Source organism: Tautonia sociabilis, assembly GCF_003977685.1.
GTDB lineage: Bacteria > Planctomycetota > Planctomycetia > Isosphaerales > Isosphaeraceae > Tautonia > Tautonia sociabilis.
Window position 1 is genome coordinate 1 of the sequence record NZ_RYZH01000015.1, and the last position, 55683, is coordinate 55683.

Genomic DNA, 55683 nt, shown 5'->3' on the forward strand with positions numbered 1-55683 from the left:
GCGGAGCCGCCGGTTGAGCAAGGACTACGAGGGGACGACGGCCAGCAGCGAGGCGTTCGTCAAGCTGGCGATGATCCACCTCATGGCCCGACGGCTGGTCAGGAAACTCACTTTCTAGACTCCCTGTCAATCTCTACGGCAGGAAGGGAGTGCCCCTCTTCACCGCGCCGTGAATCGGCGCCTCGGCGGCGTGGGTTAAGGATTTTTAATTACCTTTTAAGGTGACTATCAAGCATCGAACCGGAAAATGGACTGATGAGGCGTCACCATGGCAAGAGTACTCATCGTCGAGGACCAGAAGAAGCTGCTCCAGAGCCTCCGCAGGGGACTGGAGGAGGAGGGCTATGAGGTCATCACCGCGGCCACCGGCGAGGAGGGCTACTACCATGCCACCACCGGGAGCTTTGATGCTGTCGTGCTCGATCTAATGCTGCCCGGACGGAGTGGCCTGGAGGTGCTGCGCGACCTCCGCGCCCGCGGGTTCGCCAAGCCCGTCCTGATCCTCACGGCCCGCGACGCCGTCGAAGACAGGGTGCGGGGGCTCGATTCAGGGGCCGACGACTACCTCGTCAAGCCGTTCGCCTTCGCCGAGCTGCTGGCCCGCCTCCGGGCGCTGCTGCGCCGTGATTTGTCGGGGCGCGAGCTCTTCCTCCGCGCCGACGACCTGGAGGTGGACCTCCTGGCACGCCGGGTCGTCCGGGACGGCGTCGAAGTGGAGCTCACGAAGCGAGAGTTCGAGCTCCTGGAGTACCTGCTCCGGCACAAGAACGCGACCGTCACCCGCGACATGATCGCCCGCGACGTCTGGAAGGAGACGACCACCGCCCCCACCAACGTCATCGACGTCTACATCACGCAGCTCCGTAAGAAGGTCGATCGGCCGCCGGCCCGGCAGCTCATCCAGACCATTCGCGGCGTCGGCTACGCGCTGAGGGACAACTCATGAACCGCCTGAGCATCCGCTGGAAGCTGACGCTCTGGTACGGGGCGGTGCTCGCCGCGGTGCTCGCAGTCTTCGGAGGCGCGGTCTACCTGATGATGCGCCATGAGCTCCTGGCCCGCACCGATGCGGGACTCGTCGAGGAGCTGGCGGAGATCGCCGAGGACGCCCGGCGGATCCGGGCCCCGGGCGAGTTTCAGCGGCTGGCCCGCCGCTTCTCCAGGCACGAGGGCTACGAGTTCCAGGTGACCGACCTCGAAGGACAGGTCCTCTTCCGCAGCGACCGCCTCGGACCCGGGGCGATGCCCGTCCCGCCGGCCTTGGCCCGCTCGGAGCGGGCGACCGCCGCGGACGTCACCCTGGAGCACCTCGGCCACTGGCGTATGGTCGGCCGCAGGCTCCAGACGCCGGCCGGGCCGGTGGTGGTCCAGGCCGCCGCGTCGCTCGCCCCGACCGACCACGAGCTGGCCGAGCTGCTCACGGTCATCCTCCTGACCGGCCCGCTCGCGCTGCTCGGTGCCCTGGGGGGCGGCTACCTCCTGGCGCGGAAGGCGTTGGCGCCGGTCGACCGCATGGCCGCCGCCGCCGACGAGATCACCGCGACGCGGCTCGACCGGCGGCTCGACGCGCCCAATTCGGGCGACGAGCTCGGGCGACTGGCCGGGACGCTCAACCGGATGATCGAGCGGCTCGAGCGCTCCTTCGAGGAGATCCGGCGCTTCACCGCCGACGCGGCCCACGAGCTCCGCACGCCCCTGACGGTGATGCGTAACGAGGCCGAGGTCGCGCTCCGCGCCCCCCGCGACCCCGACCAGTACCGCCGCGTGCTGGAGAACATGCTCGAGGAGATCGAGCGGCTCACCCGGCTCGCCGAGCAGCTACTCTTCCTCTGCCGCGAGGACGCAGGGCTCGTGCCCCTAGCCCGCGAGCCGGTCCGGCTCGACGAGCTGGTCCGGGACGCCGCCGAGCACATGCGGGTCGTCGCCGAGGAGAAGGAGATCGACCTGCGCGTGGAGCCATCGGCCGCAGCCATCGTCGTGGGCGACGCCGATCAGTTGCGGAGGCTCCTCTTCAACATCCTGGATAACGCCGTGAAATACACCCCGCCCGGTGGGAGCGTGTCGGCGGGCGTCGGGCGGCTCGGCCCGCACGCGCGGGCCGTCGTCTCGGACACGGGCATCGGTATCCCGCAAGAGCACCTGCCCCACGTCTTCGGCCGCTTCTATCGCGTCGACCCGGCCCGGGGGCCGGAGGCGAGCGGCACGGGGCTGGGGCTCGCCATCTGCCGCGCCATCGCCGAGGCCCACGGGGGGAAGCTCCACATCGAGAGCGTGGTCGGGCGCGGCACAAAGGTGATGCTGGTCCTGCCCGTGCTCGAGCCGGGCGGGGAACCGCACGACCGGGGGCGTCCCTCCGTGTCCGGCGTTGTGGGGCATTAGGGGCATTAAAGCCAAGATTCCCGCAGGAGACACGCCATGATACTCGGTAGATCGCTCGCGCTCGCCGCCTTGACGGCGGGCTTGGCGCCGTGCGGATCGGCATGGGCACGCGAGGATGCCGGCGTCCCGGCCCCGACCAAGGAGTTCGAGGTCCGAGACGACCGGCCCTATCTGGGCGGCGAGCCGGTCAAGCTCTGGGGACTGCGTGCGGGCAATGCCCTGATGAGCCAGGCGGTCACCGAGCGGCATGTCAACGCCCTGGACACGATGACGGCCCACGGCATCAACCTCCTCGGGGTCTACCTCCAGGGCTCGAACGGCGGCTGGCCCGACGCCGAGGCGGGCAAGAACGGCTACACCCCTGAGGGGCACCTCAAGGAGGACTTCGCCCGGCGCCTGGAGTGGCTCGTGCGCGAGGCCGACGCGCGGGGCATGGTCGTCATGGTCGGGCTGTTCTCCCCCCGCAAGGACCAGGAATTCAAGGACGAGGCGGCCGTCCGGCGCGCCGTGGAGGAGACCGCCACATTCCTCATCGACCGGAGGCTCAAGAACGTCTTCGTCGACCTCATGCACGAGTACAACCACGAGCGGATCGACATGGACCTCTTCCGCGAGCCGAACGGCGCGGACAAGAAGGCGAGGCTCACCGCGTGGTTCTCGGCGGTCGCGCCCGACATCGAGGCCGGCGTCTGTCCCACCTACAAGTCCGGCACCGCCGACAGCTACCCCGGGATGCAGGTGCGGTTGATCCAGAAGGAGGCCGGGATCCCGAAGGAGGGCTTCGTGGTCAACGTCGAGATGCAGCGCCACGACCCCTACGAGGACGAGGGGATCTACCAGCCGGAAGAGTTCGACATCATGCGCGGCTACTTCGAGCAGTACCGGGCCGCCCCGAACGCCACGCTGCTGTTCCACTCGGCCTACTTCCAGGGGATCACCGGCAAGAGCGGCACCGGCCCGCACCCGGAGATGGGCGGCTACGGCAAGAACGGGGATGACCGCGGGATGCGCTTCTACTTCGAGTGGGTCCGGGACAACGTCGGCCGCTACCAGTACCCGGACCACGTCAAGGGCCGGGCCGGGGCGCTCGCGCGGTGACGGCGGCCGAGCCCGCTCGGCCACGTGTCATTAGGGCTTTTTAATGATCATTTAAGATGACATTGCGGCCATCGGTCTGGCACGATCGGGGCGGTTACCGAAGGCGCCTGATGGCCGGCCTTCGCATCGGCGACGCACCCGCGAGGAGACGGAGATGACCCGCGAGAACGGACGAGGTTTCTATTTCGGCCTGGAGGCGGAGTTCCTGCTGGTCGACGCGGAGACGTTCCTGCCGCTGTGGCACCGCGACCTCACCTTCCGGGAGGTGAACGATGTCCTGGAGTCGATCCCCCTGGACGGCCTGCCCGCCCTCGACGGCCTGGAACTGGAGCCGCCGCACCGCAAGCTCATGCCCTACGTCGTCGAGGGCTACCACGTCCCCGACCCCGACTACAACCCGATCGACCTCCTGCCCAAGGGGGTCGAGATCAGGACGCCCCTCTGCACCTCGATCGAGGAGTGCCTCGGCTTGCTCCGCGCGCTGTTCGAGCGGATGCAGTCGTCGCTCGTCCGGCACGGCTACCGGGCGGCGGTGATCTCGCACCACCCGACCGAGACCCACTTCGAGGGGCCGCAGAACAAGCGCCGCTACGACTTCTGGCAATGGGCCATGCAGGTGATGCTCACCTACGGCCCCGACGTCAACGTGAGCCTGCCGCCCGAGCTGACGGCGCGGCTCGATGACCGCGACCTCCACGCGAAGGTCAACTACTACGCCCCGGCCCTGACGGCGCTGACGCTCGCCTCCCCGCTCTACGGGGGGGGCCTGTGGGAGATCCGCGGCCGGGTCGGCAAGTCGATGCGGACGTACCGGCGCAGCACTTACGGCCGGGCGCTCGAGGAGCACCCGGAGGAGGGCGGGCGGCTGGAGCTCAAGCCCTTCGAGATGAGCTGGCGGCTGGACGATTTCCGCAACGACTTCCTGCTCTGGCTGGAGCTCCTGCTGGACGAGGGGCTGCGGGGACGGGCCAGCGACCAGACCCGGATCTACGACCTCGGCCAGGTCGCGCGTTTCGGGCTCGCGGCGGAGACCGTACGCGAGCGGGCCGCGGCGGTGCTCGACCGGGCCGAGGCAGTGCTACCTCGATGGGGGTTCGACCCCACTCCGCTGGCGTCCTTCCGCCGTCGCCTCGAGACGGGGCGCCTCCCGGCCGACGAGATCGCCGACCTGTTCGCCAGAGAAGGCTCCATCCCCGGCGTGCTCCGGCACCTGGCCGACCTGGTCCCGTTGGGGGCCGGGGAAGCATTCGGTGAGGCCATTGCGCGGGTTGACCAACTCGCCCATAGCCTCGATCATAGCCACGACCCCGCGGGCCACGCGTGAATGCCCGCAATTCCAACTCACCAGGGAGATACACCATGAAGCTGCCGAAGAAACTCGCCCTGTCCGGGATCCTCAGCACGTTCGCCCTCGTCACCGCCCTCGCCGCCGCCGCGCAGCAGGGAGATCGGCGGCTCGACGCGGACGCGATCGGCCGAGCCGCGGCCACCGAGGCGACCACGACCGACGACGGCGTTGTGCGGATCGGCTGGGCCCGCGACGATGTCAAGGTGACGGTCGACGGGATGCCGCTGAAGCCCTTCGCCGGGCTCGGCTCCTGGGCCGCCTTCGCGCCCACCGAGCACGGCGCGATGGTCATGGGCGATACCGTCGTCTTCCAGGACGAGGTCTCGCCCGCCATGGACGCCGCCTTCGCCAACGGCCTGGAGGTCTCGGCCCTGCACAACCATTTCTTCTTCGACGAGCCCAAGGTCTACTTCATGCACATCGGCGGCCACGGCAACCCCGAGGAGCTCGCACGCGGGGTCAAGGCCGTCTGGGACGCCATCAAGCAGGTCCGTTCCGAGCGGGGCACTCCCGCCGACACCTTCCCGGGAGAAACTCCCCGCCACGGGACGATCGACGCGGCCAAAGTCGAGCGGATCATCGGCCACGAAGGCCAGTCGCAGGACGGGATGGTCAAGATTACCATCGGCCGCGAGGCGTCGATGCATGGCATGAAGTTCGGCGGATCGATGGGCCTGACGACCTGGGCTGCCTTCTCCGGCAGCGACGAGCTGGCCGCGATCGACGGCGATTTCGCCATGACCGCACGCGAGGTGCAGCCCGTCCTCCGCGCGCTCCGCAAGGCCGGGATCCACGTCGTCGCGCTGCACAATCACATGATCGGGGAGGAGCCTGCATACTACTTCACCCACTTCTGGGGCAAGGGACCGGCCGAGGAACTGGCCCGGGGGTTCAAGGCGGCCCTCGACGCTCAGGCCGCCGCCTCGCGGGAAACCACGGGGCACTGAGGGACGGATGTGCCATGAAGTGGGTCACCCGCGAGAATGCCAAGGTCGATCGCGTCGCCTGCCCCTGGCTCATCCGCCGCTTCGTCGACCCGGAGGCCGAGTTCCTCTTCGTCCCGGCGGATGAGGTGATGACGATCGCCGAGCGGGAGAGGGCCGTCCCCTACGACGTGCCTGGGGCGGAGCTCGGGCACGTCGATGGACGCTGCTCGTTCGAGAGCATCCTGCTCAAGTACGGCCTCGCGGGTGACCCGGCCCTGGCCGAGCTTGCCCGGATCGTCCATGCGGCTGACATCGCCACTGACGTCGAGACGGCGCTCGAAGGCTGGGGGCTCAAGGCGATCGCCCACGGCTTCTCGCTGCTCGTCGGGAACGATGACCACCGAAAGATCGAGCTGGAGTCGCCGATGTACGACGCGCTATACCTCTGGTGCCGACACAAGCTCGCGGAGTTCGAGGATGAGAGATGATCCGGATCAGGAGGCCGAAGACGGGGAGGCGCTCGGCAGGATCGGGGCCCCTGAGCCGGTCGCGCATCTTGCGATACACCTTTACTCGCTCCGGGAGCTCTGCGCGTACTTTCTCCGCCTCGGGACCGTGGGATTCGGCGGGCCGATCGCGCTCGTCGGCTACATGCAACGCGATCTCGTCGAGCAACGGCGATGGATCTCCCGGGAGGACTTCGCCGAGGGGCTCGCCTTGGCCCAGCTCGCCCCGGGGCCGCTTGCAGCCCAGTTGGCCATCTATCTGGGCTGGATCCGCTTCCGAATCCTCGGGGCCACGCTCGTTAGCATCGCGTTCGTCGTGCCGTCGTTCCTGATGGTCCTTGCACTCTCGGCCCTGTACCTCCGCTTCGGTGGCCTGCCTTGGATGCAGGGGGCCTTCTACGGCATCGGGGCCGCCGTCATCGCCATCATCGCCCGGAGCGCCTATAAGCTCGTCCGTCAGACCATCGGCACCGACCGGCTGCTCTGGCCGGTCTTCGCCGTGAACGCCGTCACCACCGCCTGGACGGAGACGGAAATCGTCTGGATCTTCCTGCTCTGCGGCGTTGGGGTGATGCTGCTCCGAGGGTGGCCCCGAGCTGTCTCAACGCCGACGGCACTCGGCCTGGCCCCCCTGCCCGCCTGGCTGCTCACCGGGCTCCATGGCACAGCAACCGCCGGCTCGCTCGGGACGATCTTCCTCTACTTCGCCGCGGCGGGGGCGTTCGTCTTCGGCAGTGGACTGGCGATCGTGCCGTTCCTGCACGGAGGCGTCGTCGAGGAATTTCATTGGCTCAACGAGCAGCAGTTCCTCGACGCGGTGGCCGTCGCCATGATCACCCCGGGGCCCGTGGTCATCACGGTCGCCTTCATCGGGTACATGGTCGCCGGGCCGCTCGGGGCGACGGTGGCAGCCGTCGGGGTCTTCTTCCCCTGCTACCTGTTCACGGTGATCCCGGCCCCCTACTTCCGCCGGTTCGCCCAGAACCGACCGATCCGGGCATTCGTGGACGGGGTCACCGCGGCGGCGACCGGCGCCATCGCGGGCGCGGCCTTCGTGCTCGGCCGCAGGGCCATCGTCGACCTCCCGACGGCGCTCATCGCTCTGCTCACGCTCGCCGTGCTCCTCAAAGTCAGGAAGGTCCCGGAACCGCTCGTCATCGTGGCGGCCGGCGTGGTCGGGTTCATCGCCAAGCAATCGATCTATGGATCGCCGTAAACCCGTGCTCCAGGCTTGCGGACTCGGACGACGGAAGCCGGGCAGCGACCAATGGCTGATCCACGGCATCTGCATGGCGGTCCGCCCCGGGGACCGTATCGCCTTGGGGGGGCCATCCGGCTCCGGCAAGACCGTGCTCCTCAGGGCCCTCTGCTTGCTCGATCCGATCGATGAGGGGAGCATCGAGTGGAAGGGCGAGCCGATCCGCGGGGACGCCCTGCCGGCCTATCGTAAGGAGGTCTTGTACGTCCACCAGCGGCCCGCGCTGCTGGAGGGGAACGTGGAACAGAACCTCGGGTATCCGTTCTCCCTGAGGGCCCACCGCGGCCGAGAGTTCGACCGGGAGCGGATCGTGGCCCTGCTCGATGCTCTCGGCCGCGACGCGGCCTTCCTGCGGAAATCGAACCGTAACCTCTCGGGGGGTGAGGCGCAGATCGTCGCCCTGCTCCGCGCCATCCAGCTCGACCCGACCGTCCTCCTCCTCGACGAGGCGACGACCTCCCTCGATCCGGCCACCGTCGCGGCCGCGGAGCGACTGCTGGATCGCTGGTGGTCCGAGGCACCTGGCGAACGAGCAATCATCCTGATCAGTCACAACCCAGAACAAGCCGGCCGCTTCGCCGACCGCAGGCTCCATATGAGCGCAGGCGGCACGGTATCGGAACGGTGACGAGACGATGGACAAGCCTTACATCGAACTCTCGTATTGGCAGGTTGGCCTGGCCGCATTGCTCATCCTCGTCAATGGCGGCATCTCGCTCATGCTCCGCCTGGACATCGAGCGGCGGCTCCTCGTCGCCGGGTTCCGCACCGTGGCGCAGCTCCTGCTCGTCGGGCTCGTCCTCCAGTGGGTCTTCCGTGTCGGGCGCTGGTACATCATCCTGGGACTCTTGGCCGCGATGACCGTTGTGGCCGGGGTCTCCGCCGTCCGGCGGGTACACGTCCGCTATCCCGGGATCTGGCTCTCCAGCCTCATCTCGATCTGGGCGAGTTCCTGGCTTATGGGGGCCCTGGCCGTCTTCGTCATCGTGCCCGTCGAGCCGTGGTATTCCCCCCAATATGCGATCCCGCTCCTGGGCATGATCCTCGGCAATACCCTGAGCGGCATCTCGCTCGGGCTGGATCGGCTGGGCGGGGAGCTGGGCGGGAGCCGGCCGCAGGTCGAAGCCCTGCTCGCGCTGGGAGCGACCCGATGGGAGGCCGCTCGCGGGCCCCTGCAGCAGGCTGTGCGCACCGGGATGATCCCGATCATCAATTCGATGATGGTCGCCGGGGTGGTGAGCCTCCCCGGGATGATGACCGGCCAGCTCCTAGCCGGAGTCGACCCGATCGAGGCGGTGAAGTACCAGATCATCATTATGTTCCTGATCGCGTCCGGCACGGCGCTCGGCACCGTCGGCGTGGTGCTCCTGAGCTACAAGCGGCTGTTCAACGACGACCACCAATTCCTCTACCAGCTCGTCAGGGAGCATCCCTAGCCACACAAGGTCAGCGACCGAGGGCGAGTTCAGCAGTCCCTGCCCTGCCCTCTTCCTCCGCGCCCGCGTTCATTTCAAGACCGCGATCCCGTAGCGATCGATGAGCTTCGCATCCACCGCACGCGGGTCCTTCCGCTCCGGCACCCGGCCCGTCACGAGTCGCCGAAGACGACAAAGCTCTACGACCGTACCAACGATGCCGTCACGCTCGACGAGGTCGAGCGGATCGCGATCGAATCGTCGCGATAGTGAACGGTTATCCCAACGGAGGCACCGTGATCCTATCGGCCCCAGCTCTCCGTGATAAGGTCACGAGGGCTTCTCCCCTCCCTCCTGAATCGAAGGAGACCGCGAGCCGTAGAGCTTCTCCACCTCCGCCGCGCGCGGGCCCTGCTTGGCCCGGCGATCGTCCCGCCTCGGGGGCTCGCCCCAGGGCATCTGCCCGACGACGATCCGAGGCACGTTGATGAAGACGTCGCGCCCCGCGCGGCGGACGACGGCATCGAGCGGGATGTAGGTCTCCTTCGGGAAGATGAGCCCGCGCGGCACGACCAAGTGTGCCTCGACCTCATCGGTGGCCTCCACCACCCGCTCGACCTCGCCGATCTCCAGGTGGTCGGAGCCCCGGACCGTATCCCCCGCCTCAATACGGGGCGGACGCGACCCGTCGACGGCGGCCAGGAACTCCTCGACGGTCAGGACGGCGTTGGCGATCAGCGGATAGTTGACCAGGACCGACGCCTCGTAGGCCGGCAGGTTCTCCGCGCCAATCGCATCCCAGAGGAAGGTGACGTCATATCCCTCTTCCATGGCGTGCCGGCCCGTGGATTCGCAGCACAGGTTGGCCGTCATGCCGGCGATGACCAGGTGCGTGATCCCCCGGCGGCGAAGGTGGTCGGGCAGGTCGGTCTCGAAGACGTCGATCCCCTTGTGCGGCAGGAGCACGACGTCGCCCTCGCGCGGCCGCAGCTCGGGGTGAAAGTCGGCGCCCCAGCTGCCGGCCAGGAACATCTTCTTCTCGAACATCACCCGGTTGATCGGGCTGCGGCGCTGCAGCTCCTCGTCCCGGTAGTCCTCCTCGGTATAGGCCATCGGCCCGAAGAGGACCGGGATGCCCCGCTCCCGGGCCCCGGGTAGCGACCAGATTGCTGCGAAAATATCCTTTAAGGGTTCAGGGCGTCTCGTTGGAGACCTGGAGGCAGGATGTCCCGCCCCTCCTGGAACTTGTGGCAGGAGGGGTGGGCTACGAAAAGGTCGTTCAGCAATTTTTTTCGCACATATGGGCCAAGTAAGTCAGAGCATTTCCTGGTCAACTATGGGCCAAGGAGACGGTCGATTTCGTAGCCGGCTCATCGGAGCCATAACCTGTTTCCCCATAATCTGTTGCACCGTGGGGCCGTGCTCGGAAGCCGGGCTTACGGGATATTGTCGCAGCAATCTGGGCGGTACCCGGGCCCCCGCGATGGCGCGCTTCAAGTGGCCGATGACATCGTGCTTGCGCACGGTGCCCTTGGCCATCTCCCAGCCCGCGCCGCCCTCCGAGAGGAAGTCGTTGACGGGGTCGATGACCAGCAGTGCGGTGCGGTCCGGCGGGAAGGCCAGTCTGTAGTCCCCCCTGCGGAGGTAGGTGGCCCCGCCCTCGCCGTCGCGCCCCCTTCGATCGGTGCTCATCGTGCTCATGACTGCTCCTCCCACGCCCGGGGAAATGGCGCCGAAACGAGGCAGCTCCCCCCTACCCTGTCGCCTGCGAACTGCGTTCCAGGATCCGACATGCGGTAACGGCCTCGTAAAGGTCTCCGGCGCATTCGGTGGCCGGGGTGATCGCGATCCGACACCCATTCGGACGAAATGCAAGCTCAAGCGCCATGAGCGCCGTCAGAGACGCCGATCAGGCGGCCGGTCGGGTGAGACGCGTGGATTCGCCCGACCGACCGAACGGATTGTTAAGCCGCCACCTTGCGGCACTCATCGGCGCAGCGGCGACACGCCTCCGCACAACGCCGGCAGGGATCGCGATCCGGATACTTCTCGCACTCGGCGGCGCAGGCGTCGCAGAGCTCGGCACAGACCCGGCAGGCGTTGGCCGAGAACTGCGAGCCGCGGCTCATCAGCGTGACACAGGTCGCGCAGAGGGTCGCGCAGTCCAGGCAGAGCCGGGCACACTGCGCCATGCTGCCGTCCTGCATGCAGCAGTTGGAGGCGCAATCCTGGCACTCCTGGAAGCACCGGTTACAGGCGTCGATGCACGTCTGGTTTGGTCGGGCCATGGGATTCCTCCTTCTTGGTCGTTGTTTCTCGCTCGATCCGGTGCCCACCCATTCCTGCACCGATCCTACGGCCCGGACTGCGGTACGGAGTCAAGCGAAAAACCGACGAGCGTATCCCGCTCGCCCTGGATCGCGGCGGGCGTTCCCGCCCGGTCAAGGGAGTTAGAGGCGAGCACCTCAATCCTCGCGGCAAAGCGACCGGATGAGCGGGCAGGAGCTTGCCGAGCGGCGGCCGTCGCACCTCCCGAGCAGCTCGTCGAGCACCTGCTTGAGCACCTGGAGATCCTGGATCTTCCGCTCGATCTCGACGACCTTCGCCGCGAGCAGTCGCCGCACCGGCCCCGATTTGGCCCGCGGCGCGTTGCGCACACTGAGCAGCTCCTGGACCTCGCGGAGCGAGAAGCCCAGCTCCTGTGCCCGCTTGATGAAGCGGATCAGCTCGACCGTCTCCGGGGGATACTTGCGATAGCCCGACTCCCGCCGCGGTGGCTCCGGCAACAGCCCTTCGCGCTCGTAGAACCGCAGCGTCTCGACGTTCACGCCCGACCGCCGCGCCACCTCGCCCGACCGCAGCGGCTTCGCTACCTCGCCCATCGCTTTCTCGGAGCCTTGTGCCATGGATCCTCAATCTCTTCTTTCTTCTTTGAATACCATTTCCTCAGGACGCCGCGGCCCTCGGGGCGGCCCCTCGGCGCCGAAGAGCGGGATCGCCACCAGGGCGGCCAGGGCTTGCCCCGCGGCGAACAGCACGAGCGTCGCGGCGAACCCCAGCCGCAAGGCCTCGCCGAAGAGCAGGCTCCCCAGCCCGAACCCGGTGAAGAGCGTGACCACGTTCAGCCCCATCGCTTGCCCCCCGCGCCTCCCCCCCAGCATGGTCACAATCCCGGCCAGCAGCGGCTGCGTCATGTCATAGCCGAGCGACAGCAGCGCCACCGCCAGGGCGGCGGCCACCAGCGACCCCACCAGGATGGGCCGACGGCCGAGGCGGTCGGAGAGCAGGCCGTAGAAGAGCGTCGCGACGCCGTAGGGGATCATGTAGGCTGGGACCATCAGGCCGACCGCCCGGCCCGAGACGCCGAAGACCTCGGCCAGCCGCGGGATCAGTGGCGCGACCATGTACGCCTGGAAGAAGATGAGGAACGTGGCCGCGGCCAGCACCCGCAGCAGCCGCTCCCGCCGGTCGCTCGCCGTCCGATCCGCCATGATCCCATCGCTCGCCATGCTCATGCCCGGCCGACCGGCGTCGACCGCCCCCCTTGCGTCCCGGCCCGGTCCGCCGCCATGAAGCGGGCCAGGAGGAAGGGCTCCACCGGGACCGATGGCCGGTCCCCGGCGACCAGCTCGGCGAGCACGAGCCCCGTCAGCGGGGAGGTCACGATCCCGGTGCGGAAGTGCCCGCAGGCATTGAGATAGCCACCAAGTCCCGCCACCGGCCCCAAGATCGGCAGCTCATCCGGCGACCCGGGCCGCAGGCCCGACCAGGCACGCTTGACCTGCACGTCCGCCAGGAACGGCACGGCACGGACGGCTCCGGCCGAGAGGGTTTTGAGCGCCTCCGGCGTCACTCCCACGTTGAAGCCCACCTCCTCGGTCGTGCTGCCGATGATCACCTCGCCGTGCCCCTTCTGGGCCAGGTAGCAGTCGGTCGTCGACAGGCAGGCCGAGAGGACGTTCGGCAGCGTCTCCGTGCCGAGGATCTGACCGCGCACCGGGTGGACCGGGAGTTCGAGCCCGGCCATCCGACCGACCTGCGGCGCCCAGGCCCCCGCCGCGTTGACCGCCACGTCGCAGGCGATCGGGCCGTCCGTTGTCTCGACCGCAGTCACGCGCCCCGACGCAATCCGCAGCCCCGTCACCTCGGTGTGCGTCAGCACCGTGGCCCCGAGATTCCGAGCCGCGACACGGTAGGCATCGGCCAGCTTGTACGGGTTGACCTGGTTGTCGCCCTCGAACCGCAGCGCCCCGCGCACCTCCCGCGTCACCGCCGGCTCGGCCTTCGCCAGCTCCTCGGGCGTCAGCCACTCGGTCAGGTCGCGGCCGCAGGGGCAGCGCTCCCAGAGCGGCCGGGCGAACGTTTCGTCCCCCTCGTCGTACATCAGGAACAGCAGCGAGGTCTCCTCCCACTCGATATCCATGCCGGCGATCTCACGCAGCTCCCCCGAGAGGGCGGGGAACATCGCGTTGGATCGCAGGGCGAAGTCAAGGAAGACGCGGGGGAGTTGACCCGGGCCGTGCACGCCCTCGGGCAGCGTCCCCATCCCGGCCATCGCCTTGTAGAAGATCACCCCGCAGCCCAGGCCGACCGACTCGCCCAGGGGCCAGAGGCCGCCGGCCGACGCGGAGGTGGCCCGACCCCGCTTCGGATTGTCGACGAGCGTCACTCGCAGCCCTCGCTTGGCGGCGTAGTAAGGGTATTAGCCCGATTGCTGCGAATTTACACGCTAAGCCCTCGGCTCCCGGCCATACCGCAAGTCCTGTTGATGCAACCAGTTGTTGCCATCCCATCAAACGACCGTTTGGTGAAGCATGGTCCCGAGACCACCGGGGAGGGCCGATTTCCCGGCGATTTCAGTCCCAACAACCCGTCTCAACAATCAAAGTTCCGGATACTCATGCTAATGACGGGTTGATGAGACGCCTTAGGGTGTAACTTCGCAGCAATCGGGCTAATACCCGTAGTAAGCCACGGCGCCGCCGATGACGCCGCCGCCGACCACCACGACATCCGGCGATCGCGTCATGAGGCACCTCCACCGACGGCGTCCAGGGGATCAACCGCGGCCGCCTGGGCGGCTCCCCATCCGGGCCAGGGCACCGAGTGTCACAGGCTTCGCCGGTGGGCGGGGGTTGATCCGCCCGATCTCCTCGGGCAGGCGCCCCGTCACCTGACTGAGGAACATCCCCATCGCAGGGGCGCAGTTGCGGCCCTGACACGGGCCCATCCCCAGGCGGGTCCCGAGCTTCACGGCCTGCAGGTCCTTCGCCCCGGCATCCACCGCCGCTCGGACCTCCGCGAGCGTCATCTCCTCGCAGCGACAGACGGGCGTCTCCGGGGCGATCAGTTCGATCAGCCCGGGTCGGATCCGGGAGGTCTGGGAGAGGGCCGCATGCAACTCGGCCAGCACGCGGAGCCGTTCGAGCGGCCCGGCGCGACGCGTCGCGGCCTCGGCATCCGAGAGCGCCCCGGCCCATTCGGCGGCGGTGATCCCGGCGATCCGCCCCTGCTCTAAGGCGGCCTGGACGCCCATGACCCCCGCCCCGTCGCCGATGGCAAAGAGGCCGGGCACCGTCGTCTCCATCCGCTCATCCCGCACCGGGACCCAGCCGCCTCGCTCCGGGACGTACTCGTGCCGGCAGCCGGCCAGGACCGTCAGGTGCGTGTCCGGGATGAACCCGAAGCCGAGGACGACCAGGTCGACGTCCACGCTCCGGGCCCGGTCCTTGACGGGCCGCCAATCCTCGGGGTCGATCGGCCCGTAGGACGCCCGCTCCACCCCATCGCGGCCCTGCACGTCGAAGACGGTGTGATTGAAGAGAATTGGGACTCGGGCTCGGGTCAAACCCTCCAAGTCACCCTGCGCATCCTGGAGGAAATCCCATTCGCCCCACTCGCTCGGGAAGGCCCCGGTCTGCCACGACGGGCTCCCGGCCTCCAGCGCGGCGACGATCTCCACGCCCGCCTCGTGGAGCCGATGCGCCACGCTCAAGAGGAGCGGGCCGGTGCCGGCGACCAGCGCCTGCCGACCGGGACGGGTGCGCATCGCCTTGAGCAACGTCTGGACGCCCCCGGCCGTCATCACCCCCGGCAAGGTCCAGCCGGGCAGCGGCACCGGCCGATCGTACGCCCCGGGGGCCAGGATGAGCCGCTCCGGGCGGAGCAGGCCCGAAGCATCACCCGTGGCCCAGAGGACCTCGGGACCTTCCCAGATGCCCAGGACCGATGTCCCCCGGAGCACCTCGACCCGGTCGGCGACCTCGGCGAACTCCGCGCGGAGCCGCTCGCGCCGGGCGAAATCCCTCCCCAGCCCCTCCGGGTCCTGGACCTGGAATACCTCGGGCGGCCGCCGGTAAATCCGGCCACCGAGGTGGGGTGACTCATCGAGCAGTGTGCACGGTAGCCCCGCCCGCGCGGCCTCGATGGCCGCCGCCAGCCCGGCCGGGCCCGCGCCGACAATGACCAGTGGCCGCGATGCGGTCATCGTCCCACCTCCCATGTCCCCTCGCCTTGCTGGGACTCGACCCGCATCCCGTCTCGCACCGGAGTCTGGCACGTCCGGACGTTCGGCCGCCCGTCGATCGTCATGACGCAGTCGAAGCAGACGCCGATGTTACAGTAGAGTCCCCGCGGCTCCCCGCGGCGGGCCGTCGTCCGCAGCGTCCGCTGCCCGGCAGCCAGCAGCGCCGCGGCGACGCTCTCGCCCGCGAAGGCCCGCACCGGGCGGCCATCGACCAGGATCTCGACCTGCGGGCCGCGTGCAAGCGCCCCATCGAACCGATCGTCGTCCATGGCTGAAACACCTCCCGATGGTCGTGGTCCTCACCCCGTCGCGGTGGCGCGGACGTGACCCGCTCACGCCTCGACGGCGGTGAATCCGGTCTCCTCCAACGCCCCCTTGAGCTGCTCCTCCTTCACCTTCGCCGGCTCGTACCGCACCGTGACGTGCTTCTGCGGCACCTTCGGCTTGACCTCCCGCACGCCCGGCAACGCCCCCAGCGCCCCGCTGATCTTCTGCGCGCAGCCCTCGCAGACCATGGTCGGCACCAGGAACTCGACCTCGGCCAGCGGCCCGGCCTCGGCCTCCGACATGCGCTCGAACGGCAAGGCCCGGACCCGCAGCGTGTTGAGCAGGATGGCGAAGATGCTCAGGATCATCACCCCGATGGCCAACAGCGGCGTGATCAGCCCCAGGGCCGCCAGGGTCATCCCGCCGATGTTGAACAGCACGGCGATCACAACATTCGCCGTCAGGGTCCGGTAGCTCGCCTTGCCCAGGTCCAGCGCGTTGAGCACGTCCTCTAGGTGCTCGCCGATCAGAATCACGCCCGCCGACTCGATCGCCACGTCCGTGCCGGCCCCGATGGCGATGCCGACGTCGGCCTGGGCCAGCGCCGGAGCATCGTTGATCCCATCGCCGACCATGGCGACCTTGCGGCCCTCCCGCTGCAGCGCGTCGATCGCGGCCACCTTATCGGGCGGCAGCAGCTCGGCGCGGACCTCGTCGATCTCCAGCCGCCGTGCGATCGCCTCAGCTACCGGACGGGAATCGCCGGTGAGCATGACCGTCCGGAGCCCGCGTCGGCGGAGCTTGGCGACGAGGCCCTCGGCACTGCGCCTCGGCTGATCCTGGAGCCCGATCAGGCCGACGACCTCCGGGCCACGGGAGAGGACCACCACCGTCTTCCCCTCGGCCGCCAGGGCGTCGATCTGCGCCCGTACCTCCTCAGCGAGGCGGATGCCCCGCTCCTCCAGGAAGGCCGGCCGGCCGGCCAGGATCTCGACCTCCTCGACGGCGGTTGCGGTGCCCGAACCATTGAGATCCGGCGCGACGGCCCGGCCATCGAGGGTCGCCGAGACGCCCTTGCCCGGCACGGCGCGGAAGTCGCGGACCTCCCGCACCGGCGCCCCATCCCGCTGGGCATAGAAGTGGATCGCCTGCGCCAGCGGGTGCTCCGAGTGGGCCTCGACCGAACCGGCCAGGCCCAGCAGCTCCCCGGTCTCGATCCCGAACGGCACGATGTCGGTGACCGTCGGCCGCCCGTGGGTCAGCGTCCCGGTCTTGTCGAAGACGATCGTGTCCACCTCCGATAGGCCGTGGAAGACCTCACTGGCCTTGACCAAAAGCCCGATCGAGACTCCCTTGCCCCCCGCGATGGCCGACAGCATCGGTGTGGAGATCCCCAGTGCGCAGGGGTAGCCCATGATGACGACCGTCAGCAGCACCAGCGTCGCCGCGATCCAGTTGCCGGTGACGAGGATCCAGCCGAGGAATGCCAGGGCGGCGGCGGTGAAGACCACCGGACCGTAGTAATTCATCAGCCGGTCGGCCAAAAGCTCGATCGGCGGCTTGCGTTCGACGATCTGCGTCATCAGCCGGACGATCTGGCTGAGGAAGCTGTCGGCGCCGACCTTCGTCACCCGGACTTGCAGCGCGCCGTCGAGGTTGAGCGTCCCGCCGATGACCTCGTCGCCGGGCGTCTTCGTCGCCGGGACCGACTCGCCGGTGAAGCTCGACTCGTCCACGCTGGCGGTCCCCCCGGCCACCTCGCCGTCGAGCGGGATCCGCTCGCCGGGGCGCACCAGGGCGACCTCGCCGACGGCGACGTCCTTGGTCAGGACCTCGACCGGCTGCCCGCCGCGCAGCACCCGGGCCCGCGGCGGCTGGAGCGAGAGCAGCTTGCGCACCGCCTCGGCGGCCTTCTTGCGGGTATCGAGCTTGAAGTAGCCGAAGAACAGGTGCAGCGCCATCAGCCACGCGGCCACCGGCAGGAAGTTCGGCCAGCGGGGGTCGAACAACGAAACGGTCCCGACGACGAACGAGCCCCAGGCGGCCGTCGAGAGAAGGACGTTGGCGTTGATGACGCGCTGACGCAGCGCCAGCAGCGTCTTCTTGAGGATCGGCCAGCCGACCCAGAGCAGGACGAAGGCAGCAACCGCCAGGCTGAAATAGGCCCGGATCTGCTCGGGCAGCGCGAATAGGTTCAGCGGGTCGACGATCAGATCGACCAGCGCCAGCGCCATGCCGATGAGGCCGCGCCGCTTGATGAACGAGTGGAGCGCCTCATCGGTGGCATACTGCTGAACCTCGGTCGACGCGACGTTATAGCCGAGTTTCTCGACGGCCTCGGCCAATTCCGGGCGGCTGATCTGCGCCGTATCGGCCTCGACCAGGACCACCCCGTGGACGAGGTTGACCATCACGCCCTTAACGCCCGGGTGGCGCTTCAGCGCCTTCTCAACGCTCATCGTGCAGAACGAGCACATGAGCCCCGAGACCTTCATCTGGACCGTTTCGGTTGCCATCACGTCCCCCCATTCAAAGCAGGGCGAAGAACGCCCTGGTGTAATACGCGCTCACGAAGAGCAGGGCCGAGCCGCTGAGCCCCTGGATCGCCCGGCGCCACAGCCCGATGCGGGTCAGGCGGACCAGAGCCCCGGCGAAGAGGCCGACGAGCAGGAACGGGAAGCCGCGGCCGAGGCCGAAGATGAAGGCGAGCAGGGCTCCGTATCCCGGCTGTCCCTGGCTCGCCGCCACCGCCAGGAGCAGCAGGAGCGGGGCGGCCGAGGTGCCCAGGCTGAAGATGAACCCGTAACCGAACGCCCCGGGCAGCCCGGGCTTGCGCAACGCCGCGAGCTGGTCCACATCCAACCGCGGGCCGCGGAAGGCCACCAGCGCCGCGACGAACGAGACGACCGCCATCGTCAGCGCCCAGTACCGGCCGAACGACTCGGTGAGGATCGCCCCGAGCCGACCGGCCACGGCCCCGAGCAGCGTCAGGTTCGCCACGATCCCCGCGAAGAAGGCCAGGGCGATCAGGAACCCCGCCCGGCGCGACCGGCTCTCCGTGGCGCCGACGACGCCCGCCATCCCGAGCCCGACCGGCAGCGTGCACGGGCAGACCGCGCTGGCCAGGATCCCCGCGACGAACGCCACGCCCAGGGCCAGGACCGAGCCCTCGGGCAGGCTCGAGCCGGACGTACGGAGGAACTCTTCGAGCGTCACTTCCTGCCCTCCGTGCTCGGGGTCCCCGCGTCGAAGCCCTGGGCGCGGATCTCCTCGGCCAGGCGCTCGGGGGTCACCTCCCCATCGACGTACCGCACCAGCGCCTCTTGCTCCTTGAGGCTCACCCGGGCGTCCTCGACGCCGGGCAGCGAGCGGAGCAGCCCCTCCACGGTCTCCACGCACGACTCGCACGCCATCCCCTGGACCGGGATCGTGGCCGTCTTCACTCGGGACTCGGGCGGCGCGGCTTCGGCAGCGTCGGCCTTCTTCGCCTCTTCAGGGAGGGATGCTTTGTAGCCGAGTTCGTTGATCTCAGAGGTCAGGCGCTCGGGGGTCGTCTTCTCTCCCGCATAGCGCACGACGACCTCGCGACGCTCGAGGCTGACCTCGGCCGACCCGACCCCATCGACGGCCTTGAGCGACTTCTTGATGCTCGCCGCACACGCCGCGCAGGACATGCCCTCGACGGGGATGGCGACCGTCTGCATCGCGACATCCGGAGCCGCCGTCGGCTCCGCGCTCTTGGACGAGGCGGATTGCGCCCCTCCCAGCGGCCCCTTCGCAGCGTAGGCACCCACGGCGAGGGCGATGAGCCCGACGACGCCCAGTGCGAGCAGGGTAATCCGGCTCCCTCCCGAGGACTCGCTCCGCTCTTCTTCCATCATCGGTCTGCTCCCGTATATGGTTCCGGAAAAGGGCTCCCTCACGGTCGGCGGCTCTTCGCCTTCGCTTCGCGGGGAGATGGGAATTCTCCGTCGAGGTTCTCCAGGATCGGGCACTCGCTGATCGGTCCTCGGCTCGAGCACGAGGCCGTCAGCTCGGTCAGCGCTCGCTCGATGGCCTCCAGGTCCGCGATCTTCCGCCGCACATCCCGGATCTTCTGCTCAACCCGCTGGCGCACCCCGGAACAGGTCGTCCCCGGACGGACGCGCAAGGCCAGCAGCTCCCGGATCTCGTCGAGCGAGAACCCCACCTCCTGGGCACGCTTGATAAACCGGATCCGGTCGACACTCTCCTCCGGATACTGCCGATAGCCCGACTGACGCCGGGGCGGGTCGGGCAAGAGCCCCTTGCGCTCGTAGAAACGCAACGTCTCGACGTTCACCCCGGCTTGCTGGGCCAGTTCTCCAGTCTTGAGGCTTCCCATGGTCGTCCTCTCTCCCCGCCAATCCTACAGCCCGTACCCTAGTACGGAGTCAAGGCGAAATCTTCGCGCAAGTCCAGTCATTGGCTCACGGCAAGGCGGTCTTCGGGAACACTGAGACCAGGTGCCATTCTGCCGGATTCCCGGCCGAAGTCGTCGGCCGTTCGAATGGCCGCCTACGAGCATCCGGAAAAGCGGTTCAAACTTCGACTTCCGCACGCGCCTCCTCGAGTCGCGCTGGGCGTTCCGATCGCTATCCGGATTCCGCGAGGCACTCGATGCCGAATGCCGCGCGGAGCACCTCACCGCGGGTGAGATCGCCATCGAAGACGGTTGCGTGGGGTCCGTCGTGTTGGCCGACGTGCTGGGAAAGACCATCCGCCAATACCTGCTCGTCTCGGGCGACCCTGCACTTTGCGCGATTTTCTCACGCGCCGGATCGCGGTTTTTCCGGGGATTTCGAGGGATCGGCGAGTTTCTGTGCCCCCATGTGGGCTCCTGCAACGAGCATTAATGGGCTGTACCCCTGGATTTCCCGGCGTTTTCGGCGGTCGGTCGTAAGAAAATCGCGCAAAGTGCAAGCGACCGGTACCGGGCACGGTTGCGGGAGGCGCCGCTGGCCGTCTTCGGGCTGGAATGTGCGGAGGACGGCTCGCCGCGCTCCGGGGGCCGTTCGAGGGCTTCCGCTAGCCAAATCCAAGTTCCTTTTGGGAGAGGCCGGCCATAGCTGCTCAGCCTTCGACCTCGGCAAGCTCGAGGTAGGAGGCCACACGAACGAACACTCGGGGTGTCACCTCCCGCTCATGGAAGGGCGCGCGAGCTGAACGTTCGCGGCGGCTCCAGGCTGCTGGACAAAGCTCGTGATGCCGGCGCGCCAACGGAGGTAGTCAAAGCTCCAGCGATAGTTCTGCGTGAAGCGTTTCCCGGCGCTGAGATCGGCCCCGAACACGCCCCCCTCGAAAACCCTGTCCCCTCGAACAGCCGACTCTTCGTCGCCGGAAACGAAGTGGAGCCAAGCAAACGCGGGGGCGATCAGTAGATTGAGGTCGGGCGCCGGGCTGTCCTGCAGCGTACGGCACTCTTCGCTCCGGACCCCCTCCCGACAGAGAATGAAGGGAAAGGTGTGCCCTGCTGCGAGGTGGCCCGTATCCCACAGCCAGTTCAGCGCGGAACGGACGGCGTCCGGCACGCGCGGATCCCCGGTCCGGCCGTGCAGGTTGATCAGGGCCTCGAGCGTGAGCCCGATCATGAACGGCTTCGCCGACGCCGCCGTCCCGTCGATCCATGCCCGGATGTGCCCGAGTGCGTAAGAGACGGCGGTTTCGAGGGGAAGCTCGAGGCCGGGGGCGCCGAGCTCCTGCGCGGCGAGGTAGGCATTGATGATGTACGCCGTCTCACGGCTCAGGGCACTGTCGGGGCCCCCGGAGCTTGCCGCGAACGCCGACCCCTGAGCGAGCAGGAGCACGGCGTCTCGTGACCGCTCGTCGCCGGTCCGTCGATAGTGCTCTAGGAGGCCGTGGGGGAAGACGCGCCAGCCGGGGACCTGCCCCTGGTTCTCGAGCACGTAGCTTCGATACATCTCGATCACGTAACGCGCACATTCCTCCCATCGCCTGTCGCCCGAGTAATCGGCGATCTGATAGAACGCCCTCGCCCCGTCGTAATACCAGACCCCGCCTTCCCAAGTCTGCTGCGTTTGGATCGTCTCGCGACTGCAGTGCCGGGAGCCAAATACGAGCATGTTGTGCTGCCACTGGAGTACAGCGGGGGAGACATCGCCCGCCGCTCTTGCGCTGCCAGTCTCGGTGCCCGACGACGAGTTCGACCCACAACCGACAAGCGGTGCGAGCAGCAGGAGAAACGTTGCTGCCAGCTGCGTAACGGGTGCGAACGGGATGCAGGCTCTTTTGCTCATCAGAGCGCTCGACTGGTATCTTGTCTCTCTCCCCTGCATTCGCCGAGGATTTCCAAGGGAGCGGCCACTGGCACGCGCGGTGAGTTCTACTCGGGGATGACGCCCGGGCGCCATGATTCGCCTCACCCCGCCGGTCCGGCACCCTGCCCGTTCGCGGGGAAAGTCTCCTTAGACTCAAATTCCCAAGCTCGCTCGGGCCGGCTGCCCGAGGCCCTCGGCGCGCAACGCCTCGGCGTCGATGGCCGGCCGGGAGCAGCACCGAGCGAGCTTCCCGCCGACGACGACGGCGGGGACGGAGCGGATGCCATAGCGCTCGGCCCGCTGCGCGATGTCCGGTTGCTTCATGTCGAGCACCTCGACATCGCACGAGTCGCACGCAAGGCTCTTCACAAGGGAAACGGCCTCCTCGCAGGCCGGGCATCCCGCTGTGAAGATCTCCACCTTCCTTTTCGTTGTTGCTGTCATACGCGTTGCCTCCTGGCGTTTGTTATTTGGGCGGCGGAGCAGGCCGGGCAGGGCCCGGCCGCGCTTGATGTTGATCTTCTCCACCTCGGCCACGCGTCCCAGGCCGAGGCGACGACGAGCATCGCAGCCCCGCCGTAGAACAGGCCGCCCGATTGGAGGGCGAACCGGCCCACCACGAGGAGCAAGGCCCCGGCGACGCCGATGAGGAGCGGCGCGAGGCCCTGCCCGCGCCGGAGCCGCAGGGCCAGGACCGCGAGCGGGACGGCGAGGGCCGCGAGCGTGAGGGGCAAGAGGTACGGGGTCGTCGGCAGGAATCCGACCCCGAGCGATGAGAGCAAGGCGGCGTAGGCGGGCCAGCACGCCGGGCACGTGACGCCGGGCAAGAAGGCGACCGCCAGGGCGGGCAGCACCGAAAGCGTGCTCTTCCACGACGATGCCGTGGCTGGCCCTTGCAGCTTGGCCGCGAGCAGCTCGACGCTCGGCACGCCGGCGAGCCGCCCGTCTCCGGAGCGATAGAGGCGGCACGAGTTGCCGGCCTCGGTCGGTTCCGTGCCCGCCACGTCGCGGCCGTCGACCAGGATCGTGGGCGATCCGAACCGCGCCCATTCCGGCGGCGTGCCCGGCGCGTTTCGGTCGAGTTCCCGCCAGCGCGGCGTCCGCCCGATGGCCTCGAAGGCGCTGCGGAGATTCGACCGGGCCTGCGGGACGTTCGGGCATGCCGGGTCGAGAATGAGGGCGACATCCGGATCTTTCATAGCATGTCTCCTTCCAGATACTCGAGGACGGGGCAGATCGCGACCGGTCCGCGCCCCGAGCAGCTCGCCGTGAGCTTCCGGAGGGCCCGCTCGATGGCCTTCAGGTCGGCGATCTTGCGCCGTACCTCCGCGGACTTGCGTTCCGCCCTCTCCCGGACCTGCGCGCAGGTCACGCCCGGCCGGACGCGCAGGGCCAGGAGCTCGTGAATCTCGTTCAGCGAGAACCCCAGTTCCTGAGCCCTCTTGATGAACCGGATGAGGCGGACGCTCTCCGCGGGATACTCCCGGTACCCCGAGGCCCGCCGAGGCGGCTCCGGGAGGAGCCCCTTCCGCTCGTAGAAGTGGAGCGTCTCCACGTTCACCCCGGCTCGTCTGGCGAGCTCTCCTGTCCTGAGATATCCCATTGCTTTTCCCCTCTCCGAAGCATTCTAAGGCCCGTACCTTGGTACGGAGTCAAGGGCCGATCGGGAGGGGAGCCGCCGCCGCAGGGATCTGCCGGGGTGGTCGCCTCACCGTTCGCCGGATCACCGGCATGAGAGGCGGTGACGGGCCCGCATCATGACCCACAACAAAAGTCGACCGATTTCGTCCCGACGCTCGGCGTAATTTGCGGCTTCATCAGGGGTCCCGTCGTGCGCCTTCGGATCGGCGAACGGCATCGACAGCCGCAGGGACGCGCCACGCACCGCCGGGCAGGCGACGTCGGCCTCGTCGCAGACCATCAGGGCGGCGAACCCCGCCTGCGGATTGCCCGGATGGTTGTAGTGCTTCGAGAACACGACGGAAGCCAGCTCCGACGCGTCGGCCGGATCCCGCGGGGTGCCCCAGCAGAAACGGTACACCGCGTTGCCGCCGCGCCACCCGGCTGTCGGGGCCTCCGCTCCCGTCGGTTCGACCTCCACGCCGATCGCCCTCAGGGCCGCGACCGTGCGCGGATCGACGGCGATCGGGTGGGTTCCGCCGCTATGAAAGCGGACCTCCGGCAGCCCCCAGTAGGCGGCGGCGACGTTCCCCATCGCCGCAGCAAGCACACTCCGGCGGCTGTTGCCGGTGCAGACCGCGACAACCGGCAGAGACCGGCCCGGCCGGAAGTTCGCCGCGATCCACGCCGTCAGAGCGTCTCCGGCCTCTCGGTGGACCGGGTCGCTCGAACGAATCGAGGCAGCAAGACGCGCCACGTGCTCCGCGATTGTCGGCAGCAGACGCCGCCGACAACTCGCATCCAGCGTTGCCGGGTCGTGCTCGCGATCCTTCATCGATCTCCTTATGCGCCAGCCGTCGGGATCGACGGGCGATTCGTCCGGTTCCAAGTGTAGAGGGGGTCCGAGGCATGGCTCGCTCCTCAGCGAGCAGATTCGTAATCCTTCGCCTGAACAATTTGCTGTCTGAAGACTTCGGGGTCGCTCGTGGGCAGTTTGCAGACGCGTCTCGTGCAGACGTACGCGGTCGCCCTGTCCTTGAGCGGCCGCTTCTCCGCGACCAGGGGCACCAGCGCCGCGTGCGACGGTAACTGCTCTCGAGCGGGGACCACCGATAAGATCTTGTTCGGCAGATAAGTCCGGCGAAACACCGACATCAGCGTCGACAGCCCGAGCGAGTCCTCTCGGGGCGCGACGATCACGATCTCCTTCACGTCGTCGAGGTGGTAGTCGAGGGCGAGGAGCGACTCTGCATGAGCGACAGGCTGCTTCCGCACCGAGCCGGACATCGCTCGCAGTGCCTTCATCGCCCGGGTATGATACTCGACCTTCGTGGTGAATTCGTGCAGCCGCAGGAGATTCATCAACGCCACCGCATTTCCAGACGGAATCGCTCCGTCTCTCGTGGGCTTCTCTCGTGCAAGCAGCTGCTCGTGGCGATCGCTCGTCATGTAGAATCCCCCATTCTGATCGTCCTCGTAGTCGCGGCGGAGCGATTCCTCCAGATCGATCGCCAACCCGAGCCATCTGGGCTCCCGCGAAGACTCGTAGAGGTCGAGCAACGCGGCGATGAAGAACGCGTAGTCGTCGAGGAAGGCGTCCCCGTAGGCCTTCCCGTCCTTGTAGCTCCTCAAGAGCCGCCCGCCCTGACGGAGTTCCTCCAGGACGAAGGTCGCCGCCCGTGCGGCCGCCTCGACGTAGCGCGGTTCGTCGAGCAGGAGGCCCGCCTGGGCAAAGGCGCTGATCATGAGCCCGTTCCATGCGGTGAGGATCTTCTCGTCGCGGAGCGGAGATGGGCGTTTCGAGCGGGCCTCGTACAGCTTCGCCCGGGCGCTCTCGAGCAGCTGTCGAGCGTCTTGCTCGGAGAGGTGCAGCTGCTTCGCGACGTCGGCGAGGGGCGTGGCCACGTGGAGGATGTTCCTGCCCTCGAAATTTCCTCGGGGCGTGACGCCGAAGTGTCGCTTCACCAGCTCCGCCTCGCGGGAAGGGAGCAAAGAATCGATCTCCTCGGGCCTCCAGGTGAAGAAATAGCCCTCCTCGCGATGCCCGGAGCGCGTGAGGCTATCGGCGTCGGTCGCCGAGTAGAAGCCGCCGGAGGGCGCCGTCATCTCCCGCTCGACGTAGCGGAGTATTTCGCGCGCCACCCGCTTCATCTCCTCGCTCCCCGAGACCTGCCACGCTTCGAGGTACGCCACGACCAGGAGCGCATTGTCGTAGAGCATCTTCTCGAAGTGCGGCACCAGCCATCGCGCGTCGGTCGAATAGCGGTGAAATCCCCCATCCACATGGTCATACATGCCGCCTCGCGCCATCTTCTCGAGCGTGTACAGGGCACGCCGCTGCGGCTCGCCGTCACCACTCCTTCGGCTGAATCGGAACAGGAGCCGGACGGGGAAGCTGCTCGGGAATTTCGGCGCCCGGCGCAGGCCACCGTGCACCGGATCGAAGGCCGTCATGTAGTACTGCACGGCATTCCGGATGACTTGGGCGTCAGGAAGAGTGAGGTCGGGCGTTGGATTCAGCGACCGCTCAACCAAGGCCTGAAGGCGCGCGCCCGCCTTTGCGACGCCCTCCGGGTCCTCCTTGAAGGCCCCGTGCATCCGCTTTAGCAGCGTCAGAAACCCGTAGCGCGATCCGCGGTCACCATCCCTGGGCGGGAAATAGGTCCCTCCGAAGTACGGCTTCTTATCCGGCGTGAGCCACACCGTCATCGGCCAGCCGCCGCTGCCCCGCATCGCGTGGACAGCCGCCATGTAGATCGCGTCGATGTCGGGCCGCTCCTCGCGATCGACCTTGATCGCGACATAGTGGGAGTTGAGAAAGCTCGCGATCTCTTCGTCCTCGAACGACTCTTCCTCCATCACGTGACACCAGTGGCAAGTCGAGTAGCCCACGCTCAGGAGGACGGGCCGCTCGAGTTTGCGTGCAACTTCGAAGGCCTCGTCGCCCCACGGATACCAGTTGACCGGGTTGTGCGCGTGCTGGAGCAAATACGGGCTCGCCTCGAGGAAGAGCCGGTTCGTATAGCGTGCCCGGCCGTCCGATCGAACGTGCCTCGTGCGCGGGACGTAATTCGTCCCGAGGGTCTCTCTGCGCCTCGAGAACCGTTCGATGAGTTCCTCCGGGAAGGCTTCGGCGCCCGGGAGCGCTATCGCTGCTTCGGTGCCTGAAACCGCCGCCGCCTTCCTGCCCTCGATGTCGGCCCAAGCACAGTCGGCCCGGAAAATCAGTGAGACAGCTAACACAACTTGCATCAATTTTCTCATCGATTTATCCCTTATTTTCCTTGTTTTCCACGAGTTCCGATGTTGTACACTGATAGCACTTTCGACACTGCATTAGGAGGAATTACCTATGACGACGCGAACGAGAGACTGTGCGTTCAGGAGAACTTTGCTGGGGATCGTCGCACTCGGATCTGCCGCTGTTGCCAGCGAGGCGCAGGCCGTTCCGGGCGCGCCCGAGGAGTGGGAGAAGTGTGCGGGAGTCGCTCTCAAGGGCAAGAACGACTGCGGTTCGCTCGACGGCTCGCACGCCTGTGCCGGCATGGCCAAGAAGGACAAGGACCCGCAGGAGTGGGTCTACGTCCCCGAGGGTGTGTGCGAGAAGATCGGCGGCAGGGTGGCCAAGATTGTCCCCGCCAAGGATGACTCGGAGGAAGATGCGGCCTGACGCGCAGCTCGGCGCGGCGACCGGGGACTCGATCTCGGGTGCCGGGATCGGTCTCCGGGCGGCGCACGCGTACGAGATCATCGATTCGCGGCCGGACGTGCCGTGGTTCGAGGTGCTCATCGACAACCATATGGCCGACGGAGGTTTCCCTCTCAGGTCGCTCGAACGGGTCAGGGAAGACTACCCGATCACGCTGCATTGCGTCGGGCTTTCGATCGGGTCTACTGATCCGCTCGACTTCGCTTACCTCGAGAAGCTCCGGACCTTCATTCAACGGTTCGAGCCAGCCTGGGTTTCCGAGCACCTTTGCTGGACCTCGGCCCACGGGCACTACTTCCACGACCTGCTCCCCCTGCCCTACACCGAGGAGACGATCGCCCACGTGGCGCGGCGAATCGAGGCGGTGCAGGAGTTCCTCGGCGGGCAGATCCTGGTCGAGAACGTCTCGAGCTACCTGACCTTCGCCGATTCGGAGATGTCCGAGGCGGAGTTCCTCTCCGCCGTCTCAGTCCGTGCCGATTGCCTCATCTTGCTGGATATCAACAACGTGTTCGTCAGCTCGGAGAATCTGGGCTACGATCCGCTCGGGTACGTCTCGTCGCTCCCTTCAGGGAGGATCCGCGAGGCCCACCTGGGGGGACATGAGGTGCGCGACGGCCTCTTGCTCGACGCGCACGGCTCGGCCGTCGCCGATCCCGTCTGGGACCTGTTCGAGCAAGTGACCTCGCTGATCGGGCCGATACCTACCCTCGTCGAGTGGGACAACGACCTGCCGCCGTTCTCCGTCCTCCGAGATCAGGCACGGCGAGCCTCCGATATCCTCTCGCGTCCCGATGCCGAGCCTTAGGGAGACCCAAGACCTGTTCGCCCGCGCGCTGCTGCGGGGCGAGCCGACGCCCGAGCTGGCGGCCCTCGTACGCGGGCCCGCGGACCGGTCCGCGCACGATTCGATCGCGGTCTATGTGCGGAATTACCGCGGCAGCCTGCACCGCGCCCTGGAGGAGACCTATCCCGTCACCCGCTCGCTCGTCGGCGAGAACTACTTCACCCTGCTCGCCTCGCACTACATCGCCGGGCATCCGTCGACGTCGCGGAACCTCAATGCCTACGGCGCCCGGTTCGGCGAGTTCCTGCAGGAGATCCTCCCGACACGGCCCGAAGCCGCGCACCTTGAGTACGTCGCCGACGTAGCGAAGCTCGAATGGTGCTGGTATTGGAGCTACCACGCGGCCGACAACGGCCCCTTCGACTTCGACGCCCTTGCTCAGGTCATGGCCTCGGAGGAGATCGACATCCGGCTCCTGCCGAGCCGCTCGCTGTCGCTGATCTCGTCGCCCTACCCGGTGCATGAGATCTGGAGCCTCGTCCGCAGCGGCTCGCTGGAGGCGGGATACATACTGCGCAGGGGGGATTACCGAATCGTGGTCTCGCGCACCGATGGTTTCATACCCCGCATCCGCGCCGTTTCCCGCGAGTTCTGGGACATCCTCCGTCGGGTCGTCGATGGGGACTCGCTCAAGCAGATTTGCCTCGACCACTCCGGCGAAGATGACCCGGAGGCCCTCGTGGGTTTCGTGGCCGAGGCGGTGCGCAGTCGGTGGATCGCCGGGTTCGAAACCCATGCCTGCGGCCAAGGCGGAGACGACCGTGAATCCGCGTGATCGTTCGGCGCATCGTACCCAAACTGGCCCCGGCACCGGGTCGTTGTGGCCGGGACGGAGACCTTGCCGGGGAATCGCGAATCGTGCACCCACAGACCATCATCCATCTCGCAGACTTGCTGCAGATCGCGACCGTCGCTGCGTCGCTCTTCGGCTTCGCGCCCCAGATCGTCACGCTGCACCGCACGAAGGACAGCCACAATCACTCGCTGTTGACTTGGCTCTTGTGGAGCGCGAGCAGCCTCATGGCCCTCTTCTACGCCCTGGCCCACTACCTGATCGAGGGCTGCTGCCTCCCGCTGGCGATCACGACCAGCGTCAACTCTGCCCTCTCTGCGCTGACGCTCGCGCTTGTGTTGAAGTATCGGGCCAGTCTCCCTCACTATCACGGGCCTCATCAGTCCGATCCGCGGGGATCAGCCGCTCGCCTTGAGGGCTCCGTACACCAGCGCAACCGCCAGGCCGAAAACCAGGTGCCCCATCATCATGCCGGCCACCGTCAGGGGCGTCATGCGGATGCCGGGCGGCCGGGGGTGCATCCGGAGCATCAGGGGCAGCACCGCGATCGCGATCACGCCGTGGGCGGCGCCGAAGGCCAGCCCCCACGGCCACGTCGCATCCCCGAGGCCCCGGCCCCATAGCAGCGCGTAGGCCGCGGCGAAGAGGACGCCTATCGCGAAGTGGAGGACGGTCCCGAGCGGATAAGCCACCGCCCTCTTCTGGGTGAACATCGTCCCGAGCATGCCCAGCATATCCATCCGCGGCATGCCCATCTTCGGCCCCACGTAGATCAGCACGGTCATGATCGAGGTCGCGACGAGCCCGGCGACGACGGCCCCGCTCAGGTCCATGATCCCGCCTCCCGCGCAATCTCCTCGTAGCCATCCGCCTGGCCGCCCGGGCGGCGTAACGCGGCCCGGGCCTCCGGGATCGCGAGCGGCACCGCGGCGAAGGTCAGCCCGGCGGCGAGCAGGCACCACGAGCAGAAGGCCCGGTGCTCGGCCCATTGCTCCCACGTCAGCTTGGCCGCCTGGACGGCGTCGACCCCCACCTTGGCGGCCATCGCCAGCGGGATCCAGGGCTGCTCCGTCGTGCGGTCCGCCCCGCCCATCGCCGCCAGCGCGACCGTGGTCCCGTAGCTGACGAGGCCGAGCGCCGCGTCGGGCATCGGCAGCCCCATGCGCTGGTAGGCCTCCGGGGCCGCGTCCACCCGATCCGCATCGAGCCAGGGGAGCGGCGGCTCCGGCAGGTGCTCGATCAGGCCCATCTGATAGAGCGAGATGAGCCCCATCGACCCCGCCGCCCCGAGCGCCAGGCCGGCGATCGTCCGTCGGTTCGAGAGGAACCGCCCGGACCCGGTCCTCAGCTGTCGACTCAGCACCCTCGCGTTCGTCTCCATCATCGTTGTCCTCCATCCGATTGTCGAAATCGCCCCTTCAATGGGTCCCCCGATCGTAGTCAGTCCCCGAGTCCGAGGCTCTTCGTGACACGTTCCTTCATGCGACCGACCATCAGGCGCGCCTTGTCCAGCGGCCGGGCCTTGGCCGTCTCCACGACCGCCCGCACGTACTCCACGTGCGAGAAGAGCAGCGGGCTGTTGCCCCGCACGGCGCCCGAGAGGGGGTCGAAGCCCTCCGCGAGCAGCCCGTGCTGCCCCGTGACCCCCTCGGCCCGGTCGAGGACCGCATCCGCATCATTCGCACGGCCGGCCTTGGCGTAGGCCGTCGCGAGCCAGAAGGTGCAGGGCAGGAAGCTCCCCTCGTGGTCACCGAGCGGCTGGGCCGCGGGTCCCAAGGTCTCTCGCGGCTCGAATCGGTAGACGAAGCCGTCGATCACGAGCCGCTCGACGATCCGCTCGGTCGTCGCCAGGACCCGCGGGTGGTCGGCCGGCAGGAACCCCATCACCGGGATCAAGAGGGCCGAGGCGTCGAGGCCCTCGCCGTCGTAGTGCTGGCGGAAGGCGCCGAGCGGCTCGCTCCAGCCCCGGTCCATGACCTCGGCGTGGATCGCCTCCATGACGGGCCGCCAGGCCGCGGCCTCGTCCTCGCGGCCGATCCGCTCGGCGATCCGGCTCGCCCGCTCCAGGGCCACCCAGGCCATCACCTTGCTGCTCACGTAATGGCGCTGCCGATCGAGTTCCCAGATGCCGTGATCCGGTCGGGTCCAGGTGCGGGCGACGTGCTGGGCGACGCGGCTCGCGAGTCGCCAGTATTCCTCGCGCCACCGGCCTCCCTGCTCCAGGTAGACGAGCGCGCAATCGTTGAAGTAGCCGAGCGAGTCGAGCTGGACCTGGTTGTAGGCGTGATTGCCGAACCGGACGGGCCGCGAGCCGCGGTAGCCTTCGAGATCCGCCCGGCTGCGCTCGGTCAGGTCCGCCTCGCCCCGGATCCCATACAGCACCTGAAGCGGCGCATCGGTCGAGGAGCCCAGCCCGGAGAGCCAGTCCATGTAGCGCCTGGCCATCTCCGTGTCGCCGAGCAGCGCCAGCACGGCCAGCGAGAGCGAGGCGTCGCGGACCCACGCGTAGCGGTAGTCCCAATTCTGGTCGCCCCCGATCCGCGCCGGGAGCGACGTCGTCGGCGCCGCGACCAGCGACCCCTGCGGGGCATAGCCGAGCAGGTGGACCGTCAGGGCCGTGCGGCGCACCCGTTCCCGGCGAGGCCCGATGTAAGTGAGCCCGTCGAGCCACCCGGTCCAGTAGCGGATCGCCTCCTCCATCGCGTCTCGGGCCCGATCGACCGACCATCGATCGGGGGTTTCGCCGAGGACGAGCACGGCCCAGAACTCCTCCCCCTCGCGCAGGTGGAAGCTTCCGCAGGCACCGCCTTCGGTCGGTTCGACCGACCCGCTGGCCCACAGCCCCAGGTTGTGTTCAGCGAGGTGCAGCACCAGGCCGCCGGATGCTGGCTCGCACGCGATCGGCCGATCGAAGTCGACTCGAGGCCAGATACCGAGGACCGCAGGCGAATCGCCCCGGGTGGCGCTCAGTCGCCGAATGACCGCTCGCCTCCCCTCATCACTCGACCGATCCCCGGGCCAGGCCATGACGTCGGTGAGCTCCAGCTCGTGGTCTCCGCTCGACCAGCTCGTCAGGAGTGCGCCGCTCTCGCCGAGATAACGCTGTCGGCCGGACACCGGCCCCGGGGGGCCGACCCGCCAATAGCCGCCCCGCTCGGCGTCGAGCAACGCCCCGAAGAGGCTCGGGCCGTCGTAATCCGGCAGGCAGAGCCAGTCGATCGTGCCGTCGGCGGCGACCAGGGCCGCGGTGCGCCGGTCGCCGATCACGCCGTGCTGCTCGACAGGCGGATACGGCAGGAATCGTTCCAAGTTCGAAATCACCGCCATTGCCCGACCTCCAGCGTCATCGAAGATCCCAAACGATCGTCGCGAGACGCGGGTGTCCACGATCCGGCGCCCTTCGCTCCAAGCCTAGTCTCGATTCGATCCGGTGCCATGAGCGCCCTCAGCCGGGTGCTGATGGTCGGCCGGGCGACGGCCGATGCGCGGGCAACGCCGCTCTCTTCCGGGGTACGCGATCGGCTCATAGCCACTCATCATCCTCCCGTTCATCTGCCCGGCAGCAGGCTCGACAAGGCGTCGCTCAGCCGTTCGGCGAAGGTGGCCGTCAGGGACCGGGGGCTGGGCTGCCGGACGACATGCAAGGTGCCCCATTTCTCGAGCACCTCGTAGCCACTCGACCCGTCCTGCCTGCGATAAAAGCGGATCGTCGTGGCACCCGACCCCACCCGCAATTTCTGCAACGTGATCTCCGGCAGCCATTCGGGCAGGTGGGGGTCGATCAGCAGGACGTCGAGCGGGGCGTACGGATAGAGCCCCAGCAGCGCTTGTAGCAGGCAGAATACCGCCGACGCCGACCAGGCCTGGGGCGCATTGGCGCCGGGGTAGTGGGCGGGAAACGGGTGATCGGCGTCCCGTTGGTGGCCGCTGAACACCTCGGGCAATCGGAATGCATCGAAAATCGCAGCTGCCTCGAAAAGCGCATGGCAGAGGCGTTGCAGGTGACCGTGCAGCCCGTAGCGTTGAAAGGCGATCGCGAACGTTCCCTGCTCGACTGGCCAAACGGATCCGCGATGATAACTGAACGGATCATAGGCGGGGTGCCGTGACGACAGCGTCCGGACCCCCCAGCCGCTGAAAAGATCGTCCTCCAGCAGCCGATCGGCGATGCGGCGCGCCGCCTGTTGATCCACGACTGCGGTGGCCAGGCAATGGCCGGCATTCGACCCGATCGAACTGATCTGCCGCTTGTGCGCGTCGAGCCCCAGCGCCAAGAAACCTTCCTCCTCCATCCAGAAGGCGTCGTGGAAGCGTTTCTTGAGCTCCTCGGCCTCCGCATAGAGCCGCCTCGCCTGGGCTTTCTCGTCCAGCCACCAGAGCACCTCGGACTGGTGCAGCTTGGCTAGGTAGACGAAGCCCTGCTCCTCGCAGGTGGCGATGGGCGGCTGGGCCGCAGAGCCGTCCTCGTGGACGATCGCGTCGCCCGAATCCTTCCAGGCCTGATGCTTCAGCCCCTGCTCCGAACGGGTGAGGTACTCGTAGAAGCCGTAGCCGTCCAGGTCGCCGTACTCGTCCAGCCAACGCAGCCCCTTCAGGGCCGGCCCGATCAGGGGCCGGATCAACTCTTTGTCACCGGTCCAGTGCCATAGCTCGGAGACCACGACCGGGTAAAACCCCGAGGTGGTGATCGAACCGTAATAGCGTGCGAGCGGGTTGAAACCCAGTGATGCCAGCGGCCCGGTGTCCGCCTGGTGCAGCATCTTCCCGGGCTGCTCGTCGCGCCAGTCGTTGACCTCAGACCCCTGCCAACGGGAAAGCTCCGCCAACGTGCCACGCATCAACTCCGGGCCGATCAACGCGGCCTGCCACGCCGCGGTCAGCGTATCCCGGCCGAACAATCCCAGGTACCCGGGGAGCCCCGCTGCGACCGTCCAGGCTCGCTCACCCTGGTCGAGGTCGTGTAGGCGTAGGGCCGCCAAGTCGCGCCTGGCCTGTTCGAGGGTGCCGATGACGACGTGCGACAGCGTCCGGCTCGTCGGGGCGGCGAAGGCGGTCGATTCGCGGAGGAACCGCTGCCGGCACCGGTCGTAATCGTTGTGTGTGCCCGCGAGCGCCCGGCAGGGGTAGAGTACCGGCAGCACCCGACCCTCGATGATCGGAACTACATTAATGCATGAATGCCAAATTCCATGCGGGGCCAGTTCGATCGGAAAGCGGATCTGACCCCGCTCGTAGGCCGGGGCGGAGTCAGCCCGCTCGATGTGGATCCTGACTCCGCGGTGGATCCGGGCCACACCGGCGTTGCCTTGGTGGTCGTAGGAGTGCTCCTCGCGGTAATCCAGATTGAGCTCCCAGACCCCCTCACCAACCCGGCGCCACGTGCGGCTGATCCGCCCGTCCTGCTGGCGTCGGCCCGCTGTCTCGTCCTTGTCGGCGAAGTCGGCATCCAAATCCAACTGTAACGTAAACGCTACCGATCGTTGGCCGAAATTGGTCAGGTCCACATCTTCGTGCAGGCCATCGCCAAGAACCCGGGAGATGCGGAGCTCGACGGTCCCTCGGGCGGTCGGATCGCCGGGGCCGAGCGTGTTGCACTGGTCGCCGCCGCATGGATCGGGCGGCCGGGTGATGTAGTAGCCAAGCCAGGAGTGCTGCTCGACGTTCGACAGCGCCTGGGGCTGCGGCGGCTGGCCGTCGACGAGATAGCGGTAGCGGGACAGCAACCTCGTCTGGTGGACGAACAGCCCGCGCTCCGGCCCGCCGTCGACGAAGCCGTCCCGCCCGGTGGCCAGGACCGACCGGTTCTGGCTGATGTAGACCACGTCGTCACGGGGCCGCAGCCGGATCAGGCAGGTTTCGTATGTCTCGTCCATCGTGGTTGCTTCAAGTTTGCTGATCCGAGGCCCATCTTCGGCCGCGGAACTATTTCTTTTGCAGAGGGGTCCAAAGGCGCGGCGCTCCTCCTTTCCCCCTGGAGCGAACCAATAGCTGCAGAACCTCTCACCCCCCAAAGGAAACGATCTGATAGCTGCCCCAGGCCAGGGTCGCCGCAACGGGAAGCGTGACGACCCAGGCCAGGACGATCTTGACGACCTGCGCGCGGCGGGCGCCGCCCGTGACGGCGCCGAGGCCGAACAGCGATCCGCAGGAGACGTGGGTCGTTGAGACCGGCAGGCCGAAGCGGCTGGCCCCGATCACGAGCAGGCCCGTCATCAGGTTCGCCGTAAATCCCTGCCCCGCGTTCATCGGCGTGATGCGCCGGCCCATCGTCTCCGCCACCCGCCGACCGCTCGTCAGGCCGCCAGCGGCAATAACCACGCCGCAGGCCATGATGCTCGGGGCCGTGCCGATGCTCGGGGCCGCAAGCATCAACGCCGCGATCTTCGGGGTGTCGTTGAGCCCCCTGGCGAAGCTCACGAGCCCGGCCGAGAGGTAGTGCAGGGCGTCCAGGAGGGCGCGGCAGTTGACCCCCAGCACCTGCCCCTCGTACCGCTCATGGCATGTGACCGTCGTGCCGAGCGTGAGCGTCAGGTGTCGGCTCCGCTCCAAGGCTGCCGCGGGGCTCTGCAGCGGCACGATCTCGACCGGCTCGAGGCCGACGCAGAAGCAGCTCTGCTTCCCGACCCCGAGTCCAACCCGGATGGCGCGGAACACCGGATAGACGGCGGCCGTCGCAACGAGCGCCAGGACCGGACTGAGCAAGAGCGGGGCGAAGAACGCGGCTCCCAGGGTCCCCCAGTGCACCGACGCGGCCGCGGCCGCACCGGCCCCGACAAGGGCGCCCACCAACGCGTGCGTCGTCGAGATCGGCATCCCGATCCGGGTGGCCAGGACAACAGCGAGGCCCGCCCCCATCCCGACCGCGGCCAGGAAGTGCGGGGACGCGGCGAGTTCGTCCGGGACGAGGCCCTTGCCGCTGAACCGCGCCAGCAGCGTCTGGGCGATCAGCACGGCCACGAACGACCCGATCAGCGTCGTCCCCGTCGCCCAGTACAAGGCGCGCCGGTAGTCCGTCGTCCCGCTCCCGAAGAGCGTCGCGACGCCCTTGACGTTGTCGTTCCCGCCGTTGGCGAACGCGAGCAGCAGGCCGGAGATGAGGAGGATCGTTGTGACCATAAGATTTACCGATATTCGTCAACGTGTGGCACGAGCGGTGGACGTCCAGGCCGCCGGCGAGAACTGCGGATCCAGCGGTGTGTGCGCGATGTGGTTGGTGTAGTTCGAGAGGGTCTTCATCCCGACGCCGAGGACCACCTCGAGCACCTGGTGCGGGGCATAACCGTTCGCCAGGAACTGCTCGATCGTGGCCTCCGACGGCCAGCCGCCCGAGCCGACGATGTCGGCGGTCAGCGTCCGGAGCGCGTCCAGGCGGCCGTCCGCGATCGGCCGGCCGGCGCGGATCGCATCCACGACGTCCGGCGGGACCTGCTCCATCTTGGCCCCCAGCGAATGGGCGGCGACGCAGTACTCGCACCCGTTCACGGCGCTGGTCGTCAGCACCACGACCTGACGTTCGACGGGAGACAGGGACGTCTCGTCGAACAGACGCTGCAGGCCCTCGTAGGCCTTCAAGAGCGCCGGTGCGTGGGCCATCAGACCGATCAGGTTCGGGACGAACCCGTACCGCTCTCGGATCCGCTGCATCTCCCGCCGGGCCTCGACCGGGGCGTTCTCTTCTTGCAAGATCTCCAGTTGCATCAGTTCCTCCCTCAATTCGGGTGTTCGGATGGGGCGGTCCCGGGGCCTCGCCGGTCGGGCGGGGAATCGGCACCGACGATGCTCCCCTGGCAGCTCGAACCGCAGCCCGCCGTGCAGCCGTAGCAGTGCTGCGCCGTGACGATCGGCCGGTACGCCAACACGTCCGGGTCGAAGCCGGCGATGTGGCGGGGCTGGCCCCCGGCGAGCTCCAGGTCGAGCATCTGGTTGAAGTCGCAGTCGAAGAGGCGTCCATCCCATCCGACCGAGAGCATCGTGCGGCACATCAGGCCGCGCACGGCCGCGGGATTGAACGCGTCGATCAGGACCTGCATGTACTGCTCGTAACGGCCCGTCCGGAGCAGGTCCTCGAGGAAGCGGCTGATCGGCAGGTTCGTGATCGTGTAGAGCCGGGAGAACACGATCCCGTAGCGCTCGCCCAATTCGCGCCGGTAGGCCGCCTCGAGCGTGGCCTGATCGGGAGGCAGCGTCGGGCCGACCGGGTTGTACACGAGCGTCAGCTCGAGTCCGCTGCCCGCGTGCCCGTATCCCAAAGCGTTCAGCTCCCGCAGGGCCGCGATCGAACGCCCGAAGACCCCGTCCCCGCGTTGCTTGTCCGTGTTCTCCTCGAGATAGCAAGGGAGCGAGGCGACGATCTCGACCCGGTGCTCGGCCAGGAACTTCGGCAGGTCGCGGAAGCCGGACGCGAGTAGGATGGTCAGGTTGCAGCGATCGATGACGTGCGTCCCCAGGACGCGGGCCTCGGCGACGAGCCAGCGGAAATGCGGGTTCATCTCCGGCGCCCCGCCGGTGATGTCCACGACGGGGATCCGCCCCCGCGCCACGGCGTCGAGGCAGGCCTGGATCGTCTCGCGGGTCATCACCTCGCGACGGTCGGGGCCGGCGTCGACATGACAGTGCGCACAGGCCTGGTTGCACTTCTTGCCGACGTTGATCTGCAGCACCCGGATGCCATCGGCCCGCAGTGGCCACAGCCCTGCATCCGCCAGGCTCCGGGCGAACGGGCGGAAGCGGCCGTTCGCTCGCAGGATCGCTCGCTGCTCCTTCGGGTCCGCAAGCGGATGCCTCTGACGCAAGAGGCTCAACGATGACACCATTCCATCCTCACTCCAATGGGCCCGGGCAGGATCGGCGGACCTTGCGGCGGCTCGGCCGACCTGCCCCGGCAGTTCATCTCACCCACGGCGATCTTCCCCGCCGGGACCGAGATCAGGGCATGATCCGAACCTCACTCGGCCGGACCCAAGTGACGTTCCGATCCTGCTTGAGCGCGACGCCGCGTAGCTGCACACGCCGCCCGGCGAAGCGGTCCTCGTAGAGCTCCGGATAGCGCTCATGCGCGCCCTCGACCACGTAGATCTCGTCGCCCGCGACCACGGCCAGGCCGAGCACGTCCGGATCCTCCAGGGGCTTCACGCCGAATTCGCATCCCGCGCAGGAGGTCCGGCCCCGGACGGAGACGACGCGTGACTCTGAAGGTCCCCCGGTCGAGGACCGGCGGTCGCCGGCCGGTCCGCTCCCCTCGGGCGGCCGATCGGCATACTTCTCCGGGTCCGCCAGGAACATCGCGCGCTGCTCTGGCCCCGGGAAGAGGTAGCGCAGCCCCCGGTAGTGCACCGCGTACTCCGGCTTGCCCGGGACCTCCTGGCGCATCTCGATCCGGCAGACGGCACAGTTGCCGCCGAAGGCCAGGTCCGCATCCGCATAGGTCGCCGGATCGGAGCGGAACTTCTGCCGCTCTCGATCGCTCGGGAAGAAGAAGAGACGCCCCCGATGGAACTGGCCGAAGTTCAGTTCGCCCGGGACCCGGCGGCCCATGTCGGCGTAGCACACGATGCAGTCGCCGTGCAGCGCGGGGGTATACTTCGCCGGGTCGGCCTCGAACATCCGCTTCTGCTCCTCGCCGGGGAAGCGGTAGACGTGGCCGTCGTAGATCACCTCGTGCTCGGGGCTCCCGGGCACCCATCGCTTCATGTTGACCAGGCAGACCGGACAGTAGCCCCGCAGGGCGAGCGGATACGACCGCTCCTGGCTGGGCTGTGCCGGTCGGCTCGGCTGGCGCGTGCCGCTCTGCGCCCACGCCGGGGACGACGCGACCAGGGAGGCTGCGGCGAGCAGCGCCGCGGAGAACCGCGAAGTGGATGCCCTCATCGTCTTTTTCGCTCCTCGAATCCTGCGATCCCGATTGGCGCGGCGAGCGCCGGCCGCTCGCGCGAATCGGCTGCATCGTCGGCGAAGCGAGGAATGCTGTCGGTGAAGTGCACCACAGTTCGCCGCTGCCCACAGCGGCCGCCACGGGAGCGAGGGCCGAGAGCCTCCCCATCAGCAGCACGCCCCGTCCGGGCCGCAGGCGGATTCGGGGGGGTCCGTCGTCTCCCGATAGTCCAGCCCCTTGGTCTCCCGCGGATGACGCCGCGTTGAGCGGCGGCAGTCGAAGGCGCGCGCCTCCTCGAGGGGGACTTCGACGCGCGGCTCGACCGCTTCGAACAGCCCCGCGTACGGCTCCCGCTGGAGCAGGTGGAACGTCTTGTCGCAGACGGCGACCCGCTCGCCCCGGATGAACACGTGGCCGTCATCGTCCTCGACCTTCCTGAACGGCCCGCGGTAGATCACCGCCTGCTTGCGTTCGAGGCACGGCCCCTGCTTGCCCTTGTAGGCCAGCACAGTGATTGAGCGGAACTCGATCCCCTCGACGACCTGCCACGGCTCCCGCTGGCGGGAGGCGGTCCGGATGCCGTGGAACCCCGCCTGCTCCAGCGCCTCGAGGAACAGGTCCTCGCGGTGGGCGCCGGAGATGCATCCGGACCAGAGCTCCGGGTCTCCCTGCAGGTGCTCCGGCACGTCCTCGTCGGCGACGATGTCGCTGATGGCGACCCGGCCGCCGCGCCGCAGCACGCGGAAGATCTCCGAGAAGAGCCGGACCCGGTCGTCCTTGCGCACGAGGTTCAGGACGCAGTTGGAGATGACGCAGTCGACGCTCCCGTCCGGGACGAGCGGCCGCTCGCGGCGGAGCCGCTCCTCGAGCGACCGCAGCGCGAGCCAGCCCTCGCGGTCGCGCACCGGGCCGCGGGCGAGCTCCTCCTCGAGGGCCTCGAGATCCAGGCGGAGGTCCTGGATCAGCCCGCAGCGGAACGAGACGTTCGCGTAGCCGAGCCGCTCCGCGACCGCCTCTCGATGCCGGCGGGCCAGCGCCAGCATCTCCCGGTTACAATCGACGCCGATGACGGAGCCCTCGGGGCCGACAAGTTGGGCCGCGATGTAGCAGGCCTTCCCGCCGCCCGAGCCGAGATCCAGCACGGTGTCACCCCGGCGCAGATACGGCGTGGGGTCGCCGCACCCGTAGTCGCGCTCCAGGATCTCCCGGGGGATGACATCGAGGAGGCGCGGATCGTACCGCACCGGGCAGCAGAGGGCGGGCTCGACCGCGCGGGCCGCGCCCGTGTATCGCTCGCGAACCGCCAGGTCCGTATCGATACGGGGATTCACTTTATCCATCATTCACTCCTGTTCTCCAGCACACCCTCTGCCTCGCCCCACGCCGTCGCGCGGGGGAGAGACACCACGGGGAACGCGCGGCGCCCACCTCCCGGCCTGGGAGACGTGAGAGTTTCGCGCGACTCCTGCGGCAGGTCTGTGAGGGGCCACACAAAAGAACGATCAAACATGCTCTATAAGCTATTCCCTGGAATGGAAACTCCATGAAGGAGAATCGACTTATGAGGTCTATCAGACTAGCTTTGCCCCTGATTGCGATGCTGCTCCTCCACGGCTGCAGCACCGACAACGACAACGGGCGCGTCACCCGCCCGGGCAGCGAAGGGTCGGCGCGTCGCTCGTCGACGTCCTCGGATCCCGCCGCCAGGTCGACGCCGGAGGACGGCTCGGCCCGCAAGAAGCCCTCGCAGGGCTCCGGGGGGCGGCCCTCCACCACCCGCGGGCCCCGGGAGGGCAGTTGACCCTCTTCAATACGCATCGCCCGAGATCACCTCGCCCCCGGAGCGTGTGACGAGACGCCGCAGGACGACGACATCGGTGGTCTCCTTCAGGAACGCCACGTGACCGTCGCCGAAGAGCACGTTGGCGCCGCCGGGGTGGTAGGAGAAGATCTCGTCGTTCGCGCCGGCCTGGTTGCCCGCGGTCGCCGCGGGGAACGTGTACGGTGCATCCTCGTGCATCGGGCGAGCCTCGTTGTTGATCCGGCCGGAGACGCCGAAGGCCCCGTCGGGCTCACCCCAGCGCCAGAACCGCCGCTGCCCGGGGGGGACCGGGCGGCTCACGTCGGTCCGGGCGGGGTTCATGTAGCCCTCCGTGTAGGGGCTGGCGAAGCGGGCGTCCCGGCCGGCGTCCTCGGCGACGGCGATGGTGCTGCTCAGGCCGTCGGTGACCGCGGCGATGCGGGTCATCCCGCGGTTCATCAGGCCGATGCCGTGGGCGAGCTTGTTCCGCAGCGGCGTGACCTCGTTCGAGCCGGGCTGTCCGGCCCGGCCCAGCGGGTCGATGTCGGTGTAGTACACCGCGCCGTAGTCCTGGACGCCATACCCGGTCCCGGAGGACCGGGACATCGGGTCGCCGGGGTCCGGCGTGTCCCGGCCGCCCGAGTTGATGCTGACGGAGGACGGGCAGAGGTAGGCATCGACGACGGCGCTGAAGGCCGTGAAGTTCGCCCCCGAGAGATGGTTGTAGTCCAGGTTGAAGTTGATCGCGTTGAAGACATTGGATTGCTCCATCTGCTGCAGGATCCGCGGCATGACGCCCAGCCCGTCGCCGAACTCGACGCCGGCGGGCGTGCTGCCCAGGTAACTCCCCTGGCCGGCCGGCGGGAAGGCCCCGTGGGCCCCCTCGTAATTGTGCAGGGCCAGGCCGATCTGCTTGAGATTGTTGGTGCACTGCATCCGGCGGGCGGCCTCGCGGGCCGCCTGGACCGCGGGCAGGAGCAGGGCGACCAGGACCCCGATCACCGCGATGACCACCAGCAGCTCGATGAGCGTGAAGCCCATGCGACGGGCGCTCGGTACCATAGCAACGGCCGCAGTCCTCATGACGGGAATCCCTTCGGACACTCGGGAGTCGCCGGGTCGGCCGACCGGACGAGCGATCCCGGCCACCCGATGGCCGGGGCGGGGGCTCCGTTCCCGACGGCTTATCGCCCAGCACAAGGGCTTCGAATTCTGCCACGCCCACCCGAGGCCGTCTGTGAGGCGAACCACAGAACCCGGGCCGCCGGGCCGGTAGGATCTCCGCCCGGTGGTCGACTCAATCTCACTCGCAACCGGAGGGAAATCCGATGCGCGGGCGTGCCCTCGGCCTTCCAGTCATGCTCATGATCTCGATCCTCCTTTCTCCGGGCTGCTCGACCGAGCCGGGCTCAAGCGAGCCGGGTGCGGCTCCGGCACCGACGAGCGAAGGCCCGTCGGACCTCGCCCCGCCCGAAACGCCGACGACCGAGCCGGCCCCGGTGGGCTCCGCCCCCGAAGGCCCCTCCGAGGGGAGTTGAGCCGAGGGTGGTCACGTCGCCGCCGCTCTATGTGAGCCATCACACGGAGCGTCAACCGCACGGCAGACGATCTCCGAAGGGACATCGACCATCTCCGGGGGGTCGTCGTTCGATCCCGCCGACCCATCATTCAAGGACGAAGGAGGACGTGGCCATGAGGCCCATCCGGTTCCTCGCGCTTGCGATCGTGCTCATCGCCCTGGCCCAGGGATGCTCCCGAATGCAGCAGCGACGGGCCTACGTCGGGCCGGCCCGGGAAGGCCCCTATACGGTCGAACCCTCGACGCCATCGGCCGGACCCTCCGAGGGATCCGGATTCGCGCGACCGTACGCGCCGTCCGAGGGGAGCTGAGGCACCCGACCCGAGCGGTTGCGCCACCCAGACGGGATCGTGCGACGCCGCGGGCGCTGGGACCAGCATGACTCCGCCAGTAGCGCCGCGAAGAACGGCAGGTACTCCCACCAGACCGCCCCGTAGTCGAACCGGTGGAGCGCCGCCTCGACCGCGGCCTCGCCCCCGCCGAGCGCGTGGTACTCCAGCGCGAATCGCAGGTAGTACGCCATTGCGAGGCCCGGGAGGAGGAACCAGCTCCGGCGCCTCTCGAAGACCAGGAACGGGATGCACCAGGTCAGGTACCACGGGTGGGGCGTGCTGCTGAGCAGCCAGCCCCAGACGAGGACGAGGGCCACGGACCGCAGGAGCTCCTCCGGTCCCGGTCGGCGTGCCACCCGCACGCACCAGCGTGCGACCAGCGCCATGAGGACGAGCCCCATCACCGCCTGGGCGAGCAGGAACGCTGGCTCGTGCCGGTCGGGACCCGTCCATCCCGGAGGACCGAACCCTGCGGCACGGTGCAGCGATGATCGCCAGGCGGCGGGGACCACCACGAACCAGTGGTCGGGCCGATCCCCGAGCGGCGGCCGCAGATTCTCGTGGACGAGCATGAACAGGAAGTCATTCTTCTGCCAGCGCGACAGGAACGTGCCGAGCCCGGACCAGGGATGGTGCGCCGACTCGCCCCCGTCCGCCACTGGCCCGGCGAGGAACGGCAGATAGCCCGCCGCGATCACTGCGGCGAACACGAGCAGCGGGACCACCGCACGCCGGCGGATCCGGGCGGCGAGGAATGTCGAGACCAGCGGCAGGAGGATGATCGGATAGCTCTTGGCCAGCACGGCCAGGCCGAGGGCCGCCATCCCGAGGCGTGGCCTCGCCCGCTCATCCCCCCGGGACCGGCGGCCGCCGATCCCCACGAGACATGTGATCGCCAGTGCGGTGAAGAAGACGGCGATCGCGTCGAGGTGGCCCGTGTTGGCGACCTCCTTCAGCACCAGCGGGCACCAGCCGTAGGCGAGGCTCCACTCCTCCGGCAAATTCAGGCGGCGCAGCAGGAGCACGAGCAGCAGGAGCGTGCCCAAGTCGAAGCCGATCAGGATCGCCTTGAGGACGAGCACGTGCGCCCACAGGGGCGCCCCGGCGGGCGTGACCAGCGCCGAGGCGGCGAAGACCACCTGCGCCATCGGCGGATAGACGGTCGGCACCTCGCGGTGGTGGACCCGCTCGAAGATGGTCCGCACCGCCTCGGAACTCCGGGAGAGCCGCCAGAGCACGCCCGCCGGGGCGCCCTCCCCCGCCGAAGGACCCAGGCGATCGACCTCGGCCGGCGCGAGCCGGAACGGGCTCACGCCTGCCAGCAGGACCCGGCCATCCCAGAGGTAGCGGTAATAGTCGATCTCCTGGATCGGGACCGACGGCAGCAGGACCAGGCGGTACGCCGCGGCGAAGCCGACGACGAGGAGCAGCCGACCACCCTGGCCGCCGCAGGTGCGCTCGCGCCTGCGCAAGACCGTCGCCAGCGCCAGGGCATAGGCCGCCCAGGCCAAGGTAAGCAGGCCGAGGACGAGCAGGATCGGTCGCTCCCGATGCCCCTCGCCGTAGCGGAACGAGAAGCTCAACCAGGCGACCGCCCCGTAGACCAGCAGCAGCGCGACCCCGACCCGCCGCAGCCGGCGCCGGCCCGGTCCGGCCTCCGCCCCATGATTCCCCTGCCTTCGCGTCATCGTGCAGCAGCGTCCTGCAAGTCGGCCGCGGGACGCGAGGCGGGAACCCGCGGTTCCAGGGCGTACCGGGCGATCGTCAGCAAGATCTTGGAGCCCGCCAGGACCGTGCCGCGGACGGTACCGCTGATCTTGCTGGTCCCGACACGTCGGCGATATGAGACGGGGACCTCGGTCACCCGCAGCCCGATCCGGGCCGCCTTGATCTGCATCTCGATCGTCCAGCCGTAGTCGCGGTCGCGCATCCCGAGCCGCTCGAGTGCATCCCAGCGGATCGCCCGGAACGGGCCCAGATCGGTGTAGCGGGCCCCGAACAGCAACCGCATCAGGGCACAGGCCAGGCGGTTCCCCCAGACGCTCTGCGGCGGCATCGCCCCCCGCTCGCGCCGGCCCGACAGCCGCGAGCCCAGCACGAGGTCGTGCGAGCCCCCGAGGATCGGCCCCACCAGGGCGGGGAGTTGCTCGGGGTGATCGCTGTAGTCGGCGTCGAGGAATACGACCACCTCGGGCGGGCCCCCGGGCCAGCGGCCCAGCTCGGCGAGCCCGCGCAGGCAGGCCGAACCGTAGCCGCGGCGGGGCTCGACCACGGCGCAGGCGCCACCGGCGCGTGCGACCTCGGCCGTCCGGTCGTCCGACCCGTTGTCCACGACCAAGATCTGCGTGATGAGGTCGCGTGGCAGGTCGCGCAGCACGAGCGGGAGCGACCGTTCCTCGTTGAGCGCGGGGATCAGCACCGCGACCCGGGCGACCGGTGGCGACGGATGGTCTCGTGGTCCGATCACGCCCGCGACCTCCTCCCGTCAAGGGATACCTCTCGTGCCCGGCCCTCGTGCTCGCCGCCTGCGGCGCCGGGCCTCGCCTCCGGGCCCTTCGCGCCCGCGGCGAGTTCCTCCCGCAGCACCTCGACCGTGCGCGGCGCCTCGACGCCGAGCCGCACGGACCTTCCCTGCGCCGCGACGATGGTGACGACGACGGACCCGCCGATGAGCACCCGTTCCCCGACCTTCCGGCTCAAGACCAGCATGGGGCCCCTCCATGGAAGGACGCGAGTCTCGGGGCCGGTTGGGGCCGAGCACTCCTCGACCCGCCCGGACACAGCAGGCCCCTCAACTCAGGATTGTGGGTGTCAGCCTACCCGCGATCCGGCCCCGATTCTGTGAAGGGCCTCACGCAGGATGATCGTCGTCGCGGGGAAGATGCGATTGTGAAGTGACTCACAGAAGGCCCCGCGAGTTGCCGCGATCATCAGTGAGGGACCATCGACCCATCACGGAGGGATCACCATGTCGCGGACGACCCGCCTGGGGGTGGGCGTGCTCGCCTGGGGCGGGCTGGCCTACGGCGTCCTCTCCCTACGCCACCTCCCGGGCGACTACACGCACCCGTTCTGCGGCCCGTGGGGCTGCCTGCCGCCGCTGCAGGCCCTGGCGGCGGTGCACGGGTTCTGGGCCCTGGCACTCGCGCCCCCGGTGATCTGGACGGCCCGGACCCTACCTCCCGGGCGACTCCGGGGGCTCGGTACCAGCCTGGTGGCTTTCGGGGCCCTCGCTCTCGGGATCCTCGTCGGTCGCGAGCTGTTGACCCTGCCGCCCGGGGCCGCAACCGAGCTGCGGCAGTACCTCCCCCAGCGCGCCGTGTTCGCCGTGGCCATGCTGACGGATGTCCCGCTGGTCCAGATCGTCGTGGCGGGGGCCATCTGCCGGGGCGTCGGCCGGCGGCGCGGAGGCCGAATCCCACCTTCCCATGCGGAGGTCCCGGGAGGGCCTGCACGTTCTGGCCAGCGACGGTCGCAGGCGGTTCCCAACCTTGCTCGCATGACTGGCCCGGGCCGCATCTGAAATTAATAATTTGTTAAGTATACGTTATATGATATTTAAGTTCGAAGATTATGGACAACGCCAGACGAATTGCGGCCTCCCTCTTCTTGCTCCGCATCACCGTGTTTTTGGTGATGCTCATGTGGACCATCGACAAGTTCGTCCGCCCGACCCATGCGGCCTCCGTTTACGAGCATTTCTATTTCCTCGACGGCTTGGGCCGCGAGGTGATGTACGCCTTGGGCGCCGCCGAGCTGGTGCTGCTGATCGGGTTCGTGCTCGGGGTCCGCAGGCGGCTGACCTACGGAACTGTCCTGCTGTTCCACGCCGTATCGACGCTCTCTTCGTTCAGGCAGTACCTCCAGCCGTTCGAGAAGGGCAATCTGCTCTTCTTCGCCGCTTGGCCCATGCTCGGGGCCTGCTTCGCGCTCTATTCCCTGCGCGACCTGGACACTCTCCTGCGGCTTCCCGACAGGTCACGGGTCCCCTGAATCCCAGCCGGTGACCTCGGCCAGAAGAGAGCTGGGAGCGGTTCGGGCGGCCTTCAGGGAACTCCCGCCCCGGCGGGCAACGGCTCGGCCCCGGCTCCTCCCAAGAACGAGAGGAGGTGTCCACCGACCTCATCCGGCCTGTCAAGCATGACGAAATGGCGGGCCTCCCGCACACGGACCAGCTGCGCGCCGGAGATGTCCCGGGCCAGCCGCTCGCCGTACTTCACCGGTTGGAAGGCGTCGTTCTCGCCCCAGAGGACGAGCGCCGGCAGCTCCAGTCGCGTCAGCAAGGGGCTCACCTCGGTGGTGAGGTTCGTGTTCAGGGCCGAGGCGTTTCGTATCAGGGAGAGCTTGCCGACCTCGGTCGCGTACGGCGCGAGCAGCCCCTCGAGCAGCTCGTCGTCCGGCGAGCGAGCGAAGCCTTGCCTGAGCATCAGCTTGAGCAGCCGCAGCGCCGCGGTCGCCGACAGCCTGCGGTACGCCCCGGGGTGGCCGAACTGCAGCATGCCCTCGATCGGCCAGGAGTCGTAGCAGACGCTATTCAGCAGCGCCAGGCGCGAGACGCGCCGGGGGAAGAGCGTGGCGAGCCGTAGTGCCACCCCGCCCCCGATGTCATGCCCCACCACGTGGATGTGTTCCAGCCCCAGCTTTCCCAGCCAGGCGTCGATCAGCTCGGCCTGCCGCCCGATCGACCGATCGAAGCAATCGCGCCGGTCCGAGTAGCCGAAGCCGAGCAGGTCGGGCACGAGCACCCGATGCGGCCCGGATAAGGCCGGCAGGAGGCCCTGCCAGAGATAGCCCCAGGTGGGGATGCCGTGGAGCAAGAGCACCGGATCGCCCCGGCCCTCGTCGACGTAGCTCAAGAACCGCTCGCCCAGCTCCGACACCCGCTGCAGGGCCTGGTACTCCCTCCAGTTCATCGTATCCCTCCACGTATCAGGCGGCTCGCCGCAGCCGGGAACGGGGAGCGCACCAGTTCCTCCGGGGTCCGCCAGTCGAGCGAGAACAGCGCGACGTTCAGGATCAGCCCCGGCAGGAGCCGCTCGAACCGCTCGGTCGTCTCCTGGATCCCGCCCACGTCCTCACCGAGCTCCCCCAACCGTTCGGCGGTCAGCGGGATCGGATGGGGCAGCGCACGGGCGAGCGCGCGTGCCCGATCCCGGAGCGAGTCGGCCGACCGGCGGTACTCGTCACGCCCGATGATCGGCTTGATCCGGGCCCAGGCGGCGTCCAGGTAATCGGGCCACAGGGCCAACGTGCGGTAGTCGCTGTTGATCGACGACAGCGCGAGCGTCCGCGTGATGTCCCCGAACAGCGCCCGGACCGTCTTGTCCTTGGGCTTCTCCGACTCCATCTCCATGGAATGCATCGCCCCCGGCGGCCCCGGCTCGATGCGCTCTTCCGGCGCTGCACGGCCGTCCCCCTCCCCGATCGGCTCGCCCTGCAGGCTGAGCCGCACGGCCGAGGTGAGCAGCAGCAATTTCGGGTTGACGTAGTGGTACAGATCAAGTGCCCCCCGGATGTGGTAGCGTTGGCTCTCGCCGAGTGCCAGCGCCGAGGCCGCTCCGAGCCGCCCCAGCCCCTCGGAGGATCTCACGGCCTGCTCGCGGAGGCCGTCGGCAGCATCCTCGAAGGCGCGCGTCTGCGCGTTCGGGCGCACCGCGTCCCACATCGCCGGAAGAAACTTCTCGTAGGCCGCCCACGTGCGAAAGTTCAGGTTCACGCCGGTGACGCGCAGCGTCTGCCTGATCTCGTGGTAGACGCGTTCGATCTCGCCCTCGGCCTCGTGCTCCGGCACGGGCCTCGATTTGCCGAGCCCTAGCATGCGCAGTCCTCCTCTCCGGAGTACGGTGCCAGCCGCCCCTGGCCATTGGGCCCCGGGGACCGGGCCGCTGGGGTGGGAATCTTCGCGAGGCCCAATCCTCAAGAAAGCCTAAGTGAGGATGCTTTGCCATGACCTGGCCCGGGGCGGCTGCCTCCTCGGCCACTTTCCGATCCGGTCACGTTCCCACGGGTAAGAACTCCTCACGCCCCAGACAATCGCGGTGACAAGGGTCAGGACGGCCCAGCCGATCACGAAGCGAGGAAGACGGTGCGACCGATTTCCGCCGCTCCCCCTCTCAGGCGCCTGGCGAACGGGTCGACCGCCGGTCCCCACGTCGCATCGAGCTGTAGTACTTCCCGAGCACGTGCGGCGACACGCCGAGCCAGTAGAGCAGTTGCAGCGAGCTCCAGCACGCGAAGACGGGCGCGAAGTTCCGCCCCTCGAAGCGCCGCGAGGAGGTCACCACGGTGCTCGGAAGCCGGACGAACCGGCCCAGCTTGCGCAGGCGCCGGATCAGATCGAGGTCCTCGAAGATCGGGTATGGCCGGAAGCCGCCGGCGTGATCGTAGGCCTCACGCCGCACGAAGATCCCCGAATCTCCGTAGCGGAGCCCGAGCCAACGGAGGCGGGGATAGAGCCGGGTGAGGAATCCCGCCCAGCGGCTCGGCCCGTCGAAGACGATCGCGAAGTTGCCGCCGACCACGCAGGGATGGCGCAGCGCCCGTAGGATCTTCTCGGCCCCGTCGGCCGGCGGCAGCGTGTCGGCGTGCAGGAACCAGAGCACCGACCCGCGTGCGGCAATTGCGCCGGCATGGAGCTGCGCACCGCGGCCCCGCACCGACTCGACGACCCTTGCCCCGCGGCATCGCGCGATCTGGACGGTCTCGTCCCGGCTGCCGCCGTCCGCCACGATGACCTCGACCTCGCCGCGTATCCGCCCTACGGCCTCGAGCGTCGCGCCGAGATGGCACGCCTCGTCGAGGGTGGGGATCACGATCGAGACCGGCATCGACCGTTCGCAATGGGAGTCCATGGCTTCTCGTCCCTCTCCGTCGGACCACGAGGGAACGAGGCAAAAGTCACGCCGCTCGGATCAGGCGCAGGTCGGCTATTAGACCACCGGCCCAAGGTGGGGGCGTCACATACCGCCCGCGACCGGGGCCCATCCGGGCTAGTGGCTAAGAGCCGGGCTTCTCCGCGATCGCTTTGTCGGGATCTCCGGTCTTCCCCTCCGCGGAAAACCGCAGCTTCTCCACGTACGGCGACGTCTTCCCCTGCATGAAATCCTTCGCCGTCTTCGCGTAGAAATCCCGTGCATCTTCGACCGATCGCTTCCCTTGGACGATGTCATTCGCCAAGTTCAGGGCCAGGATGTTCATCGGCTCCTTGTCACATCGAGCAGAGATGACCCCTTTCGTACGGTCCGGGTAGACACTGCCGTCGAACTCGGCCAGTTCATCGAACTTGTCGGGCGGGACGTCCAGCTTTGTGAACTGCTCCACGTAGTCCTGATGCGGCATCGGAAAGTTGTGCGGGACCGCCTCTCGGAAGAGAACCGTCTTTTCCCAGGGCCCGTTTTTCCGCCACACGAGCATCTGGTCCGTGACCCCCTCCGGATTGCCGTACTTGCGGATTAGCTCCTGCGCAGTCTTCCGCTGCTTCTCCGGCCACTGCTCGAGAACGGACTGCACGTCTTCCGCGCCGCCGAGCCGGCCTCGCTCGTACTCTTGGCCTTGCTGCTGTTGCTCCTGTCGCTGTTCAGCGGATTGCTCCGTCTGTGCGAGAGCGACGCCCGATGTCGCGATCAGGACTGCCACTCCACCGCTTAAAACTACTGTCTTCATCCCTTCCTCCCTCAGTGTTCCAAAGAATTGCTCCTCTGCCACTTCTGAACAGATTTCACGCGAACCATGCCACCGGAAGGCCGCTATCGGTATGATCGATGTTCGTCACACCTCGCGGCTGTAACGGCCATCGAGATCCTCGATTCGGGGGTATTCTCGGACGAGGCCGGGGGACGAGCGGAGAGCATTATCCCATGACACGAGGAAAGCGGTGTGCAGCTTGCCCCCGTGACAGCCGGGGTCGCGAGATATCAGCGGACCCAGGCCAGCCAACGCTCGAACAACGCCTTCACGAAGGGCGTCAGCCGCGTTCGGCTGTACGCATCGGCGACCCGTTTGATCGCCTCGGCCTGGGTCGGGTACGGATGGATCGTCCGGCCGAGGGCCTTCAGGCCGAGGCCGCCGGCCATCGCGAGGGTGAGCTCCGAGATCATCTCGCCGGCATGCCGTGCCACGACCGTCGCCCCGAGGATCCGATCGCTCCCCTCGCGCACGTGGACCTTCACGAAGCCCTCGCTCTCCCCGTCGAGCACGGCGCGGTCCACCTTGGCCAGCTTCTGGGCGAACGTCCGGACCGGGATGCCCCGCTCGCGGGCCTCGTGCTCGTAGAGCCCCACATGGGCGATCTCCGGATCGGTGTAGGTACACCAGGGGATGGTCAGCGCACTGGCCTTGGCTCGGCCGAGGAACAGCGCGTTCTGAATGGCGATGCGCGCCATCGCGTCGGCCACGTGAGTGAACTTGTACTGGCTGCAGATGTCCCCGGCCGCGTAGATCCGCGGATTCGTGGTCCGGAGACGGTCGTCGACCGTCACCCCGGCCCGCTCGTATCGGACGCGGGCCTGCTCGAGCCCGAGGCCCTCCACATTCGGCGCACGGCCGACCCCGACCAGGATCTCGTCGACCCGGAGCTCATCCACGGCGCCCTCGCACTCGAGCGTGAGCACCTTCTCGGCGCCCTCCACCCGGACCTCGGTGATGTTGCAGCAGCAGTTGATCTGCACGCCGTCCCGCCGCAGCGACCGCTCCACCAAGGCGGCCGCGTCCCGATCCTCGCGGCCGAGGATCTGGCGCAGCGCCTCGAGCAGCGTGACGCGGGCACCGAAGCGGGCGAAGGCCTGGGCCAGCTCGCAGCCGATGGGGCCGGCGCCGATCACGGCGATTCGCCGCGGCAGCTCGGTCAGGGAGAAGACCGTCTCGTTGGTGAGGTAGCCGGTCTCCTCCAGGCCGGGGATCGGGGGTGCCGAGGCCCGCGCGCCGGTGGCGATCACGGCCTTCCCGAATCGAAGGCTCCGACCGTCGACTTCGAGCGCATCGGGCCCGGTGAACCGCCCCGCGCCAAGGTACACGTCCACGCCGAGGTCCCGGAACCGGGCGGCCGAATCGTGGGGGCTGATCCCGGCGCGGATCCGCCGCATCCGCTCCATCACGGCCGCAAAATCCACCAAGGTGCCCTCCGGGACGCGCACGCCGAACGTCCCCGCGTCGCGCACGTCGGCCGCCGCCCGCGCCGCACGCAGCAGCGCCTTCGACGGCACGCAGCCGACGTTGAGGCAGTCCCCGCCCATCAGGTGCCGCTCGACCAGCGCGACCTTCGCCCCCAGGCCGGCCGCGCCGGCGGCCGTCACCAGGCCCGCCGTCCCGGCACCGACGACGACCAGATTGTACCGGCCGCTCGGTGTGGGGTTGGCCCAGTCCGGCGGGTGGACGTTGCCCACCAGCGCCTGGTTGTGCTCGTCGGGCGGCCAGAGGCCCAGCAGCGCTCCGTCGTCCCGAGGCTCGGCCAGCATGCGCTCCGTCACCGCGCCCCCTCCGCGTTCTCGATCCCGTTGAGCGACCAGTCATAGTCGAGCCAGCGGACGGCCGGCGCGCGGCCGGCCGCGATCAGGCGGGCGAGGTCGGCCCGGTATCGCGCCGCGAAGGACAGTACCGACCCGGCCACCTGCTCGAAGTCGCCCCCGTACCACTTGTAGAGGCTCGTCAGCCAGACCGTGCGCCCGCCCGGGGCGAGCCGGAACCAGCGGTCGTGCGTGTGCACGTAGCGGGCCTGGTCCTCGAGCTGCTGCTCCAGCCGGCCGGCGGTGTAGGCCTCGCGCCGCAATGGCGGGCAACCGACCGCGGCACAGACCAGCGCGAAGTGGATGCGCGGCTCCCGGAATTTGGGCCGGATCTGCTCGTGCTCGATCTGGTTGAGGCTCCAGGTGTGGGTACCGACGCGCCAGCGTACCGCATCCCAGCGTTTGTCGGCCGGGATCGACTTGATCGAGTCGATCGGGTAAAGCTCCAGGATGAGCCGGAGCGTGAACGCGTTGTACGCGTTGATCAGCAACGCCAGCTTCTCGTCGCGGCCCATCGCGTCGAACGGCGCCCGGGCGAGCCGGGCGAGGTAGGCATCCAGCTGACCGATATCCCGGGCGAGGCCGCGGTAATCGACCCAACCACCCTCCCGGACGTGGGCCTTGAGCAGCTCGTCGAATGTCGAGTGATCGAACGTGGGCCCCGACGGCTTGGGCCGGTAGGCCTCGCGCAGCTCCACCTCGGAGGGGCCCCCGATCCGCGCCAGCGCCCGCCTGATCAGCTCGGGGTTAAGCTCGGCCGCGACGGCGGTGCCCAGGCTGAGGATCGCGGCGAGGGCGAGGGCCGTCGCACCCCACGGCCACCCGGCCGCCCGCGCCCGCCCGGACCGACCCACATCGTCCCGCTCACGATCATCCTGTGAGTCGAGATCCGTCTGCTCGCGCATCGCCCGGCGCGCCAGGCGCGTCACGTAGACCGTCACGACGACCGTCGCGACGAGGCCGACGACGATCATCGCCCACTCCGCCGGGGACCGGGACGCCCCGCCGCCGGCCGTGGCCTCGAGGCCCGCACGCCCGACGTGGCCGAGGTAGACGTAGAGGAACGTCCCGGGCAGCATCGCCACCCAGCTCGCCAGCACGCACGGCCAGAAGCGGATGCTCGTCAGCCCGTAGAGGTAGTTCTGCAGGTTGAAGGGCACCGCGGGGGAGAGCCGCAAGAGCGCGACGATCTTCCAGCCGCCCTCCCCGATGGCGCGGTCGATCGCATTGAACCGGGGATTGCGTCGAACGCGCCGGGCGACCGCGTCGCGCGCCACGTAGCGGGCGATGAGGAAGGCCAAGGCCGCCCCGACGTTCGAGGCCACCGACACGGTGATCGTGCCGACCACGAGCCCGAACAGCGCGCCGGCGGCGAGCGTCAACGCCGAGCCGGGCACCATCAAGACGACCGCGACCGCGTAGACGAGCCCGAAAACGACCGGCCCCCATGGCCCGAGGCCGGCGACCCAGCCGCCGATCGCATCGAGCAGGGCCCCGAGCGGCAACCGGCGTGCCAGCAGCAGCAGGCTGAGCGCGATCGCGCCGAGCGAGACGAGCTTCACGACGGGCGCGGCCCGCCGTGCCCGGTCGGCCCATCCGGCCGACCGCGGCGAATTGAGCGAAATGTCGATCTCCATCGTCTCCTTCCGATTGGGACCCAACCTCACGGGCCCCCGGGACGCGATGCCCCCGACCCGCCGCAACATCATCGTCGAATTCTCCGGGCGGCTCTGTAACGGGGCTCACAGAACGCCGCGCGATCCGCGGCGATGCTAGAAGGGCTCCCAGGAGGCGGCTTGCGGCAGGGAGATGAACAACCGCAGCCGACCGGGGGAGATATACCGTGGCCGGGAATGAATAAAACCAGCCGTTCTCGACATTCCCAATGAGGGGAGTAGCCCCTCGAGCACTGCTCGAATCATCGACGAACGGTCCGGCGAAGTGACCGAAGCGGGAACGCCGCCGGGCGTGCGGCGGCACCGGCCGCGGATGCGAGGCACCAAGCGAGAGGAGATCCCATGTCAGATCGCGAACTGAGCCGCCGCGACTTCTCCCGGCTGACCATGGCGGCCTTCGGCGGGCTGGTGGCCGGGGCCGCCCGCGCCGCCGGCGTCCAGGACGAGGACACGAACCCGCGACTCCTGCTCGAGGAGCCGCACGTCTGCCGCGGCCTGAACACCTGCAAGGGCAAGGGCAAGGGCGGCGAGAACGACTGCGCCGGCATGGGCACCTGCGCCACGGCGGAGCCGCACTCCTGCCAGGGCATGAACGAGTGCAAGGGCCAGGGCGGCTGCGGCGAGAAGCCCGGCATGAACACCTGCGAGGGCAAGGGCGCCTGCGCCGTCCCGATCACGGAGGACAAGACCTGGGAGAAGGCCCGCAAGAAGTTCGAGGAGCTGATGAAGGCCGAGGGCAAGGAGGTCGGCCCGGCCCCCCCGAAGCCGAAGTCCTGACCCGGCCCGGCTCCGCCCGGAGCCGATCGGCCCGAAATTGGCCGGCCGGGGCGATGTCCCGGCCGGCCCCCTCCGCCCCCGGCGGTCGATCGGGGCGACGGTCGGGATACGACCGCGTCACGGATGGATCACCGATCGCGCCCCGCCCCGCACCTTTGACCCCCATAGGATCGCCCCATGACCCGCCCCCGCCTCGGACACGACAACCTCGGACTGGGCGTCGGCCTGCGGACCGTCCACTTCCCCTACATCCTCGAGCACCACCCCGCGGTCGACTGGTTCGAGATCATCTCCGAGAACTTCATGGACTCGGGAGGCCGGCCGCGGTACGTCCTCGACCAGCTGGCCGAGCGCTACCGCATCGTGATGCACGGCGTCTCGCTGTCGATCGGCAGCACCGACCCGCTCGACCGGGAGTACCTCGGCAAGCTGAAGCGGCTGGCCGACGGCGTCACGGCGCACTGGGTCTCCGACCACCTCTGCTGGACCGGGGTGGCGGGCCGCAACACGCACGACCTGCTGCCCGTCCCGCTCAACGAGCGGACGCTCGCCCACGTCGTCGACCGGGTCCGGGTCGTCCAGGACATCCTGGAGCGCCCGCTGGTCCTGGAGAATCCGAGCAGCTACGTCACCTTCGCCGCCTCGACGATGCCCGAGTGGGAGTTCCTCGCCCGGATGGCCGAGGAGGCCGACTGCGGGCTGCTGCTCGACGTCAACAACGTCTACGTCTCCAGCGTCAACCACGACTTCGACCCGGTCGAGTACATCCGGGCGGTCCCCCACGAGCGGGTCGTCCAGTTCCACCTGGCGGGCCACACCGACTGCGGGACCCACATCGTCGACACCCACGACGGCGAGGTCGTCGACCCGGTCTGGGAACTGTATCGCCTGGCGCATCAACTCACCGGAGGCGTCTCGACCCTGCTGGAGTGGGACGCCAAGATACCCCCGTTCCCCGCGGTGCACGCGGAGGTGCTCAAGGCCCGCGACTACATGGCCGCGGAACTGCCCACCCGCCCGGCCGCGACGGACCACGTCTCGAAGCGACTCGCGGGCGATGAGGCGGTGCCCCATCCCCTGGCCCATACCGTCGTGGAAGTCTCCTGAACGCCGGGCGGCCCGCACAAGCTACCGGTCGTCGAAACCGCGAGAGGGGCGA

At 68.5% G+C, this 55683-nt stretch carries 52 protein-coding genes and 3 pseudogenes; 18 read left to right on the forward strand and 37 right to left on the reverse strand.

Translation table 11 applies throughout. The features are described 5' to 3' along the window. The 10 genes and pseudogenes from TsocGM_RS09305 to TsocGM_RS09350 all read left to right on the forward strand — a co-directional run. A pseudogene (locus TsocGM_RS09305) lies at positions 1-118 on the forward strand (IS5/IS1182 family transposase); the annotation flags it as partial. A gap of 150 nt (positions 119-268) precedes the next feature. Beyond that, positions 269-946, forward strand: a complete 678-nt coding sequence (locus tag TsocGM_RS09310) for a response regulator transcription factor (RefSeq protein ID WP_126725040.1) — start codon at positions 269-271, stop codon at positions 944-946. After that, positions 943-2379: a heavy metal sensor histidine kinase gene (locus TsocGM_RS09315; RefSeq protein ID WP_126725041.1), complete on the forward strand. Its 1437-nt coding sequence runs from the start codon at positions 943-945 to the stop codon at positions 2377-2379. Before TsocGM_RS09310 ends, TsocGM_RS09315 begins: the two co-directional genes overlap by 4 nt. A gap of 36 nt (positions 2380-2415) precedes the next feature. Continuing rightward, positions 2416-3477, forward strand: coding sequence for a hypothetical protein (locus tag TsocGM_RS09320; RefSeq protein WP_126725042.1), 1062 nt, complete (start codon positions 2416-2418; stop codon positions 3475-3477). 154 nt (positions 3478-3631) lie between these two features. Continuing rightward, positions 3632-4801 (forward strand): glutamate-cysteine ligase family protein, encoded by a 1170-nt coding sequence (locus TsocGM_RS09325; RefSeq protein WP_126725043.1) that lies wholly within the window; start codon positions 3632-3634, stop codon positions 4799-4801. Between the two features lie 35 nt (positions 4802-4836). Next, the gene (locus TsocGM_RS09330) at positions 4837-5772 is read left to right on the forward strand and encodes a DUF1259 domain-containing protein (RefSeq protein ID WP_126725044.1); all 936 of its coding nucleotides are present in this window, start codon (positions 4837-4839) and stop codon (positions 5770-5772) included. Between the two features lie 14 nt (positions 5773-5786). Next, positions 5787-6239: a chromate resistance protein ChrB domain-containing protein gene (locus tag TsocGM_RS09335; protein ID WP_126725045.1), complete on the forward strand. Its 453-nt coding sequence runs from the start codon at positions 5787-5789 to the stop codon at positions 6237-6239. Beyond that, a complete protein-coding gene (locus TsocGM_RS09340; RefSeq protein WP_126725046.1) occupies positions 6229-7473 on the forward strand; it encodes a chromate transporter in 1245 nt (414 codons plus the stop codon). Before TsocGM_RS09335 ends, TsocGM_RS09340 begins: the two co-directional genes overlap by 11 nt. Further along, entirely contained in the window at positions 7460-8143 is a 684-nt protein-coding gene (locus TsocGM_RS09345; protein ID WP_126725047.1) for an ABC transporter ATP-binding protein, read from the forward strand. The genes TsocGM_RS09340 and TsocGM_RS09345 overlap by 14 nt, the downstream gene beginning before the upstream one ends. A 7-nt stretch (positions 8144-8150) precedes the next feature. Further along, positions 8151-8951, forward strand: coding sequence for an ABC transporter permease (locus TsocGM_RS09350; RefSeq protein WP_126725048.1), 801 nt, complete (start codon positions 8151-8153; stop codon positions 8949-8951). A 309-nt stretch (positions 8952-9260) separates the two neighbouring features. Here the strand turns inward: TsocGM_RS09350 and TsocGM_RS09355 are convergent, their stop codons facing one another. The 18 genes and pseudogenes from TsocGM_RS09355 to TsocGM_RS09440 form a co-directional block, all read right to left on the reverse strand. Continuing rightward, entirely contained in the window at positions 9261-10232 is a 972-nt protein-coding gene (locus tag TsocGM_RS09355) for a cysteine hydrolase family protein (protein ID WP_315850372.1), read from the reverse strand. Between the two features lie 12 nt (positions 10233-10244). After that, a complete protein-coding gene (locus tag TsocGM_RS26470) occupies positions 10245-10631 on the reverse strand; it encodes a hypothetical protein (protein WP_199756736.1) in 387 nt (128 codons plus the stop codon). 263 nt (positions 10632-10894) lie between these two features. Next, entirely contained in the window at positions 10895-11218 is a 324-nt protein-coding gene (locus TsocGM_RS09365) for a four-helix bundle copper-binding protein (RefSeq protein ID WP_126725050.1), read from the reverse strand. A 177-nt stretch (positions 11219-11395) separates the two neighbouring features. Then, entirely contained in the window at positions 11396-11812 is a 417-nt protein-coding gene (locus TsocGM_RS09370; RefSeq protein ID WP_199756737.1) for a MerR family transcriptional regulator, read from the reverse strand. Between the two features lie 30 nt (positions 11813-11842). After that, positions 11843-12421 (reverse strand): MFS transporter, encoded by a 579-nt coding sequence (locus TsocGM_RS09375; RefSeq protein ID WP_126725051.1) that lies wholly within the window; start codon positions 12419-12421, stop codon positions 11843-11845. A gap of 20 nt (positions 12422-12441) precedes the next feature. Beyond that, positions 12442-13614 (reverse strand): annotated as a pseudogene (locus TsocGM_RS09380) (NAD(P)/FAD-dependent oxidoreductase); the annotation flags it as partial. 375 nt (positions 13615-13989) lie between these two features. Continuing rightward, the gene (locus tag TsocGM_RS09385) at positions 13990-15417 is read right to left on the reverse strand and encodes an FAD/NAD(P)-dependent oxidoreductase (protein ID WP_158633452.1); all 1428 of its coding nucleotides are present in this window, start codon (positions 15415-15417) and stop codon (positions 13990-13992) included. Continuing rightward, entirely contained in the window at positions 15414-15725 is a 312-nt protein-coding gene (locus TsocGM_RS09390) for a (2Fe-2S)-binding protein (protein ID WP_126725054.1), read from the reverse strand. Before TsocGM_RS09390 ends, TsocGM_RS09385 begins: the two co-directional genes overlap by 4 nt. Before the next feature lie 63 nt (positions 15726-15788). Further along, complete coding sequence (locus TsocGM_RS09395; RefSeq protein WP_126725055.1) at positions 15789-18239, reverse strand: heavy metal translocating P-type ATPase; 2451 nt, start codon at positions 18237-18239, stop codon at positions 15789-15791. Between the two features lie 13 nt (positions 18240-18252). Continuing rightward, positions 18253-18939 (reverse strand): cytochrome c biogenesis CcdA family protein, encoded by a 687-nt coding sequence (locus tag TsocGM_RS09400; RefSeq protein WP_126725056.1) that lies wholly within the window; start codon positions 18937-18939, stop codon positions 18253-18255. Continuing rightward, complete coding sequence (locus TsocGM_RS09405) at positions 18936-19604, reverse strand: heavy-metal-associated domain-containing protein (protein ID WP_126725057.1); 669 nt, start codon at positions 19602-19604, stop codon at positions 18936-18938. The genes TsocGM_RS09400 and TsocGM_RS09405 overlap by 4 nt, the downstream gene beginning before the upstream one ends. Positions 19605-19642: 38 nt before the next feature. Further along, on the reverse strand, positions 19643-20086 hold the full coding sequence (merR, locus tag TsocGM_RS09410) for an Hg(II)-responsive transcriptional regulator (protein WP_126725058.1): 444 nt from the start codon (positions 20084-20086) through the stop codon (positions 19643-19645). 787 nt (positions 20087-20873) lie between these two features. Continuing rightward, positions 20874-21998 carry a glycoside hydrolase family 88 protein gene (locus TsocGM_RS09415; RefSeq protein WP_126725059.1) on the reverse strand — a complete coding sequence of 375 codons (1125 nt, stop codon included), beginning with the start codon at positions 21996-21998 and terminating at the stop codon, positions 20874-20876. 174 nt (positions 21999-22172) lie between these two features. Continuing rightward, the gene (locus TsocGM_RS09420) at positions 22173-22463 is read right to left on the reverse strand and encodes a glutaredoxin family protein (RefSeq protein WP_126725060.1); all 291 of its coding nucleotides are present in this window, start codon (positions 22461-22463) and stop codon (positions 22173-22175) included. Then, positions 22460-23218, reverse strand: a complete 759-nt coding sequence (locus tag TsocGM_RS09425) for a hypothetical protein (RefSeq protein WP_126725061.1) — start codon at positions 23216-23218, stop codon at positions 22460-22462. Before TsocGM_RS09425 ends, TsocGM_RS09420 begins: the two co-directional genes overlap by 4 nt. Continuing rightward, positions 23215-23622: a MerR family transcriptional regulator gene (locus TsocGM_RS09430; protein ID WP_126725062.1), complete on the reverse strand. Its 408-nt coding sequence runs from the start codon at positions 23620-23622 to the stop codon at positions 23215-23217. Before TsocGM_RS09430 ends, TsocGM_RS09425 begins: the two co-directional genes overlap by 4 nt. A 120-nt stretch (positions 23623-23742) precedes the next feature. Then, on the reverse strand, positions 23743-24528 hold the full coding sequence (locus tag TsocGM_RS09435) for a hypothetical protein (RefSeq protein ID WP_158633453.1): 786 nt from the start codon (positions 24526-24528) through the stop codon (positions 23743-23745). A 32-nt stretch (positions 24529-24560) separates the two neighbouring features. Continuing rightward, positions 24561-26903: a thioredoxin domain-containing protein gene (locus tag TsocGM_RS09440; RefSeq protein WP_199756739.1), complete on the reverse strand. Its 2343-nt coding sequence runs from the start codon at positions 26901-26903 to the stop codon at positions 24561-24563. An 88-nt stretch (positions 26904-26991) separates the two neighbouring features. On the opposite strand from TsocGM_RS09440, the gene TsocGM_RS09445 reads away from it, so the two are divergent. From TsocGM_RS09445 to TsocGM_RS27895, 4 genes and pseudogenes are all read left to right on the forward strand, one after another. Next, the gene (locus tag TsocGM_RS09445; RefSeq protein ID WP_126725064.1) at positions 26992-27309 is read left to right on the forward strand and encodes a BufA1 family periplasmic bufferin-type metallophore; all 318 of its coding nucleotides are present in this window, start codon (positions 26992-26994) and stop codon (positions 27307-27309) included. Then, positions 27299-28156, forward strand: coding sequence for an MNIO family bufferin maturase (gene bufB / locus TsocGM_RS09450; RefSeq protein ID WP_126725065.1), 858 nt, complete (start codon positions 27299-27301; stop codon positions 28154-28156). Before TsocGM_RS09445 ends, bufB (TsocGM_RS09450) begins: the two co-directional genes overlap by 11 nt. Beyond that, on the forward strand, positions 28143-28970 hold the full coding sequence (locus TsocGM_RS09455; protein ID WP_126725066.1) for an HvfC/BufC N-terminal domain-containing protein: 828 nt from the start codon (positions 28143-28145) through the stop codon (positions 28968-28970). The genes bufB (TsocGM_RS09450) and TsocGM_RS09455 overlap by 14 nt, the downstream gene beginning before the upstream one ends. A gap of 83 nt (positions 28971-29053) precedes the next feature. Next, a pseudogene (locus tag TsocGM_RS27895) lies at positions 29054-29230 on the forward strand (PQ-loop domain-containing transporter); the annotation flags it as partial. Positions 29231-29386: 156 nt separating this feature from the next. Here TsocGM_RS27895 and TsocGM_RS26950 read toward each other — a convergent pair. From TsocGM_RS26950 to TsocGM_RS09520, 13 genes are all read right to left on the reverse strand, one after another. Next, positions 29387-29821: a hypothetical protein gene (locus TsocGM_RS26950; RefSeq protein ID WP_233578671.1), complete on the reverse strand. Its 435-nt coding sequence runs from the start codon at positions 29819-29821 to the stop codon at positions 29387-29389. Further along, positions 29812-30372 (reverse strand): vitamin K epoxide reductase family protein, encoded by a 561-nt coding sequence (locus tag TsocGM_RS09465; protein ID WP_199756740.1) that lies wholly within the window; start codon positions 30370-30372, stop codon positions 29812-29814. The genes TsocGM_RS26950 and TsocGM_RS09465 overlap by 10 nt, the downstream gene beginning before the upstream one ends. Positions 30373-30428: 56 nt before the next feature. Then, a complete protein-coding gene (locus TsocGM_RS09470) occupies positions 30429-32315 on the reverse strand; it encodes a glycoside hydrolase family 15 protein (RefSeq protein ID WP_126725067.1) in 1887 nt (628 codons plus the stop codon). 221 nt (positions 32316-32536) lie between these two features. Continuing rightward, entirely contained in the window at positions 32537-34861 is a 2325-nt protein-coding gene (locus TsocGM_RS09475; RefSeq protein WP_126725068.1) for an amylo-alpha-1,6-glucosidase, read from the reverse strand. Positions 34862-34988: 127 nt separating this feature from the next. Beyond that, on the reverse strand, positions 34989-36104 hold the full coding sequence (locus TsocGM_RS09480; RefSeq protein ID WP_126725069.1) for an inorganic phosphate transporter: 1116 nt from the start codon (positions 36102-36104) through the stop codon (positions 34989-34991). A gap of 18 nt (positions 36105-36122) precedes the next feature. After that, positions 36123-36686: a carboxymuconolactone decarboxylase family protein gene (locus tag TsocGM_RS09485; protein ID WP_126725070.1), complete on the reverse strand. Its 564-nt coding sequence runs from the start codon at positions 36684-36686 to the stop codon at positions 36123-36125. 11 nt (positions 36687-36697) lie between these two features. Then, complete coding sequence (gene arsS, locus TsocGM_RS09490) at positions 36698-37801, reverse strand: arsenosugar biosynthesis radical SAM (seleno)protein ArsS (RefSeq protein ID WP_126725071.1); 1104 nt, start codon at positions 37799-37801, stop codon at positions 36698-36700. Positions 37802-37913: 112 nt separating this feature from the next. After that, a complete protein-coding gene (locus TsocGM_RS09495; RefSeq protein ID WP_126725072.1) occupies positions 37914-38855 on the reverse strand; it encodes a hypothetical protein in 942 nt (313 codons plus the stop codon). 171 nt (positions 38856-39026) lie between these two features. Further along, a complete protein-coding gene (locus TsocGM_RS09500) occupies positions 39027-40199 on the reverse strand; it encodes a methyltransferase domain-containing protein (RefSeq protein WP_126725073.1) in 1173 nt (390 codons plus the stop codon). A gap of 467 nt (positions 40200-40666) precedes the next feature. After that, positions 40667-41701 (reverse strand): DUF1559 domain-containing protein, encoded by a 1035-nt coding sequence (locus tag TsocGM_RS09505; RefSeq protein ID WP_233578673.1) that lies wholly within the window; start codon positions 41699-41701, stop codon positions 40667-40669. Positions 41702-42462: 761 nt separating this feature from the next. Next, on the reverse strand, positions 42463-44259 hold the full coding sequence (locus tag TsocGM_RS09510) for a hypothetical protein (protein WP_126725074.1): 1797 nt from the start codon (positions 44257-44259) through the stop codon (positions 42463-42465). After that, complete coding sequence (locus tag TsocGM_RS09515; RefSeq protein ID WP_199756742.1) at positions 44256-45038, reverse strand: glycosyltransferase family 2 protein; 783 nt, start codon at positions 45036-45038, stop codon at positions 44256-44258. Before TsocGM_RS09515 ends, TsocGM_RS09510 begins: the two co-directional genes overlap by 4 nt. After that, positions 45035-45280, reverse strand: a complete 246-nt coding sequence (locus TsocGM_RS09520) for a carbon storage regulator (RefSeq protein WP_126725075.1) — start codon at positions 45278-45280, stop codon at positions 45035-45037. The genes TsocGM_RS09515 and TsocGM_RS09520 overlap by 4 nt, the downstream gene beginning before the upstream one ends. Before the next feature lie 259 nt (positions 45281-45539). On the opposite strand from TsocGM_RS09520, the gene TsocGM_RS09525 reads away from it, so the two are divergent. Together TsocGM_RS09525 and TsocGM_RS09530 are read left to right on the forward strand one after the other, a co-directional pair. After that, positions 45540-46094, forward strand: a complete 555-nt coding sequence (locus TsocGM_RS09525) for a hypothetical protein (protein WP_126725076.1) — start codon at positions 45540-45542, stop codon at positions 46092-46094. A gap of 50 nt (positions 46095-46144) precedes the next feature. Continuing rightward, a complete protein-coding gene (locus TsocGM_RS09530) occupies positions 46145-46564 on the forward strand; it encodes a hypothetical protein (protein WP_126725077.1) in 420 nt (139 codons plus the stop codon). 53 nt (positions 46565-46617) lie between these two features. Here the strand turns inward: TsocGM_RS09530 and TsocGM_RS09535 are convergent, their stop codons facing one another. The 6 genes from TsocGM_RS09535 to TsocGM_RS09560 all read right to left on the reverse strand — a co-directional run bounded on the left by TsocGM_RS09535 (position 46618) and on the right by TsocGM_RS09560 (position 53708). Next, positions 46618-47484 (reverse strand): alpha/beta fold hydrolase, encoded by an 867-nt coding sequence (locus TsocGM_RS09535; RefSeq protein WP_126725078.1) that lies wholly within the window; start codon positions 47482-47484, stop codon positions 46618-46620. Then, positions 47481-48389 (reverse strand): halocarboxylic acid dehydrogenase DehI family protein, encoded by a 909-nt coding sequence (locus TsocGM_RS09540; RefSeq protein ID WP_126725079.1) that lies wholly within the window; start codon positions 48387-48389, stop codon positions 47481-47483. Before TsocGM_RS09540 ends, TsocGM_RS09535 begins: the two co-directional genes overlap by 4 nt. 295 nt (positions 48390-48684) lie before the next feature. Further along, entirely contained in the window at positions 48685-49398 is a 714-nt protein-coding gene (locus tag TsocGM_RS09545) for a TIGR04283 family arsenosugar biosynthesis glycosyltransferase (RefSeq protein ID WP_158633456.1), read from the reverse strand. Between the two features lie 169 nt (positions 49399-49567). Then, the gene (locus TsocGM_RS09550; protein ID WP_126725081.1) at positions 49568-50233 is read right to left on the reverse strand and encodes a hypothetical protein; all 666 of its coding nucleotides are present in this window, start codon (positions 50231-50233) and stop codon (positions 49568-49570) included. A gap of 251 nt (positions 50234-50484) precedes the next feature. Further along, entirely contained in the window at positions 50485-52023 is a 1539-nt protein-coding gene (locus tag TsocGM_RS09555; RefSeq protein WP_126725146.1) for a mercuric reductase, read from the reverse strand. A gap of 8 nt (positions 52024-52031) precedes the next feature. Further along, complete coding sequence (locus TsocGM_RS09560) at positions 52032-53708, reverse strand: VTT domain-containing protein (RefSeq protein WP_126725082.1); 1677 nt, start codon at positions 53706-53708, stop codon at positions 52032-52034. 381 nt (positions 53709-54089) lie between these two features. On the opposite strand from TsocGM_RS09560, the gene TsocGM_RS09565 reads away from it, so the two are divergent. Together TsocGM_RS09565 and bufB (TsocGM_RS09570) are read left to right on the forward strand one after the other, a co-directional pair. Further along, entirely contained in the window at positions 54090-54524 is a 435-nt protein-coding gene (locus tag TsocGM_RS09565) for a hypothetical protein (protein WP_126725083.1), read from the forward strand. Positions 54525-54701: 177 nt separating this feature from the next. Next, positions 54702-55631 carry an MNIO family bufferin maturase gene (gene bufB, locus TsocGM_RS09570; protein WP_126725084.1) on the forward strand — a complete coding sequence of 310 codons (930 nt, stop codon included), beginning with the start codon at positions 54702-54704 and terminating at the stop codon, positions 55629-55631. The last annotated feature ends 52 nt before the right edge of the window (positions 55632-55683 follow it).

Bases quoted from the DNA above. Each gene is read 5' to 3' on its own strand.
- TsocGM_RS09310 (WP_126725040.1), top strand. From the start codon at position 269: ATGGCAAGAGTACTCATCGTCGAGGACCAGAAGAAGCTGCTCCAGAGC.
- TsocGM_RS09315 (WP_126725041.1), top strand. From the start codon at position 943: ATGAACCGCCTGAGCATCCGCTGGAAGCTGACGCTCTGGTACGGGGCG.
- TsocGM_RS09320 (WP_126725042.1), top strand. From the start codon at position 2,416: ATGATACTCGGTAGATCGCTCGCGCTCGCCGCCTTGACGGCGGGCTTG.
- TsocGM_RS09325 (WP_126725043.1), top strand. From the start codon at position 3,632: ATGACCCGCGAGAACGGACGAGGTTTCTATTTCGGCCTGGAGGCGGAG.
- TsocGM_RS09330 (WP_126725044.1), top strand. From the start codon at position 4,837: ATGAAGCTGCCGAAGAAACTCGCCCTGTCCGGGATCCTCAGCACGTTC.
- TsocGM_RS09335 (WP_126725045.1), top strand. From the start codon at position 5,787: ATGAAGTGGGTCACCCGCGAGAATGCCAAGGTCGATCGCGTCGCCTGC.
- TsocGM_RS09340 (WP_126725046.1), top strand. From the start codon at position 6,229: ATGAGAGATGATCCGGATCAGGAGGCCGAAGACGGGGAGGCGCTCGGC.
- TsocGM_RS09345 (WP_126725047.1), top strand. From the start codon at position 7,460: ATGGATCGCCGTAAACCCGTGCTCCAGGCTTGCGGACTCGGACGACGG.
- TsocGM_RS09350 (WP_126725048.1), top strand. From the start codon at position 8,151: ATGGACAAGCCTTACATCGAACTCTCGTATTGGCAGGTTGGCCTGGCC.
- TsocGM_RS26470 (WP_199756736.1), bottom strand. From the start codon at position 10,631: ATGAGCACGATGAGCACCGATCGAAGGGGGCGCGACGGCGAGGGCGGG.
- TsocGM_RS09365 (WP_126725050.1), bottom strand. From the start codon at position 11,218: ATGGCCCGACCAAACCAGACGTGCATCGACGCCTGTAACCGGTGCTTC.
- TsocGM_RS09370 (WP_199756737.1), bottom strand. From the start codon at position 11,812: ATGGGCGAGGTAGCGAAGCCGCTGCGGTCGGGCGAGGTGGCGCGGCGG.
- TsocGM_RS09375 (WP_126725051.1), bottom strand. From the start codon at position 12,421: ATGGCGGATCGGACGGCGAGCGACCGGCGGGAGCGGCTGCTGCGGGTG.
- TsocGM_RS09385 (WP_158633452.1), bottom strand. From the start codon at position 15,417: ATGACCGCATCGCGGCCACTGGTCATTGTCGGCGCGGGCCCGGCCGGG.
- TsocGM_RS09390 (WP_126725054.1), bottom strand. From the start codon at position 15,725: ATGGACGACGATCGGTTCGATGGGGCGCTTGCACGCGGCCCGCAGGTC.
- TsocGM_RS09395 (WP_126725055.1), bottom strand. From the start codon at position 18,239: ATGGCAACCGAAACGGTCCAGATGAAGGTCTCGGGGCTCATGTGCTCG.
- TsocGM_RS09405 (WP_126725057.1), bottom strand. From the start codon at position 19,604: ATGATGGAAGAAGAGCGGAGCGAGTCCTCGGGAGGGAGCCGGATTACC.
- merR (WP_126725058.1), bottom strand. From the start codon at position 20,086: ATGGGAAGCCTCAAGACTGGAGAACTGGCCCAGCAAGCCGGGGTGAAC.
- TsocGM_RS09415 (WP_126725059.1), bottom strand. From the start codon at position 21,998: ATGAGCAAAAGAGCCTGCATCCCGTTCGCACCCGTTACGCAGCTGGCA.
- TsocGM_RS09420 (WP_126725060.1), bottom strand. From the start codon at position 22,463: ATGACAGCAACAACGAAAAGGAAGGTGGAGATCTTCACAGCGGGATGC.
- TsocGM_RS09425 (WP_126725061.1), bottom strand. From the start codon at position 23,218: ATGAAAGATCCGGATGTCGCCCTCATTCTCGACCCGGCATGCCCGAAC.
- TsocGM_RS09430 (WP_126725062.1), bottom strand. From the start codon at position 23,622: ATGGGATATCTCAGGACAGGAGAGCTCGCCAGACGAGCCGGGGTGAAC.
- TsocGM_RS09440 (WP_199756739.1), bottom strand. From the start codon at position 26,903: ATGAGAAAATTGATGCAAGTTGTGTTAGCTGTCTCACTGATTTTCCGG.
- TsocGM_RS09445 (WP_126725064.1), top strand. From the start codon at position 26,992: ATGACGACGCGAACGAGAGACTGTGCGTTCAGGAGAACTTTGCTGGGG.
- bufB (WP_126725065.1), top strand. From the start codon at position 27,299: ATGCGGCCTGACGCGCAGCTCGGCGCGGCGACCGGGGACTCGATCTCG.
- TsocGM_RS09455 (WP_126725066.1), top strand. From the start codon at position 28,143: ATGCCGAGCCTTAGGGAGACCCAAGACCTGTTCGCCCGCGCGCTGCTG.
- TsocGM_RS26950 (WP_233578671.1), bottom strand. From the start codon at position 29,821: ATGGACCTGAGCGGGGCCGTCGTCGCCGGGCTCGTCGCGACCTCGATC.
- TsocGM_RS09465 (WP_199756740.1), bottom strand. From the start codon at position 30,372: ATGATGGAGACGAACGCGAGGGTGCTGAGTCGACAGCTGAGGACCGGG.
- TsocGM_RS09470 (WP_126725067.1), bottom strand. From the start codon at position 32,315: ATGGCGGTGATTTCGAACTTGGAACGATTCCTGCCGTATCCGCCTGTC.
- TsocGM_RS09475 (WP_126725068.1), bottom strand. From the start codon at position 34,861: ATGGACGAGACATACGAAACCTGCCTGATCCGGCTGCGGCCCCGTGAC.
- TsocGM_RS09480 (WP_126725069.1), bottom strand. From the start codon at position 36,104: ATGGTCACAACGATCCTCCTCATCTCCGGCCTGCTGCTCGCGTTCGCC.
- TsocGM_RS09485 (WP_126725070.1), bottom strand. From the start codon at position 36,686: ATGCAACTGGAGATCTTGCAAGAAGAGAACGCCCCGGTCGAGGCCCGG.
- arsS (WP_126725071.1), bottom strand. From the start codon at position 37,801: ATGGTGTCATCGTTGAGCCTCTTGCGTCAGAGGCATCCGCTTGCGGAC.
- TsocGM_RS09495 (WP_126725072.1), bottom strand. From the start codon at position 38,855: ATGAGGGCATCCACTTCGCGGTTCTCCGCGGCGCTGCTCGCCGCAGCC.
- TsocGM_RS09500 (WP_126725073.1), bottom strand. From the start codon at position 40,199: ATGGATAAAGTGAATCCCCGTATCGATACGGACCTGGCGGTTCGCGAG.
- TsocGM_RS09505 (WP_233578673.1), bottom strand. From the start codon at position 41,701: ATGGGCTTCACGCTCATCGAGCTGCTGGTGGTCATCGCGGTGATCGGG.
- TsocGM_RS09510 (WP_126725074.1), bottom strand. From the start codon at position 44,259: ATGACGCGAAGGCAGGGGAATCATGGGGCGGAGGCCGGACCGGGCCGG.
- TsocGM_RS09520 (WP_126725075.1), bottom strand. From the start codon at position 45,280: ATGCTGGTCTTGAGCCGGAAGGTCGGGGAACGGGTGCTCATCGGCGGG.
- TsocGM_RS09525 (WP_126725076.1), top strand. From the start codon at position 45,540: ATGTCGCGGACGACCCGCCTGGGGGTGGGCGTGCTCGCCTGGGGCGGG.
- TsocGM_RS09530 (WP_126725077.1), top strand. From the start codon at position 46,145: ATGGACAACGCCAGACGAATTGCGGCCTCCCTCTTCTTGCTCCGCATC.
- TsocGM_RS09535 (WP_126725078.1), bottom strand. From the start codon at position 47,484: ATGAACTGGAGGGAGTACCAGGCCCTGCAGCGGGTGTCGGAGCTGGGC.
- TsocGM_RS09540 (WP_126725079.1), bottom strand. From the start codon at position 48,389: ATGCTAGGGCTCGGCAAATCGAGGCCCGTGCCGGAGCACGAGGCCGAG.
- TsocGM_RS09545 (WP_158633456.1), bottom strand. From the start codon at position 49,398: ATGCCGGTCTCGATCGTGATCCCCACCCTCGACGAGGCGTGCCATCTC.
- TsocGM_RS09550 (WP_126725081.1), bottom strand. From the start codon at position 50,233: ATGAAGACAGTAGTTTTAAGCGGTGGAGTGGCAGTCCTGATCGCGACA.
- TsocGM_RS09555 (WP_126725146.1), bottom strand. From the start codon at position 52,023: ATGCTGGCCGAGCCTCGGGACGACGGAGCGCTGCTGGGCCTCTGGCCG.
- TsocGM_RS09560 (WP_126725082.1), bottom strand. From the start codon at position 53,708: ATGGAGATCGACATTTCGCTCAATTCGCCGCGGTCGGCCGGATGGGCC.
- TsocGM_RS09565 (WP_126725083.1), top strand. From the start codon at position 54,090: ATGTCAGATCGCGAACTGAGCCGCCGCGACTTCTCCCGGCTGACCATG.
- bufB (WP_126725084.1), top strand. From the start codon at position 54,702: ATGACCCGCCCCCGCCTCGGACACGACAACCTCGGACTGGGCGTCGGC.